Below are 57,671 nucleotides of genomic sequence, written 5' to 3' on the forward strand. Positions count from 1 at the left end.
ATATAGCAATCCGGAATCATACGTGAGAAAACACTGAACATGCTAATGTCTTTTCAAATACTCGTATTAATTGAAGTTTGAGGTTAAAATTATATACTTTGCATAATATATAGACTAAAAACAAGTTTTATAAATCACGCTTAAATATTTACGTGTTTTCTCATAAATCATTTATGATTGCTATATATATCTTTAGGTATATTGTAAAAAATAAATTTCTTTATATCATAAATAATTGCGATCGCTCTGAAGATACAGAATCAGTGAAAATCAAACTCTCTTAAATTTAACCAGAGGATAATAAGCTATAAATAGTAAGAGTGTTATCTTCAAAGCCAGGTCATTTACTCAATTTTTGAGGAAAAATCTATGACTGCAACGCTCTTAGCAGGTGGTTCCATTGAGTCTTATTTAGGTGCAGAAGCAGAAGACCTGCTTACATACAAAGCCAAGGTGACTCAAGACTTACTACATTTACCTGGGCGAGACTTTATTGATAGAGTTTGGTTAAATAGCGATCGCAATCCCCAAGTGTTGCGCAATCTCCAACAAATTCATGCTACTGGTCGTCTAGCATATACTGGTTATCTGTCTATTCTCCCTGTAGACCAAGGAATTGAGCATTCCGCCGGCGCATCTTTTTCTCCTAATCCTATCTATTTTGACCCAGAAAATATTGTACGGTTAGCAATAGCTGGTGGTTGTAATGCAGTGGCGACAACTTTGGGAGTATTGGGGAGTGTTTCCCGTAAATATGCTCACAAAATCCCCTTTATCGTCAAATTAAATCACAACGAATTGTTAACTTTTCCCAATCAATTTGACCAAATATTATTTGCTGATGTCGAACAAGCTTGGAATTTAGGTGCAGCAGCCGTAGGCGCGACAATTTATTTTGGTTCCGAACAGTCTACCAGACAAATTCAAGAAATTAGCCAAGCTTTTAAATATGCCCATGAATTAGGCTTGGTAACTATTCTGTGGTGCTATTTACGAAATAGTGCTTTTAAACAAGATAAAGACTATCATCTTGCAGCCGACCTTACCGGACAAGCTAATCATTTAGGTGTTACCATCGAAGCCGACATTATTAAACAGAAGTTACCAGAAAATAATAATGGTTACGGTGCTATAAACAAAGCCACTGGCGAATCTTACGGTAAAACTAACGAACGAATTTACACTGATTTAACTACAGATCATCCCATTGATTTAACTCGTTATCAAGTACTCAATTGCTATTGCGGACGCGCTGGATTAATTAATTCTGGTGGCGCTTCTGGTAAAAATGATTTTGCAGAAGCAGTGCGTACAGCCGTAATTAATAAACGCGCTGGCGGTACGGGATTAATTTCTGGGCGCAAGGCGTTTCAGCGTCCTTTTGAGGAAGGGGTGAAACTTTTCCATGCAATTCAGGATGTTTATTTATCGCCAGATGTGACTATAGCTTGATTGTTGGTCATTTGTCATTGGTCATTTGTCATTGGTCAAAGTTTTAAATAATAAGGTGGGCGATTCGTCCACCTTTATTGTATTAACTGGTTTTTAGCACATGATTAGCCATTCAACTTAATTACACCTTGATTCACTAAATTTTCCAGTTGAGAATTATCCTGTATTTGTGCGCGGACTAATCTTATCTGCTCGTGGCTGAGAATATGTAGCCCTGGGCGGATGACATAACCTTTGAGGGTGACACTTTGCGGCTGCTGGCTGTCTGTGCGATTGTAAGTAATGGAAGGCATATTTGCACTAGGTAGTAGAGAACTAAGGCAATTGGAATATTTCACTGTTACCCCTACAGCTTGACACAGCTTTCCAAACCAGAGGAATTTCTCAGATTAAGACTGATAAAGTGTTCAACGAGCAAAAAATTAACTGCTACTCATTGATTGGTCGCGATGGGCAGGTTTATTGGTAAGCTGAGATTGTGTTGATATCCGAAAATCTCGAAGTAATTGCGATCGCTACCACCAGAAATGAACAGGCAGAGTATTAGGGCGACTATGCAAAAACTCCTTTTTGATGAAAGAGGTAGCTTGAAAGCGCAAGCCCTATTCCTTGGTAAGAAAATTAACTTACAATCATTGGAGAATTATGTTTGCTTGGCGACTATGCCATTAATGGTTTCAGTAGGTGAACATGGCTGTGCGGTACTGTTGAACTATGGTGCAGTTGTTCTGTTTAACCTTGAGCCTGTAGAAAAGATAGACTTCTTGACTAAACTATCCTCTCAAGTTATTGACGCTTTTGCTAACCCAGAAACAGAAGAGGTAGAAATTCAGCTCAAACTGGCTGAAAGTGAGAGAGTTAAGGAAGGAAAAATTTTACTCCATGAGTTTAGTGTAGAACGCTTGCAAATCGTGGCTGATATTCTCGCTAAAACTGTTGTACTGTCTCATTATGAAACTAGCCTAGCTACTGTATTCGATCAAATTGAACCATTTGCAGCCAGTCTTCAGAGTGAACATAGAAGTAAACGCCAAAGTCGGGAATTACTGCGTCAACTCGGTACTACGTTATTAGTTCAACATAAAATTGTGGGACGAGTAGAGATAATTGATAAGCCAGAGTTGCTGTGGGAATCTCCACAGCTAGAAAATTTATATTTGCGTTTGGAAGATGAATATGAAATTCGTGAGCGTCACCATGCTTTAGAACGTAAATTAGAGCTAATTTCCCAAACTGCACAAACAGTTCTGGAGTTCATGCAGCATAGCAGTAGTCAACGAGTAGAGTGGTATGTGGTAATTCTCATTGTGGTGGAGATTTTGCTGTCACTGTACGATATCTTTTTTAAAGGATAATGCATCACTTAAAGGTTGTGGGGCGCTGTGGTTCGGTTCGATTCAAAATTTTTGTGATATGTGGATTGTCGCGAAGAAGGGCGGGGAAACCCCGCCCCTACGGGTTACAATTAACCGCCGAAAATTTTCTTTTCAAAACCTACCCATTCTTTTTCACGTAAGAGATATTTTTGAATTTTACCTGTGCTGGTTTTGGGTAAATTTGTAAATTCAATCTTTGTCGGACATTTAAATCCTGCTATGTGCTGGCGACAAAATTGAATTAATTCTTGTTCTGTAACTTCCACTCCCTCTTTTAAGGTGACAAACGCCTTGGGAACTTCGCCGCGTTTGGGATGGGGTATAGCAATCACTGCACACTCTAACACGGCTTCATGGCGATAGAGGCATTGTTCAACTTCAATACTAGAGACATTTTCGCCGCTAGTAATGATGATATCTTTCATGCGATCGCGAATTTCAATATAACCGTCAGGATGCATCACCGCTAAATCGCCGCTATGAAACCATCCGCCTCTAAACGCCCTTTCTGTGGCTTCTGCATCGTTATAATAGCCTGTCATCACCATATTTCCTTGCATCACCACCTCCCCCATTGTTTGTCCATCTGCGGGGACATCATGCATATTTGCATCGACTACTCGCAAGCCATCCGCACTTATATAAGGTACGCCTTGACGCGCTAAAAGTTTGGCTTTTTCTGCAATATCTAAATCTTGCCAATCTGTTTGATATTCGCCCACGGTATAAGGGCCATAAACTTCTGTTAAACCGTAAACATGGATAATCTTCGCACCAATTTCGCTAATTTTGGCAATTAATGTGGGTGAAGGTGGCGCGCCTGCTGTGGTGATGGTGAGAGGTGTTTTTAATAATGACGGACAGTCGCGATTATTTAATAGCGAAATTAAAATTACAGGTGCAGCATTTAAATGTGTGACGCCTTCTTGTTTAATTAATTCCCAAACATGGCTAGGGTTAAATTTCCGCAAACAAATATGAGTTCCACCAATAGCAGTTACCGCCCAAGTAAAACACCAGCCATTGCAGTGGAACATGGGCAAAGTCCACAGATAAACTGAGTCTGGTGTTAATGTAGTTTCAATTATTTCACCTAAAGAATTAATATATGCGCCTCGGTGAGAATACATGACGCCTTTGGGTTTACCGGAAGTACCGCTAGTATAATTAATCGAGATTGTTTCCATTTCATCAGTAATTACCCAAGGTACAGGCTCAGGATTACCAGTTTGCAGAAAGGCTTCATAATCCTCACCATCCAAAGGTGCGAATTCGGCTATATCGCTGATATTAATAATATGTTTTACCGTCTCTAAACTATCTTGAATTGGTCGAATAATATTAGCTAACTCTGTATCGACAAACAAAAATTTAGCCCCGCAATCATTCAAAATATAGGCAACTTCTTGAGGAGCTAATCGAGTATTAATAGATACTAAAACACCACCAGCCAAAGGTACAGCAAAATGGGCTTCTAGCATGGGGGGAGTATTAAAACAAAAAAAGGCGACGCGATCGCCTTTTTCTAATCCAGAATCACGCAACGCTGAGGCTAAACAATTTATCCTAGCTGCAAATTCGCCGTAAGTGAAGCGTTTTTGTTGATATATAATCGCAACTTTATGACTATATACTTTAGCATTGCGTTGAATAAAGGTTAACGGAGTAAGAAGGCTGCGATAAACTAATTCAGGGTTCATGGCTAATGCTAATTGTGAGGATTCACAAGCAGCATATCATTTGTGAGGAGTCAAGAGTCCAGGGTCAAGAGTAGTCCAGAGTCAATCATTCAGATTGTGGATTTTATTGACAACTAACCATTGTACAGACGCGATTAATCGCGTCTCTCTTGACTATCTAACATTTCTTACCAGAAAATCTGCTTGTCCGCAGCTTTTTTTAGATCTGTTGAGAACTTCTTGGCTACAAATACCTGGTTTACCGTCCTTAGAATAGCAGAAGAAAACTTCTTGTAGAAATCTACCAGAACCAGAACAGTAAGGGGCGATACTATTAGCATTTAATTCTGGATTAGCGTTAACAAACGTATTTTTTAGTCCTTGAATTGTAGTACGAAAAGGTTTAGCAGGACGATTATAAGCTGGGGGAATAGCCACAGAATTTTTTAACTGTTTAGATAATGCTAAATATTCTGCAGGCGTTTTACCAGAACAAGTACCATGTTTTTCCCATTCATGGCTGTAAAGCTTATCGCTAGGGAATAAACCCGGAAATTGCTGTTTTACTGTTGCAGGTAATTTTTCTCCTGTACAATTAGCCGGATAACCTTTTTGATACTGAGGCCAAAGTCCATGTAAGACAAAACCAAGTTTCTTACCGGCTTTGCATTGCTGTGGATCGCGATCGCTATTTTTGGCACAATAATCAGGCGACCAAGATAAAGTTAATACGTAAAAGTCAAACTGTCCAGGAGTTCCGCGATTTTGGGCGCTAACGGCGTTAGGTATCGCCAAGCTGGTAATTACGAGAGAAGATGCAACCAGGATGTTCTTCAACTGCATATCAGGTGTCAGTATTTGGTGTAATGTAATTTACGCCATCTACCTTAACTCAGTTGCCTAAAAAGTGGAAAAATATAAAATTATTGCAAAATTCTCCTTGCCAGTATTCATCAAGACACTTTTTCTGGCAAAATGCATAAAATGCATTGGTATTAATATTGCTCAGGGTTTGCGAAATTAAACCGCACACAACTGTAGCATCTACTAAATTTTCTATGCACCCCTAAAGCTTGGATAACTCAAATGAGGACAGAACGCAAAGTTAATATTTGGTGGCGATACGTTCTCTTATTTACGGCGCTTTTAATTTACAGCCCGACTTTTCATTTTGTTAGCCAGGCTTTACGAGGACATCCACTCGATATTAACTATTTTGCTAGCGAACTTTCTCCCAAGAAAATTTTTTCTGGTGGTTTGGATAATGGCGATGGTGGTGCAGACTGGAAAATAGGCAAACCAAAAGCTACAATCTGGAATGCAGAACAGTTGCGTTCTCTACCAGAAATTAGAACTTTTGCTTTAGATTTAGTAAATCGCGATCGCAATTTAAATAGTTTGTCAGCTTTACAGGAAGATCCTCTACTTTCTTTAACAGCCCAACTTCATGCAGAGGATATGCTCAAGCGCAATTATTTCGATCATACCTCTCCTGAAGGTATGCGTCCGCGCGATCGCTATCTTGCATTAGGTGGTAATCGTCGGGTTAGGGTTAGCGAAAATATTGTCAAGGGAAAAACCCAAGGTTTTGGTTTAACCTACGGAGAAGCCGAAAAGTTTCAACGGGGTTGGATGTATAGTAATGGACACCGCGAAAACCTTTTGACGGTTGAATACAGCAAATTTGGTTATGGAATTGCCACTGGCTTAGATGGCAGAATTTATGCAGTGCAAATGTTTGCTGAGTAGTGAGTACTTTAGTCCTCACTACAAACCTTTGATTATTGATCTTAGCTATAAACCTCTATCTGCTGCTAGCTGACGCAGTTTTTGCACTAATTCTCTACCGTTATCTAGCTGACGTTTAGTCCCTAAATCGATCAATTCACGTTCAATTTGCTGCCTATCGATAGCGTCACCATCGAGGTAAAATCCAGACACTATATCTACCATTGCATCTGTATTTTGGTTAGTTAAGCGTATCAAACTTTCTATCATGCCTAATCTCCAGAATTACTTGTAGTTAGCCTGGAGTAGGTAACAAAGCATAGTATAATCATCGGTCTACCTGCCCAGACTTTTATTATCTTTCCCGTGATTGTACTGAAACTAACACTTCTCTGTGTTAAGAAATGTTATAGCGATCGTTAAAATCACTCACACCCTCAGAAAATATTTAGTTAGATTGTGTAATATTTCTTCACGCTTACACAAATTTTGGTAGAAAGCATCCGATTACTTTTAGGCAATATAAAACCCTGAGTCACCCCAGGGTAGGCTAAAAAGTAATATACCAGCAATATAAATTATCGAACTGCTGACCGTAAAATCTTCTCGTCCGTTTGGTATATTTAACTATCTATCTAAAGGATTAAATAGTCATTATCAAATGTTTGTAACAAATATTACACAAGAATATAAAGTCTGAGAACTATTGTTTTCTGATTAAATAACCAGCATCGCGAGCAAATCCCATCTCTCCACTTTTTTTAATTAATGCTTTAGGTAGATATTGGATTGTCTAGCTAATTCTAAACTCATGTTTGGTAGGACACTTATGTAACGACTCACACGTATTTCCTCACATTAATTATGTGGGGATTTTATTTTGTCTAATAATCCGATGTGATGATTAGGGAAAGTTAACATATGAGTATACAGAGTTTTTCGGAAAATTCAAATTATAGTCTGCTAGTACAAATTGATTTTTACGCAAATTTAACCAAAAAATAACCCAATTTTAGACTGTTATGGATATATTAGATTAATTAGAAATAGTAAGATTTTCTAAGTTTAAAAAATTGGCGATCGCATTCACAGTTTGTTCTGCACTTTTAGCTGTAAACATGGGGACAGTAGCCAAATAAAATAGGAATCCGGTTTGAATTTTGAATAAAATTAGGTACTTGTAGTGGACTGACACAGCTAAAATAGTGCATTAATAAAACTCTTGTGGGATGGGCGTCTCGCCCGTCCTGGGCGGACAAGATGTCCACCCCACAAGAAAATTATATTGCAACATTTTAGGCGTGTCAGCCCACTAAGTGTTTTTCAGAAATCAAATATGATTCATATATCGCAATATCATTGCCATATATGAAGGTGAACATAGCTATCAAAAGAATAAAATAGAAAAATATTAAGCTTCCCATAGTATTAAACTATAGGAAGCTTGTGTTCCGTTAGAGACTAAAACAGAAGTAAAAGGTTAATTTTTAAAGTCCCGCACCGGCTTTTGCTTCAGCACCCATTGGTGCAACATAATCGCGGAACAGGGTAATTTGTTGCTCAAAAGCTAGATTTCTAATTCTATCTAACAAAGCTTGAGCTTGGGAGGGAAGTTGATAATCTCCAGGTACAGGAATGATAGTACCGTTATCCATACCTTGAGATAAGCGATACCAAAATAGTAGCTTAGTTGTTTCGCCTAATGAACCATATTGGCGAGAGATTTGGGTATCAACTTTGTTAATTAAATCCCGTTGAATTTGTAATTGTTCTTCGTGGGATAGTTCTTGAACTTGGTTGAACAAACCTTCAGCAATTTCTGGAGAAACGGTGCTAGCGCCGGGTGCTGCTGGTGTGATTGCTTTACCCATTTCTTTGTAGATGAACCAAAACAAAGCGAGTTGTTGATCTACATCTAATTGTCGCCAAGCTTGAACATGTTCTCTGATAGTTGGATCGCCAGTTTGGGTGTATGTCATTACAAACTCCGCTTGTGATTTCTCTTTGTTTTATGTCACAAATAACCGTAACAAAGTTACATCCGTGGTTTAACCCTACTGAAGGTAGAACATTAGGTATTAGTCATTAGTCATTTGTCAGAGACGCGATGAATCGCGTCTGTACAATTTTCATTTGTTATTGGACTTTTGACTGTTGACTTTTTAGCTTGCAAAGATATAAGAAGATTCAATTTAGCCTCTATGCTGAGAATTAAGCATTACAGAGGGTTTATGAGCATCACTGAAGATATTCTTTCCCAATTACCAGGGGATGTGATGGCTGGTTTACGTAAAAGCGATCGCATTTTAGCATCCCTGCGAGCAGATAACGCACCAATCCCATCGGTAGTCAAGGAAAATAATCAACTTTTAGATACTGTAGACTGGGATGTAATTGTCTGCGGTGGTACTTTAGGGATTTTAATTGGCTGTGCTTTAGCTGTTAGGGGTGTGAAAGTCGGGTTAATTGAACGGGGGATTCTCCGAGGTAGAGAACAGGAGTGGAATATCTCCCGTAAAGAGTTAGAGGTGTTTGTAGAATTAAATCTGCTAACTCATGCAGAATTAGAAACTGCGATCGCTACTGAATATAACCCAGCGAGAGTCAGTTTTTCTGGTGGTACGGAAGTTTGGGTAGAAGATGTTCTCAATATTGGTGTCGATCCGGTATATCTATTAGAGACATTGAAAAGCAAATTTTTAGCTGCTGGGGGTGAGTTGTGGGAAAACACCCCGTTAACGGAAGCTGTGGTTCATCCCAATGGGGTGATGGTAAATAATCAACTCAAAACTCGGTTATTAATCGATGCGATGGGAAATTTTTCGCCAATTGCCCAGCAAGCCCGTCAAGGAGAAAAACCCGATGCTTTATGCTTAGTTGTGGGAAGTTGCGCGCAAGGTTTTCCGGAAAATAACACTGGTGACTTGTTGTTATCATTTACATCCTTGCACAATCAGTGCCAGTACTTCTGGGAAGCTTTTCCCGCTAAGGATGGAAGAACCACCTACTTGTTTACCTACATGGATGCGCACCCACAACGTATAGGTTTAGAAGATTTATTTGCCGAATATCTCCGCCTTTTACCAGAATATCAGGGTGTGGAATTAAATCAGTTAAAGTTTCAACGGGCACTTTATGGCTTCTTTCCTACATATCGCCAAAGTCCCCTAAAAACTCCGTGGAATCGCATTCTCCCAGTAGGGGATAGTAGCGGTAGTCAATCACCTTTAAGTTTTGGTGGTTTTGGCGCGATGGTGCGTCATCTCAAACGCTTAACTTTGGGGATTGAAGAAGCATTACAAACGGATCAATTATCTGCAAAGGCATTGAGTTTACTGCAACCTTATCAACCTAGTTTAGCCGTAACTTGGCTATTTCAAAAAGCTATGAGTGTGGGGATAAATCAAAATATTTCCCCAGAGCAAATTAACCAACTACTTGCAGTTGTGTTTGCACAAATGCAAAAGCTAGGGACAACAGTACTCAAGCCATTCCTGCAAGATATCGTGCAGTTTCCAGCTTTAACTAAAACACTTTTCAAAACAGCTTTAGCAAATCCCGGATTAATTGTCAAAATAATTCCTCAAGTTGGTTTGCTGAATTTATTAGATTGGGTGGTGCATTACATTAATTTAAGTGTTTATACTGCCTTATTTTCCTTGAGTACAATGTTAGAAACATGGATGAAGTATCTACCACAGCAACAACAATATTATTGGCATCGTTTGGTTGATAGCTGGAAATATGGCTCTGGTAGTGACTATCAAGACGGGTAACTTAACAGCTAAGTTAACAGCTAACTTAACAAAACTCAAGACGCGACGATCTAATTAGCGATCGCTCGCGTTTTTCTCAAAAACCTGGTGTGAGGATTAAGATGATTGAACGGCAATCTTCGGGGATAAAATACTTTACAGTTTTGATTGGCTTATTGCGCGATCGCCAAAATTTTTTAGAAGAAATTACCCAAGGAATTAGATTACCCAATAAAATCATTTCGCTGTTGGTTTGTAGTTCCCTATTTCTCGCTATTTATGGCGGTATTATTGGCGCATATCATAGCTGGATGCAAGCTTTATCTTCAGCAGTAAAACTACCAGCGCTTTATTTAATTACCCTACTGATTTGTTTACCCACGCTGTATTTTTCTAATATTATTTTCGGTTCCAAGCGCACCTTTGGACAGCATTTCGCCCTAGTATTAACAGCAGTATCAGTCACGAGTGTATTATTATTTAGCTTTGCACCAATTACGCTGTTTTTCTTAATCACTACCAATAATTATCAATTTTTAATTTTACTCAATGTTGTGATATTTTCCTTTACCGGATTTATCGGCATTTCTTCCTTATATCAAGCTACGAGTGTGGTATTAGAACAAAATGATGATGAAAGTACAAAAACACGCCGGAAGATTATATTTTCCTGGCTATTTTTATATGCTTTCGTTGGTAGTCAATTAGGATGGACTCTCAGGCCTTTTTTTGGTACCCCCGGTTCTATATTTCAACTATTTAGAGATAGAGAAGGTAGTTTTTACCTCAGCGTTTTACAAGCTATCGGCTATCTTTTAGGAATTCGTTAGGGGCTAGGGGCATTGAAACAATTTTGGATTTTGGATTTTAGATTTTAGATTGAAATCCAAAAGACGCTCGCGGACTCGCTAACGCTACGCTAACGCAAATCTAAAATCTAAAATTCCTTGTCACCCTTGTCTTCCTTGTCCTCTTTGTCTTCTTCTCAGCCTTCTTTTCAAGACAAATTTTAACACCAACTTACTTCATAAATTTATCAACATGCTTGAGAAGCCATCTTACAAAAATCAACAGTTTGCCATCCTCATCAGTTTACTGCGCGATCGCCAAGCTTTCTTAGAGGAAATTAGCCAGGGAATTAGATTACAAAGTAAAACCAGCGCCTTGTTTGTTTCCAGTTCTATTTGTTTTGCAATTTACGGCGCAATTATCGGTGCATCTCACAGTTGGGGACAAGCTTTATCTAGTGCAATTAAGCTTCCCGCATTTTATTTATTAACATTAATAATTTGTTTTCCTACCCTCTTCTTTTTTAACGTTCTCTTTGGTTCCCGCAGCAGTTTTCAACAGCATTTTGTCGTTTTACTTACGGCTGTATCAGTAATTAGCGTGCTGTTATTTAGCTTGGCTCCCGTGACGCTATTTTTTATGATTACTGCGCCCAATTCCTACCAATTTTTCAAACTGTTAAACGTGTTAATTTTTGGTATCACGGGTATTTTTGGAATTAAGTTTCTCTATGAAGGGATGCAGTTACTTTCTAAACAAGATGAAGTAGGAAAGAAAACCCGCACAACGATTTTAAGATCCTGGTTATTTTTGTATGGGTTTGTCGGCGTACAATTAGGCTGGTTTTTAAGACCATTTTTTGGCGCACCAGGTTCTAAATTTGAGCTATTCCGCGCTGTCAGTGGTAACTTTTATCTAGATATTGTTGCCGCAATTTCTGAAATATTAGGAGCGCGTTAGATTAACCCCATACAGTAGTTCATAGCCAGTTACCAATGAGTACATAAGCAGACCAAAAGCGGGGTGCATTGTATTGGGGATCTTTCAATAACTTTAGCTGGGCTAGGCGCAAGGCTTCAGCTTTGCTAACTTTACCTTGCTGAAGTTCTTGATAAAAAAGACCGACAAATTTAGCTGTGGCTGCATCATTAATATCCCACAGAGAAGCGATCGTACTTCTGGCCCCGGCGCGAACTGCAACCCCAGCTAAACCGAGTACGGCGCGATTATCGCCAACTGCTGTTTGGCAAGCACTTAAAAATAATAATTCCATGCTGTTAGATTTGCCACCTTCGCGACTGCGTAAAATTTTATCGAATTGGGTAACATTAATGGGGCCATCGGCAGCCAAAATAAAGGTATCTTCAGCACGGGAACTAAATTCACCGTGGGTAGCTATATGCACTATGTTAAAATTACTAGAGTTAATTTTGCTTTCTAAGGCTTTACTGGTAAATTGCTGTTCTAGAAGCTTGGTTGTCTCTACTCCGGTGTTAGCAATTAACTCAAATTCCTCTTCAATGGCAGGTAAGGGCGGATATTGAGAAAACCCTGGGGGAGAATTGATTAATCCGGCGGTAACTGCTCTGAGTTTCTGTTTTGCTAAGGGTTGAGGATCGAGAAGTTGCAAACCGAGATTGAGAGAAACAGCATACTTCTCTAATAAATATTTTTTCCCATCATACAAAGCTGCCATTGGCACATTACGTAAAGCTCCATCTAGCAGAAATACTAGATTTTTTACGCCAGCAGTTTGTAATTCTGACTCAATCGGTTGAATTAGCCAACTGTAAAGCTGCTGTAACTGTTTTTTTGTAGCTTTGCTAGCATATTGTTGATTGAGATTAAATCTTAGTTGATTCGCTATTTTCTCGACTTCTGCTTGCGGTATGTTGGTGGCATAATGTCGCAGGGGTTGTTTAGGAATTTTGACGATTACTTGGAGTGATTCTGGCAGAATTATCGGGTAAAAAATAGCGGCGGTGGGATTATCTTCGTCTACTAATTTATCTAGTACTACTGTTTGACCTTGTAAACAAGCTTCGCGAAAAAAGTTATCTAATTCGGCTAATTGCAAGGCTTCAATGCGTTGGCGGGCTTTTTCTAGGGTTTTTGCATCAGGTTTATCGGCTTGGGAGCGCAGTAATATTTGGACTGATTCCCGATATACTGGTTCGACACTGTCACGAAAGGATAATTGCACATCTTGGTTGACAGTTACTAAGTCACTGCGGAGACTATCTAGGGTTGCTAAACTCCCATCATAGGCAAGAATTGCATCTTGAATATTTCCTTGTGCTTTGAATATCCTACCCAATTGCCATTGCCAGCGATAAGCTATTTCTGGTGCGTTGTGAGTTTGGGTTAAAAATAAAGCCTGCTGGGTAAGTTTTTGTGCTTCATTCCACTGTTGTGTTTGTTCGTAGAAATGTCCTAAAGTACCGAGTGCGTAAGCTTCTGCTCGTTTATCGCCTAAATCACGTGCTTGTTGAATGGCGCTAGCTATGAGTTGAGAATTTTTAACTGTTAAATTTTCTCCCCCTAATTTCAGCAGATTTTGCACAAAGTTAATCCGCGCATAGATGGCTAAACTACTGGGGGGAAGTTGGGCGATTTGCGATTGAATTTCTGGTAATAAAGTTTGCGCTTGTGCAGATTTACCATGTTCAATCATTAATTTTAGTTGGTTTAGCTGTGCTTGGACTTTAGTTAGGGGTGAAGGAGCGATTTTAACTACTTGTTGATAAAATACCAACGCTTCTGTGATTTTACCTTCAGCATGAGCGTTATTCCCCAAGCTTAATAAACTAGCAGCTACATGATCAAAAGATTGCAACCGTTGGGCAATTTCGAGACTTTGCTGTAAAACCTTTTGCGCTGCTGATAAATTACCGACTAATTGCAGACTATCACCAAGCGATCGCAAACTGACGACTTTTTCTAAACTATCTGGTTGCGATTGTAACTGCTGCTGTACTTGATTCAGTAATTTTATGGATTTTTGATAAAAACCTTGGATGCGTAAAACTTGGGCTTGATTGATTTGCGATCGCACTACGCCACTATTATCTTTTATTTTGGTATATATCTCTGCTGCCTGTTGCCAAGTTCTCAAGGCTGCATCTGTTTGTCTCATACTTAATTGCAGACTAGCTTGCACATCTAGCGATTGAGCGAAAACTCCTAAATTCGCCGTCTTCTCTGAATTCGCTGTTAATAAATTGAGACTAGCTGTAATTGCTTGTTGGGCTTGATTCCAATCCCCCAATTCTTGATAAGCTAGAGATAAATTACTCAAAGTTGCCGCTTGTCTGAGGATATCCCCTTGCTGTTGATATTCTTTGACTGCTTGCTGTAAAAATTTCACAGCTTCCGCAAATCTGCCAGCATCATATAATTTTTTCCCCTGTTCTAAATTAGAGATAGGGACAGAGATTGATGTTTGTGCATTTATGGGATTATTAGCAACAAATTTACCCATAGCTGGTGAAACATGGGTGCATATTATCGTAGTTGCTACTACCAGCGCCAAAAAAGAGTATAGTTTATTTTTAAATTTCATTGCAGTTTAAAAGACAATTAAAAGCGAACTTAGTACAATATTTCATCAATTCATAGCTCATTCTCTGCGTACCTACCCTGCGGGAACGCCTAACGGCGAATGCGCTTAACTTTGCGAGCCTTTGCGTTTAAATTTCCACCCTCAATAAACTAACCAAGAAATTTAATGCTTTAATTGAAACTATCAAAAGCGATCGCACTTTTAATCTGTTACCGAGAACTGGCGCAAGTAGCAGCTGTTAAGGTCGGACTATGGGGTATAACTTGAGAAGCTTGTGCAACTAAATAGATATCGCCGTTTTCACCCTTAATTAATCCCTGCGCTTCCACAATCTCCGGTAGGGAAGGATTGTCCTTCATGCTACCCTGACTATTACTCGGAGAATTTGGATGATTATCTACACTCACCCATTTTTTGACTACCGAATCTGTTTGCAGATATTCATAAGGATTAAACGGTAAACCGCCTCTTCCCGTAATCGTAAATGAACTGGCGCTTTGTTTACTACCAGCTTGACAAGAGTTATCAATTTGTCTGGAAGCATCCACCAGATTGGCGCTGAGTTGTACTAAGCCTTTACTGGGGTCTACTTCTGGTGTATTGATAGTTACATTACCGCTAATACCCAATTCCGAACTAGCAGTGATACCGCTTTGTGCTGTCTGTTGTGCTTGGAATCCTATACCGAAGATTCCTTGAGTAGATATGTTAATATTGCCACCTTGACCGCTAAAAGCATTGGCTGTAATATCGCTGTTTTCTGCGGCAATGGCAATGATGAAGGGACTGTTAATGGTAATGTTACCACCGTTACCGCCTGCAAAATCTGTGCCTGCTGTGGCGGTAATATTGCTATTACGCCGCAGAAATAAAAAATCTTGAATGTCTAATTTAATTTCGCCACCATTATTACTAGTAGTAGCGGCATTAATAAAGGCTTGATTGTCTAAAGTTAGAGTACCAGCAGTCAGGGAAATATTGCCGCCTTTACCGCTACCATTACTATTTACGCCGATACCTGCACCGTTTTTAATCATAAAAATTTCTGGGTCAATGGTAATATTGCCGCTATCACCTGTTGCGCCTTTTTCTGTATTGGCAAATAATCCGGTATTTTTGCCGTCTAAGGTGATATTATCTCTGACTTGGATGTTGATATTTCCGGCTTTTTTTGTACCAGATGTAGTGGTGAGAAATTGTCCGCCGTTATTAGCTGTTAAGGTATGAGCATTAATGTTGATATTACCGCCTTGACCATTCATTGTGGAAGCGGAGATTTTCACACCATCATTAATATTTAAGTTTTGAGTGGTAATCAGAATATTACCTGCATCGCCTATACCTGTACTTTCAACTGCTAATTTTCCTTTACCAGTAATGTTGATATTTTCTGGTGCGGTGAGAATTAAGTCACCACCTTTACCACTGCCAGAAGTAGAAGCGGAAATAGTGGAATTTGGGAACAGGGTAATATCTAAATTCGGCTGATTTTGGTAAGGATTGAGTTTTAAAGTACCTGCGGGTGCTTGTCCTTGGGTTTCGGCAAAAATACCCACAATGCCTGCTAGGTCTAATTTGGAGGCGTTTAAGGTGATGCTGCCACCGCCTTTGGTGTTGGTAGCTGTTGCAGTGGCGGTTGCAGTGATGCGGGCGGTGTCGGATACTGTCAGGCTAGGAGTATTGACAATGATATCACCGGCTTTACCTGCACCAGAAGTTTCTACGGTGAGAATTGGGGCGAAGTCTTGCACACCAATACCGAGATTAACTAGATTTGGTGCATTGACAGTAATTGTACCGCCATTACCGTTACCTGTAGTTGTGGCGAAGATTTTACCGCCATTTGCTAATGTTAAAGTGGGAGTATTGAGGGTGATGTCTCCGGCTTTACCGTTTGCTGTGGTGTTAGCAGAGATTTCTGAGGTATCTGTGAGGGTTAAGTTGTTGGCATTAATTTGAATATTGCCAGCGTTTCCTATACTGCTGGTGTTGCTGACAATTTTACTATTATTGAAGGCGACAGTACCAGGACTGGTGATAGTAACATTACCTGCGGGATTGTCGCCTTTGGTATCGCTTTCGATGCGACTATCTTTGAAGGTGAGATTACCTGTGCTTGTAATATCCACATTTCCTGATTGACCTACTGCGCCAATATCTAGGGTAAGGGTGAACGAAGGAGTTAGGGGATCGGGGATTGTTACCTGTTTACTGGTGATGATGTTAGTATTTATTAGCGATAAATCACCAATACTGTTAACTTGAACATCTCCAGATTTGTCAGCAGTAGATAGAGTTAAGATACCTAAATTTGTAATCTGATTTTTAGCTTCTAAAGTAACGTTACCACCCTTTCCTGAATTTCCGTTTGTGGAAATAGAAAAGGAACTCAAAGTTGCAATAGACCTAATATTCTGATTACTTCTACCTAATTCACCGACAGCAGATTTATCGGAATTAATTATTACCATATCTTCCATTACAGGTGTAATATCTATAAATTCAATATCTCCCAGAGCGTAAGTAAGTTGTGTTTTAGGGTTTTCATATATATTCCCATCTATTGCCCTGACAGTAATTCTTCCCCCATTTCCAGCGTTTCCTGAAGCTGAATATGAGTAGGAGTCAAAGTCTTGTATAGAGATATTACCCTGTGTGGTAGTCAGGGTGATGGCTCCCCCAGAACCCGCGTTTCCTGAACGTGAATCTGAGGAGGAGTTTAGGAATGTGGTAGTCAGGGCGATGGCTCCGCCAAAGCCTGCGACTAACGCACCCCCAGAACCCGCGTTTCCTGAACGTGAATCTGAAGAGGAGTTTAGGAATTCTGTAGAGATATTACCCTGTGTGGTAGTCAGGGTAATCGCACCTCCATCCCTAGTGTTTCCTAAACGTGAAAATGAGGAGGAGTCTAGGTATTGTGTAGAGATATTACCCTGTGTGGTAGTCAGGGCGATCGCACCCCCATCCCCTGCGTTTCCTGAAAGTGAAAATGAGTTGGACTTAAGGTATAGTGTAGATATATCACCCTGTGTGGTAGTCAGGGCGATTGTTCCCCCATCCCCAGCGATCGCACCTCCATCCCTAGTGTTTCCTAAACGTGAAAATGAGGAGGAGTTTAGCATTAGTGTAGAGATATTACCCTGTGTGGTAGTTAGGGTGATCGCACCCCCATGCCCAGTGTTTCCTAAATCTGACTTTGAGGAGGAGTTAATTTCTCCTGTAGAGATATTAGCTCCTGTGGTAGTTAGGGTGATCGCACCCCCGGAACCTGCATTTCCTGAATTTGACTTTGAGGAGGAGTTAATTTCTCCTGTAGAGATATTAGCTCCTGTGGTAGTCAGGGCGATCGCACCTCCATCCCCTGCGTTTCCTGAAGATTGAATTTCTGAAAATCCTGCGTTTCCTGAAGATTGAATTTCTGAAAATGAAGATGAGAATAAGTCAGGTAATCGGAAGAAACTAAAAGAATATGAGGAGGAGTTAAGTTCGCCTGTTGTGATACTACCAACAGATGTCAGACTAATTGCACCACCATTTCCCGCATTACCTGATGAATAGTTAGTTGAGTTTGTATATATTCCGCCATTAACTGTAATGTTCCCATTGAGACTAGTGAGTTGAATGTTTCCCGAATTGCCGATATGATTATCGAGCGAACTGGCAAAAGTAGAAGCATTAACCGAGCCAAATTCTAAATATTGATTATTGGGATTAATCGTGATATCACTTTCGGCTTTGATAAAAATATCTCCAGCATTTCCATTAGTTACTTCATAACTATCAGATCGTAGTCCGGAGTTGATTAAAACCTTCCCACCAGAAACTAGACTAATATCTCCACTACTTTTATCAATATTATTATCACTACTATTACTTATATAACTTCTGATTTTTTCAGATGTAATATCTCCGCTAGCATCAATATAGATAGAGCCACCATTAACATGAGCGTTGCTTGAAATTGTATTTACACTCATGCTTTCTCCTAAAGGAGCGATGGCTCCGCCAAAGCCTATAGCTAACGTATCCCCAGAAATCACGTTTCCAGAACCTGAATCTGAGAAGGAGTCTAGGTTTTGTGTAGTGATATCACCACCTGTGGCAGTTAATCTTATATTACCTCCACCAAATTTGTCACTACTATCAATGTTACCTACAGTTAAATTAACACCTGTAATCTCAACATTTCTGCCATTGGTTTTGATAGTATCGGCGGTATCCATTTGAAAATTACCGATTCCATCCCTATCGGCATCAGCAATAAATGCGATTTTTCCGCTACCATCAGCTAAATTTAAAGTGCTATTAGTCAGAGCATCAACTGTAATATCATTTGTCCCTTGCAATATCAGATTTGTATTTCCAGACAAACCCTCTAATGTAGTTTTATCGACTGTAGCATTATTGTTTTCACCAATAGTCAGGTTTTTAGTATTGAGGAATAATGTATCTGTAGCTATATTTCCTCTAGTGATTAAATTTTCTGTACCTGTTAATTGTACTGTTCCCTCTGGTGCTGTTAATGTGCCTGTATTAATCACATTTGCACCAAATAAATTGATATTTTTACCAGCATCGACTGTTAAATTACCTTGATTATTAATCGTCCCTTGCTGATTGCTCAACGCATTGCTAAATAACGCCCCTGGTTTGACTGTCAATAAATTACTACTTTGCGGATTAGTAGCACTAAATAACCCATTTTCACCGAATTTAATTCCATCGGCAGTAGTAGCCGTAAAAGAACCACGAATATCTAAAACTGCATCTTTACCAAAAATTATGCCATTGGGATTAATCAAAAACAGGTTGGCGTTACCCAATACCCCCAGAGTTCCCAGAATTTGAGAAGCATTATTTCCCGTCACCCTTGTCAAAATATTCTCAATGCCACTGGGATTGGTAAAATATGCTCCTCTTCCTGAGTCAATATTAAATTCACTGAAACTGTGGAAAAGGTTCGCCCCGCGAATTGCACCCCCATCAATTCTGTCACTGGGAATACCTTTAATTGTATCAGGATTGACAACTGAGCTTTCAGCGCCAAGGGTATTATCTGGGATTATTTGCGCCTTAGCCAAACTAAAGTGAGCCAGAGTCAAGTAAGCCAGACTGCTGACTAATAAAGAACCTATAATTTTTGAAAATCGCACGAAAAAGACCTGTTTAAGGTGAAAATTGCTTTTTGAGGTATTGTACTATTTTTCGCAGATCGTTTTACTGAGGAAGTCGGAATGATAAATTAGTAATTATTATTGATTCGGAAAAAGTGGTTTTTTGATGCTGTTGTGAAAAGATTGTCAGATTTTATCGTGAATCTGCACTGAGAGCGATCGCCTTATTTGCAAATCCCTATGATCCTTTGCCAATTCCAAAATCCCGCCGTCATACCGTTTCACAAAAAATATGATGTGGATGTAGGTTGGGTTGAGGAACGAAACCCAACATTTGAGTGGCTTTGTTGGGTTTCGCAGAGCCTCAACCCAACCTACGATTTTCCTTAACCGAGCAGTATTGAGCCGGACATGATATCAAACTGCAAATTGAGTTCTCAAACTGGGGTTTGAGTTCTCAAACTGCAAATTGAGTTCTCAAACTGGGATTTGAGAACTCATTTGAGTATATTCCGCAGGCAAAAGTTAATATTGCCTTCTCAAACTGGGATTTGAGAACTCATTTGAGTATATTCCGCAGGCAAAAGTTAATATTGCCTTCTCAAACTGGGGTTTGAGAACTCATTTGAGTATATTCCGCAGGCAAAAGTTAATATTGCCTTCTCAAACTGGGGTTTGAGAACTCATTTGAGTATATTCCGCAGGCAACAGTCAACAGTCAACAGTCAACCGTCAACCGCGCCGCACTGCGATGCCCTGAGCTTGTCGAAGGGAGCTTGTCGAAGTGTCAACCATCAACCGTCAATCTCCCATCCAAAAACTTGAGTTGCTGATATAAACAGTTAATCTGCGGTAAATATACACCCGCAGCTTGGGCTTTGCGTAATGGAGTACCAAAAATTGCTTCTACTTCTAAAGGACGCCCTTCATCAGCGTCAATTTTCATGCTGGTACGATAAGGCTTCATCTTCACAGTATAGTCGAGCATCAGTTGAATAAAGCTTTCGGGAATAATGCGATCGCAACTTTTCGCCCCAGCAGCAACTTCATACATCAACTGTTCGGCTAATTTGCGCGTATGCTCATAAGCCATTAATTCATCGGTTCTGGCGTTAAGAATCACAGATAGCCCATTATAAGGGATATTCCATACCAGCTTTTTCCATCGCCCCAATAATAAATCTGCTGTTAATTCTATGGAAATACCCGCATGAATAAAATCATCAGCTACTTGCTGCATCTTCTCGGTAATTCCGCAAGGCTGATAACCTGATGCATATTCCCCTAAGGTAATTTGTCCATAATCTAGGTGACGAATATGTCCAGCGCCAACTTTATTAGAACAAAGGAAACACAATCCACCGATTATAGTCACATTGCTAACTATCGCTGCAACTTCTTCTTCCACAGCTAGCCCGTTTTGCAATATCAACACCACCCCACCCGCTTTGACAACAGGTGGTAAAATCTGTGGTAATAAATGATTTTGTGTCGTTTTCAATGCCACAACTACCACATCGCACTTGGGCATTTTTGTCACATCATTATAAGCATTGACTTGGGGTAGGGTGAAATCACCATCTACAGATTCCACCACTAAACCAGAGTCTCTGACATATTCATAATCACTCTTAAGCAAAAAGTGGACATCTAAACCAGCCTTTTGCAATTTCGCACCATAAAAGCCACCTAATGCACCAGTTCCTAGAATGGCGTAACTACGTTCGGACATTTTGCCTACACAGGGATTCATCTATGACAATCATAGGGCGATCGCGCTATATACTTGCAGCCCTATTTACCGCTAAATTTATTTAATATAGCTTAAAAATAGTTTACTATCCTTTAAGATAACATACACAAATTTAGGTGAAAACTATGCCCGATATTGTTGATATTGCGGTGTCTACTGACTCTTTTAAAACCCTAGTAACTGCTGTCCAAGTTGCAGGTTTAGTAGAAACATTAAAAAGTCCTGGCCCCTTCACAGTCTTTGCACCAAATGATGATGCTTTTGCTAAGTTACCACCAGGAACTATCCAAACTCTTGTGCAGAACATTCCCCAATTAGCACGGATTTTGACATTTCATGTAGTGCCTGGAAAGCTTTTCAAGGCTGACTTAGAGAAATTAGGAACAGTAACTTCCGTCGAAGGTTCACCAATTAAAATTGACTGTTCTGAGGGTTTTGAAGTGAAAAACGCCACCGTCTTAGCAGCCGATATCGAAGCAGATAATGGCGTAATTCATGTCATTGATACAGTGATTTTAATGGGTTAATTTCTAGATGCTGGGCATTACCCAGCATACCCACTATTAAATATTCACAATTGCAGAGATTAATTTAAATTATGTAACATAGGTGATGCGCTCACTGCAATCTGATGCTAAGGTAAGTTCAATTATTTTTAAATATATTAAATTTAAATATATTTAATTTGTTAGTATATGCGAACATTATCCCCACACCTTGATGCTCGATTTCCATTGTTTAGCTGAGTTCTCCCGCACCAACTGCGTAAGTATTTGCGCATTTTTAGTGCCAGCCAATTTACTAACCACAATCCTGACAATGTTTCTGGTTGCATTCCGTCGCCCATCACATCATGTATGGCTATCGGCGGGAATTGCTAGTATTTTTGCTTCAGTAATGGTAATGCATGTCTATAGCTGGTTTCTCGTCGGCGTAGTCATGTTACCGACTTATATCTTGTTAGCTTTAGCAATTACTTGCTTATTAATTAATTCCGCCGCAATTATTTGGCTGAGACTAACTCCTAATTTTACTGTCGCCATTAATACCGCCTCTAAGTAAAAATAGTAGTCAACTAGAATTGTTGACGGTTGACCTTTGACGCGCAATCCTATCCTTTTTGGGAGCATCCCAAATGTGCAAAAACGCCCTCACCCTATAAGGGTGGGGCTAGAAATACGAAGCCTGCCTTCGCAGGCTAAAAGTTTGATAGCCTGCGAAGGCAGGCTTTGTTGGTATAGCAATACCCTTCTAGGGTATTGCGTCAAAATTGGGATGCTCCCTCCTTTTTTAGGGTGGGATTGTTTTAGTTTTGGATTTCCATCACTCAAATTCTGGTTAAAAATACTACTTAATAATGGCGATCGCTAAAGTGAGTGCAAACCTGAATTTTAACAATCAAGTTAATCGCAAAACCAATCATGTATTTGTATTTTTAGAAATTTTTGTACATGAGGGTGGTATTCAGTCCTACGTTAAAGATATTTTCCGTGCCTATCAAAAATTAAATCCCCGGTATCAAGCAGAGGTATTCGTGCTGCGCGATCGCCCCAATTCTGCACCTGACTGGGATGAAAAACTGCGATTTCATGGCTTTCAAAACCAATCGCCCTATCTGGGTAAATTAAAAATGACCTTGGCGCTATTGAAGTGTCTGCTGCTACAACGTCCCCAGCATGTTTTTTGCGGTCACATCTACTTAGCCAAACTGGTGCAAATTCTTTGTCAACCTTTAGGAATTCCTTACACAGTCTTAACTTACGGCAAAGAAGTTTGGGAACCGCTACCTAATAGAGAACGTCAGGCACTTAGATCGGCATCAGGGATTTGGACAATTAGCCGTTACAGTCGCGATCGCTGCTGTGCGGCTAATTTTATCGCTCCAAGCCAAGTAAAAATACTGCCATGCGCTATTGATGGCAATAAATTTACACCAGGAATTAAACAGCCAGAATTGATAGCTAAGTATGGTTTAGATAATACCAGAGTTTTGCTCACAGTCGCTAGGCTATGGTCGGGAGATATATATAAAGGTGTTGATGTGACAATTCGGGCATTACCGCAAATTCTGCAAGTTTTCCCCGAAGTCAAATACTTAGTTATCGGTCGTGGCGATGACCAACCGAGATTAGCCCAACTAGCTCAAGATTTAGGTGTAAGCGATCGCGTTATATTTGCCGGCTTCGTCCCCACAGAAGAATTAATGGCACATTACCGCCTAGCTGACGCCTACATTATGCCTTCCCAAGAAGGTTTTGGTATTGTATATTTAGAAGCAATGGCTTGCGGTATACCCGTACTCTCTGGTGATAGTGATGGTTCTGCAGACCCCTTACAAGATGGTAACTTAGGCTGGCGCGTTCCCCACCGCGACCCCAGCGCCGTAGCAAATGCTTGTATAGAAATACTCACAGGAGTTGAGCAACGTTGTGATGGATATTGGCTCAGAGAACAAGCGATCGCCCTTTTTGGTATGGATGCTTTGCAAAAACGGTTACAAGAGTTACTGTGAAGGGCATGGGGCATTGGGCATTGGTTATTTCTCGTTGAATTAATTGCTTGGCTTGTTCGGCGATCGCTCAAAAATTTTAGGTTTTAAAATATACGCAGTTTAGAACCCTTGACAGTTGACCATTGACTATTGACTCTTGCCCAAACTCGCTATCCTAGAAACAGAGCAACAAGATATTTAAAAATGAGCCTTAAATCTTTTCCATCACAGCTTGAAAGTCTTCGCCCTTGGCTAACAACGTTAGCAGTGTTTTGGTTGCTAGCATCTTTAGGCTTGGGTTGGTTAGTAAATTCACTACTGTTTATTTTTGGACTGTTACTATTAGCACCCGTAATTGCCTTTTTGGGATTTCGCTGGTGGTTGCAACGGAACTTAGTTGTGGATCAATGTCCTGTATGCCGATATGAGTTTACAGGCTTAAATAATAGTCAATTGCAATGTCCTAACTGTGGTGAGCAATTGTTAGTCCAAAATCGTCATTTTCGCCGTTTTACTCCCGATGGCACAATTGATGTCACAGCAGTTGAGGTACCGACAAAATCATTGGAAGATTAAAGCCACAAAGCTTTGGCTGTCTCTCATGGTGTCGCAATTAGCGTTATTGTTTGCCATTTGCTGAAATTCAGCCAGATTAAGTTTCATACTTGGTCGTAAGATGCGATCGCTTCTCAATGTTTACTCAATTTCGTAAAGCATGACCTAAATTATACCGAGCTTCCTATGGTTGTAGGATGCGATCGCATCTTCACATTGACCTCAATTCAACCCTTCCGCCAATTCTTGCTAAATTTAGCAATTTGACTATTGACTGTTGACCATTGACCATTGACCATTGACCATTGACCATTGACCATTGACCATTGACCATTGACCATTGACTAATCCCCAATCAACTCCACCGCATCTTTACCATCCCAATCTTGTAAATAAACTTTCACCACCTCTTCTTTGGCTGTAGGTAGCTGCTTACCAGTAAAATCAGGATGTATTGGTACTTCTCGATGACCTCTATCTACCAAAACGGCTAAACGAATTACCTCAGGTCTACCGTATTCATTTACCGCATTCAACGCCGCACGAATTGTTCTGCCTTTAAATATCACATCATCAACCAAGACAACAGTTTGATCTGTCAAGTCAAAGGAGATATTGGTTTTGGCTGGAGTTCGCAACCCAATTTGATCTAAATCATCGCGATAAAATGTAATATCTAATGCTCCCACCTTAACAGTCACGCCTTCTAATATCTCAATTTGACGGGCCAATAACTCAGCTAATATTACACCCCTAGTATAAATACCTAGCAAAACCAGCCCAGATAAATCGCGCGTCCGCTCCACAATTTCCGAAGCTAGGCGATTTACAGTACGACGAAGTTCTTCTGCTGAGAGAATTTCAACTACTTTTACAGACATAGTCATAGACCGATACCCCTGAGTAATGCATGATACCAGATATTTAAGGCGACTGGAGGAGGATAAGGAGGATAAAGAGGACGATTGTAGAGACGCGATTAATCGCGTCTCTAACTAACCAATGCCCAATGCCCTATATCTATGATTACCTGTTTAGGTAAATTAAGAGTAGAGCGATCGCTACTCCTAACCAAAGTAAAAAACAATATCTGGTTAATTGCAAAGCAGATTCAATAGTTTGCGGTGTAATCGGATAAATGTCATCGCCTAAAAATGGTTTATGTTTAGCTACGCCGCGATACCAATTTATTCCACCCATCTGCACGCCTAAAATCGCTGCATAGGCGCACTCACTCCAACCAGAATTAGGACTAGGATCTTTGACAGCATCTCGGCGACAAATTCGCCACACATGCAGGGGTTTACCTGAGAACACAGCTAAAGTGATGACTGTTAACCGACAAGGAAGCCAAGTTAAATAATCTTCTAACCGTGCGCTAAACCAACCCAAATAAGTATAAGGTGCTTCTTTATAACCCACCATTGAATCTAAAGTACTGCTAGCTTTGTACGCTAAAGCTAAGGGTGCAGCGCCAATAAAGGGAATGAATGCACCAACAACTGCATAAAACAACGGAGCCATCACCCCATCAGTCGCATTTTCGGTGACAGTTTCTAAAATCGCTCGCAAAATTTCTGCTGCGTCAAGGTCTTTGGTATCTCGACCTACATAATTACTTAAAGTATCGCGAGCCTCTGTTAAATTTCCGGCTGTCAGAGGTTTTAAAACAGTGACTGCGGCTGTTCTCAAACTTTTAAGCGCAAAACAACTAGCTAAAATTATGCTTTCTGTGATAATTCCCAATATGGGATGCAGCCATCTAGTAATATGAATTATTAACCAGCAGCTAACTCCGCTACCAATTACTAAAAAAATGCCGAGGAAAATTCCCGCGATTCTTTGGCTATCAGGATGGTGAAAATATTTCCCAGATACTTTAGTGAACCAAGAAATTCCCCATCCCATTACTTGTACTGGATGAGGCCAACCCCAAGGATCGCCAATTATATAATCTAAAATTGCCGCAACAATTAATATATAAATGTTATTAGTCATTAGTCAATGGTCAATGGTCATTAGTCAATGGTCATTAGTCAATGGTCAACGGTCATTAGTCCAGAAATTGTTAACTATAGACTTTTGACTATGGACTTTTGATTCTAGACTTTTGATTCTAGACTTTTGTACGGGCGGGTTTAACCAACATATTTCATTTCCCAAGGAAAATTTGATAAAATCCAAGCCTACTGACTTTTGACTAAACTACAAAATTTGCTTCTTCTCCTAGTGAAGCCTGCCTACTGCGAGCATCGTAATAGAGATCGGCTAAGGTAATACTATATATAGCCTCTTTTAATTTTTGGTTGAGTCTTTGCCAAAGTGTAAATGTGACCCAATCTTCAGCTTGTGCCGATGTTGGGGCGCGATCGGGTAAATAAGCGATCGTTTCACCCACAGACTCTAAAATTTGACCTATAGATATTTTTACAGGTTCTCGTGCCAATTGGTAACCGCCAACACTACCACGAATTGATTTTACCAATCCAGCACGACGCATTTCTATTAACAATTTTTCTAGGTAAGGAGCAGGAATATCTTGGCGATTGGCAATTGCTCTCACCGATACAGGGCCATACTTTGGCTGTAAACTTAAATCTAGTAAGGCCTTTACACTGTATTGTCCTCTCGTTGTTAGTTTCATTGTTAGCAGCTTTCTTATTTAGTCTAGAGTCAATGGTCAATGCTCAAAAAACTTTGGACTTGACAGTCTTGTAAGGGTGGGTTTAAGCAAATATCTCTCATTACCAAATGGATATTTTGCAAAACCTACCCTTACTGACTCAGGATTGGTTTTGCCGATCGCTCTCTACCTCAATTCGCTATATCAGCAACTAGTCAACTTTTTTCGGCATACTTTAGAAAACTTAAACAAGTATAGTTTAGCAGTAATTCACAACCTATATATAGTTATCACTATTGCCAGCATTCTACAAAATAGATTGTCATAATATTGAAAATCTAGTAACAATTCTGCCAATGAATGTAATATACTTGGCAAGGCTGAAATAAAAACTAAAGGATTTTGTTCCTACTAGCTCAATGTCAGCTAAAATAAAATCGATTCAAAGACTTGAAACATTCGTTTTCGACCTAAGTTGATGGCTAAACAGAAAAAAATTGAACCACTAGTCGGTGAAGATCTGCTCAAAAAAGTCAAAGAGCTAGAGAACGAGAGCAAAGAAGACAAAGCTAAGAAGTGCGGCTACTATACCGTTACAAAAAATGGTATAGAGCGCGTCAATATGATGAAGTTCTTAAACGCCCTAATTGATGCTGAAGGCATTCAATTAGACAGTACACCTAGTGCTAATGGGCGTGGTGGACGCAGTGCTAGCTATAGAATTAGCGTGCAATCTAACGGCAACTTGCTGATAGGTTCGGCTTATACAAAACAGATGAATCTCAAGCCTGGAGATGAGTTTCTCATCACTTTAGGGAAAAAACACATTCGTCTCCGCCAAGTAGATCCAGAAGATAGAGAAGATATCGAAGATATAGAAGCCACAGCATAATAAATTAGTCAAGAGTCAAAAGTCCATAGTCAAAAGTCCCAAGTCTATTGACTGTTGACTATTGACCATTGACTAATGACTAGTTACCACGTATTTATAAAAGCTGCATGGATAAATACTGGTGAATTGCCTGATTTGTAACAGCTAAACTACAAGTCAATGCAATTTGCTCCTTTTCTAGTAGACCTAAAATGCGCTCGTGATTATCTCTGGCGACAACAGGTAATTGATGCAAACCTCTCAGCGCCATTCGGTCTAAAGCTTCAGATAAAGGTTCATCCATCCAAGCATAAAGAATTTCCGTGGTACAAATATCTAGCAAAGTTTTGCCAGATAAATCGCTCTGAATTTCGATGGGCAAATTTTGATAGTTTTGCCTGCGACGAAGAGTACGGTTAATATCTTCTAAGGAAATAATCCCTACTAATTGCTCGGCTTCATTAATTACTAAAGCATGATGGCAGCGATCGCGGATCATTTCCTTGGCTGCCTCTAATACTCCTAATGTAGCTGCTAATTTTTTCGGGCAAGTCAAAACTGCATCTTTAACTAAAATTTGCTGCAACATTTCTGTCTTCTCATCTTTCAATTCCGACAACCCAATCTGTTGCAGATTAGAATTAGAACTAGAATTTGGTTTGAGGCGTTCGATTAACCAAACACTCAAACCCACAGCCGCCATTAAAGGTAAAACAATGCGGTAGTCGCGAGTTAATTCAAATAGCATGATAATTGCTGTTAACGGCGCTCTAACGCTAGCCGCTAAAACTGCTGCCATACCTACCATTGCATAAGCTGGAGGAGCCGCCATTTGGGCACCAATGGTAGGAGAAATTACCGCAACAATTTTGGCATAAGCAGAACCAAAGGAAGCACCTAAAAACATTGCCGGTGCAAACAAACCGCCAACAAAACCACTTCCGCTACTAATCGCTGTCATCAGCAGCTTGAGAATTAACAGTACCAGCAATAAGGGCAAAGAAAACTCCACATCTTGCAGCATGGCTTGGACTGTGCCATAACCAATACCCAAAATTTGCGGATAATATAAAGCTGTTATCCCCACGATCGCACCACCAATGAGCGGATGGATGTACCTGGGAATTCGTCCCAAAAACGCCACCACAGGAACTTGTCCGACAAAGCAAGCTTTAGCGATGCGAATTGACTCTTTGTAAGCCAGCGCCACCAGACTTGCACCTAAGCCTAATCCCAGATAAATAGGCAATTCTAAAGGACTGCGGACTTGATAGACAGGTAAAGCAAAGGCAGGTTGGGCACCCAACCCAATTTGAGCAATTAAGGCTGCAACTACAGCAGCTAATAACACCACACTCACCGCCGAAGTGGCAAAAGAAGTAGCTCCGATTACCACCTCTAGGGCAAAAAATACCCCAGCAATGGGAGCATTAAACCCGGCTGCTAATCCGGCTGCTGCACCCGCACCTAAAAGTAAGCGTTGTTGTTCTTGGGATACTTGCAGCACCAAAGACAACAGCATCCCAAAATTAGCACCTATTTCGACGCTTGGCCCCTCCGGCCCCAAAGAAGCACCACTTCCCAAGGATACCGAAGCGGCTAACATCTTCGTGACTGGGCGCAGTGGCTGCTTAATTTCTTTACCCTGAGAAGCAGCAATTAAAGAAGCCAATCCAGGGCCAAAATCTTGGGTGCGCCAGCGCATTAATCCCACAATTAAGCCGCCAAGAATCGGAACGCAGGCTAAAGTCCAAGCACCCCAGGTACCGATTGCGCCCATAAAGTTTTCCAGCATCAAATCGTGAATCAGCTGGATTAAATAATGAAAAGTAACTACACCCATACCCGTACCGCCGCCAATTAATACGGCTAAAAGCAGCACAACGGTTTCTAACGATGGTTGAAAACGATTAATTAAGCGAGCTAAACGACTGGAAAGAGAAGGAAAAGCAGGTGGTTCCGTCACCTTCCTCAGTTCTTTGGGCGGCAAGAGAGTCATTGAGAGGCGAGGTAAATGTAAGAAAAAATTTAAATTTTTATCTGTTACTTCTCATTGTGAGCCATGATTTAGCAACCAGACAAGTATGCGAGATTCACGAGTTTTGCAAAGTTTCAGTTAAAAAAAATTCCACTATGCAAAATTTTGATGGAGAGAATGATTAAATGGGAGAGAATTATTATAGTTAATGATAAACCAGCAGTGGTAAAGTGTAATTCAGTATAAAATTAAGCCGTAAAATAATCGTACAGTACGGAGGATGTTGGTGATTGCACCAACGGCAAACACTAAACAAAAGCATCCTTTACTAAAGCTAGCTATACTCGTGTTGCAGTCATTCAACTAACTTGAGTAGCAAGAATACTGTATGTGTAATTAAAAACGGATGTTAGACCACATCAGTGAGTCGATTCAGGGTGAAACGGGAATTCACTATAACTATTGTTTATAGAGCGAGTCAAGGGACTAGGCGGATAAATTAGATGAATACACACATATTTGATAATCATTATGTTACTTGTCCGATTTGCCAAAGAAATGCCACACCTAAACCTTTAAAGTCTTGTGTTGGCTTGTTTAGTTGTCCATATTGCCAAGAAAAACTGGTAGTTTGTCCTAGCGGTCATTATGTCCGCGATCCATTTACCATTAAGCAAATGATGGTTTCTGCGGAACTGCGGCGTCAAAGCAGTCCTTTAGCCAGGATAGTGCGAGATTTTCTGTTTCTCAAGCGTCCGGCGATCGCATTAGCTGTGGGCAGTATGATGCTCTTCGGCACGATCGCTCTCACCCAACAAAATACCAACTACGAACAGTCCATTACTCCCACCACAGAAAACTTGAATGAAAAACTATATTAAGTATAAATACTCTATTAAATGTAATATTATATACTTTTAATAGATTTTTCCAGTATAGCATTAATCGCACCGTATACTATCCCCATCAGGATGTATACGGTTGAATTTTGTCAACGCTTTAAATTAAGTGGTTCAAGCGGCGTTTACCTTAATTGGTGAGTCTTAGTTTGTATATGGGAACTCCAGAAAATAAATTATCCCAAATTGTAGGGGCGAGGTAACCCATAGGTGTCAACTTAAGCTAAAAATAGCCTCTGTCTTAGCTTTGTCGCCCGCCTTACCCTGCGGGTTCTGCTTTGCAGTACGACTTCGCTCAAGGGCCAAAGCCAAAGTAGGGGCGGGTTAAGCGAGATAGTCGTAAATTATTGGAGCATATCTGTGAACCCGCCCCTACTTCAGTAGACTCAAGATTTTGAGGATATTTAGTCATCTTGAGATGACTTTGGCTATGAGCAAGGAACTTCAGTTCCTTGCGGTAGCTGGGTTTAAGGGACTTCCAAGAAATAAATTATCCAATCTTGTGGGGTGGGCAGCGTTCGACTGAGCGCTCACGCCGAAGTCTTGCCCGCCTTTGACTATGGGCGGGCGAGACGCCCACCCCACAATCAATAGTTGTATATTTTTTTATTTGGAAGTCCCTATGAGGAACAACTGACAACTGACAAGTAAAAAGCTAATGACCAATTGCACTTTAGCCATTAGCGATTTTTCATTTACCTATAACCCATTTTGGTGACTACAAATCTCAGTTAACGAATTCCGCACGCAACTGGTTAACAACTTGATCCAATCCAACGGAATGGGCGGCTTTAAACAATAAACGATCGCCTGCTTGCACAAATGTCTTTAATCTCGCTACTAATTCTGCATGGGTGGCAAAGCATTCTGAGGGGATACCCTGGGCACTTTTGGCGATCGCTTCGGCGTCGGTACCATCAACTAACACCAATAACCCATCTAATTGCAATTTCTGGACTGTTTCGCCGACTCGCTGGTGCAATTGGGGCGATCGCTCTCCTAATTCTTTCATCGCGCCTAAAACTGCAATTTTTCGCTTTCCTGGGGTATCTGCTAATAATTGCAAGGCTGCAAGCATAGCTTCTGGTGCAGCATTGTATGTTTCATCTAAGATTACTACATCGTTGGGTAAAGCGAAACGCTGCGATCGCCCGGTAGGCATGTCAACTTTAACACCAGTTTGCAAGCTAGCCCAATCAATACCCACAACTTGAGCAACTGCCAAAGCTGCTAGGAAATTTGTGGCATTGTGACGACCGGGTAAAGGTAGAGGTAGTTGCATATCTTCTACTGTCAGGGTTTGATTATCTACTACCTTTCCTGAGATATCGCCGCCAGATAAGCCGTAAGTGATGACTTTTCCTTGCCAAACCTTTGCGGCTGTGGACATTAATAAAGGATGATCCTGATTGAGAATGGCGACGCTATTTTGGGGCATTTGGGCTAATAACTCACATTTAGCTTCAGCGATCGCAGTTTCCGAACCGAGTAATTCGATATGTGCCGTCCCGACGTTAGTAATAACGCCAATTGTCGGATTAGCGATGTGAGTGAGTTCAGCAATTTGTCCCTTACCCCGCATCGCCATTTCAATTACAGCGAAATCATGTTCCGAGCCGAGTTCTAAGAGAGTTTTCGGCACACCAATTTCGTTATTGTAATTTCCATAAGTTTTATGGACTCGTCCTTGAGTGGCTAAAACTGCGGCGATCAGTTCTTTAGTAGTAGTTTTACCGACAGAACCAGTAACACCAATTACCGGGATGTTAAAGCGATCGCGCCACCAACGAGCAATTTTTTGATAAGCCTCTAGAGTATTTTTGACTTGTAATACTGGTAATCTGGGATTTTCATATTCAAAATCAACAATCGCCGCGATCGCACCTTTAGCAATAGCGACTGCAACAAACTCATGTCCGTCAAACTTTTCACCTCGCAAAGCCACAAATACCTCACCTGGCTTGAGGATACGAGTGTCTGTTTGGATACCGCTACCCAACTGTGCTAAAGCCGCAGTTGATAAGTTTACAGGCTGTGCTAAAAGAATTTCAACCAGTTGATTTAAAGTGGCAGAACAAGGCATAAGCTAGGAACTGTTTTAAAGCATAAATTATTGAAATATGGTCAATGGTCAAGGGTCATTAGTCAATAGTCAGAGACGCGATGAATCGCGTCTGTACAATTTGTCTCCCTTGTCCTCCTTGTCCTTCTTGTCTCCCTTGTCCTCTCAATTCGGTTTATGATCCAACCTAGTAGCTTGCTCTAATGCGGCTTTTTCTTTGGATCTGCGGGCGTAGGGTTGTAATTGAGTGCGATCGCAACCAGTGAGGATGCTTAAGTTTTCTAAGGTAATTCCGCGCATTAACATTTCTACGCGCCAAGTGTGTTGTGCTTGCGCGATCGCTGGGGGTTGTCCTTGGGGTGTTAACATTCCTGCTGTCCAGATTTCCCAATGGCTGTTAATTTCTGACTCGGAAATTCCTTCCCCTGATCTGTTGAGAAACATCGCTGTTTGACGATCCTTCCGACTCTTGAGCCATTTAGTTAAGGGATTGTTAGTATAAGAGCCATACTGTTTCCCTAAAATCCATTGATTTACAGGAACTTGGCGGACTAATCCGGGAGTGGTAATTTGCAAAAAGTGTCCTTGATCGTCGTAGATTTGATGCGATCGCTGTAAGTTAACTATCTCTGTAGGGGATAAGCCAGCTGCAAATAATATATAAGCTAAAGCCAAATCTTGTAGTCCTAATCTCCTAGCTTGGCGCAAAATTTCATGGACTAACGCCGCAGGTAAATCAGCTACCTCTATACTGACATCATGTTCTACACCATGATTAATTGCTAATTCTGGTGAAGGTGACATCGCACCGCGTAAAAATAATTCCACTAAGTTCTCTAAAAAATCATCTCTGTCTTCCCAGAGTTCGTGAAATTCGCTCGTAAACTCGATTACGGCGTAGCCTAACAGCATCCCATTCAGTAAACTGGCTAATTTTTCTGCCGGAAGATAGGTATTTAAGTGTCCTTGCTCAATTACTGTAGCTAAGTATTGAGCAACATAGCGGTTAGCTTCGGTTAAACCCCTCCCCAAGGCGCGACGATTTTCGGCTGGGTATCGATCGGCTTCACCGACTACAGATCTGACAAACTCCGGTACCCGCTCTAGTGCAAGCAAGCTATCACTTGCATAATCTTTCAGGGCTTGGTAAACGCTACCTGGGGGACTAGCGCGACGGACTAAGGATTCCCCTAAGTTCTTAAAAGCCGCAGATTCTTCCAAAACAGCTAACATCAGCCCATTTTTATTACCAAAGTGGCGAAATAACGTCACTTCATTTACTTCTGCCTTTTCGGCAATTTGCCGGGTAGTAGTATTGCTGACTCCTTGCGCCGTAAATAGTTCCAGCGCTGCTTGAATCAGGCGTTGACGAGCTGAATGGGTGGGAGATGCCATAAAAATCAATAATGCAAGTAGCACTTGCAGATAAAAAAAGAAGTTGTTAGAATACAAATGTAAGTGATACTTGCTCTACTTTACTGTAACCAACTTATACAGAACGGGTAATTCCCTTGTCACCAATGCAAGAGTACATCCGCAAAAAGCAGATCGCTTAATTCATCATCAACAGGAATTTTTATGACTGCAAAATCTCTGACGTTCACCCCCGAACAAGGAACGTCAAAGCTCAGTTGGACGAACGTATTATTTTTTGGTACAGTTCATCTGTTAGCGCTCTTAGCGCCTTGGTTTTTTTCTTGGTCAGCATTAGGTATACTGCTGTTTTTGCACTGGTTACTTGGCAGCATTGGGATTTGTTTGGGATATCACCGACTTTTGAGCCATCGGAGTTTCCAAGTACCGAAATGGTTAGAATATGCGATCGCTACCATTGGTGCTTTAGCGTTACAAGGGGGGCCGATTTTCTGGGTAGGTGGACATCGTCAGCATCACGCCCATACTGAAGATATCAACTTAGATCCCTACTCTGCCACAAAAGGGTTTTGGTGGAGTCACATGTTATGGATTTTTTACCCCCGTACAGAATTCTTTGATGCGGAAATATATCAAAAATACGCCCCAGATTTAGCCCGTCAACCATATTACCGTTGGTTAGATCGCTACTTTTTGCTGTTGCAAATCCCCTTGGGTGTGTTGTTATATGCTTTAGGCGGTTGGTCTTTCGTCATTTATGGTATGTTTGTCCGCGCCGTCTTATTATGGCACTCCACTTGGTTTGTCAACTCAGCAACCCACAAATGGGGCTATCGTACCTTCGATCATACAGATGATTCCCGCAATCTTTGGTGGGTATCCTTGGTAACCTATGGCGAAGGATGGCACAACAACCATCATACTTATCCCCATGTTGCCAAATCCGGCTTTGCTTGGTGGGAAATTGATATTACTTGGTGGAGTATTAAAGCACTGAAGACTTTAGGTTTAGCGAAAAAAGTCATTATGCCACCTTCGAGTAGCGCTAGCCAAGGCTAAATTACTGCCTAATTAAAGTTTAGCTACTACGCCCACAGTGCGATCGCACTGTGGGCAAAATTATCTCGATCAATTTCAGCACATAATACTTGCAGCGATTACGGGAATACTGAAATAAAGACGAATCGCCAGATTTGGGTAATTTGCATTTTATGAATTCGCCCTTTATTCTCACTATTGCTGGAATATTTGCAACTACACATCTGATATTGACTCAACCTTGTTACCCCCAGGCGATCGCCCCAGATGGTAGTCTGAATACAAATGTTACTTCTACTGATGGGTTAAATTTTTCCATTACGGGTGGTAATCAAGCTGGCAGTAATCTTTTTCATAGCTTTAGCGAATTCTCTGTACCTAATGGTGGTTCTGCTAATTTTAATCATGCAGCCTTTATTCAAAATATTATCAGTCGCGTGACTGGGATCGTGCCTTCTCATATCAATGGCATAATCCATACTCAGGGAAATGCTAATTTATTCTTAATTAATCCTAATGGCATTATTTTTGGTGCTAATGCCAAATTAAATATTGGTGGCTCATTTTTGGCAACTACTGCTAAAAGTTTACAGTTTGCCGATGGCAAAGAATTTAATACAAATATAGATAAAAATCCTCCATTATTAAGTATCAATGTTCCTATCGGCTTACAATTTTCTAGTAATTCAAAACCTATCCAAGTACAAACAGCTAATCTGAAAGTTCCCATCAATCAAAATCTCGCCCTGATTGGTGGTGACGTTAATATTAATGGCGGTCAATTAACTGCCGATAGCGGTCATATTGAACTCGGTGGAATAGCCGATACGGGTACAGTTGGACTTTCTTTAAAAGCGAATCAGTCACAATTCCGTTTTCCTGACAATATTAACAGAGCTAATGTATCAATCACAGATAATTCTTTAGTCACAACCAGTGGTGATGGTGGCGGTAGTATTCAAATAACAGGAAAGCAGTTGTTCGTTGAGAATTCTTGGGTAAAAGCGGATACATTAGGTGATATTTCTGGTGCAAATTTAAAATTAAATGCTTCAGATTCAATCATAGTCTCAAGCAACAGAACAACCGGACTGTTTACAGATGGATTATTTGCCACAACTAGTGGTAGTGGTGATAGCTTAGGCATCACAATTAATACTAGCAATCTTCAGGTTAAAGGCGAATCTCGCATATCTACCGCTACTTTAATAGGTTCCTCTGGTAAAGGAGGTAATTTAACTATTAATGCGCAAGCAGCAGTTGAATTAATTGGTGCTGACTCAGATGATTTTTCTTTATTTACTGGGTTATTAGCAGATACTTCTGGAACTGGTAGCGGCGGAAATTTAATAGTAAATACTCAGCGATTATTCGTGCATCACGGAGCGCAAATATCGACTGCAACTATAGCAGATGCCACAGGTGGAAACTTGACGATTAATGCTGCTAATAGTGTGGAATTAATCGGAGTCACAGATTCTGATTCCTTCAGTAGTGGTTTGTTTACGGCAGTTCAAGAAGGTAAGGGACAAGGTAGTGATTTAATAGTTAACACTAAGAAGTTAATTATTCATGATGGGGCACAAATTTTTGCAGGTACTGCTGCTGCTGGAAATAGTGGAAATATTATCATTAATGCTAGAGATTCTGTCAACGTCAGTGGAGTATCCCTGATTCATAAAATTCCTGGTGGTATTTTCAGTGGTAGCAATCCCAATACTACTGGCAATGCCGGAAATATTACTATTAATACGCGGGAATTAATAGTAGAAAATGGCGGTAATATTGCTGTTGAAACCCTTGGTTCTGGTAAGGGAGGAATCCTCACAATTAATGCCACTGATTATATTAAATTACTAGGGCAAGGCTCTTTGAGAATAGATCCGTTAGATGAAAGCAAATTAATCCCAACATTTAGTAGCCTATCTGCTAGTGTTTTAGATAGTGAAAATAATAATTCTGCTGGTAACTTAGAAATTTCTACAGGTAAATTCTTAGTTCAGGGCGGTGCTAGGTTAAGTGTAGATAACGAAGGTAAGGGTAAGGGTGGAAATATTAATATTCAAGCTGACTCTATAGAACTAGATAATAGAGGGAATATACAACAAGATTCTGGAGGAATTCAAGCTATAACTAAATCTGGTGAGGGAGGTAATATTGTCTTACATATTCAAGATATTTTATTAATGCGGAACGGTAGCAGAATTACTACTAATTCTACAGGTGGTAATGGTAATGGTGGAGATATTAAGATTACTTCTGGGTTGTTAGTTGCTGCTGATAATAGCGATATTACAGCTAATGCAATTGCTGGTAGAGGTGGGAATGTGCAAATTACAACGCAAGGAATATTTGGGATTGAATTTCGTCCCGAACTCACTGCTAACAGCGAAATTACAGCTAGTTCTCAGTTTGGTTTAAGTGGAACTGTAGAAATTACAACTTTAGCTGTAGATCCTACCAAAGGAATTGCTGTTTTACCAACGCAGCCAAATGATGCTTCAACATTAATTACTCAAGGTTGTAGACAAAACAATCCGGAAACATCCAGCCGTTTAACTGTGATTGGACGAGGTGGTTTACCACAAAATCCAGAGGTGGCTTTGGGTGGGGATCTTACTTTGCAAGATATCCAAACAGTTCCCATTTACAGCAGTAGCGATCGCACTAAAGGAGTTACTGCTTTTGCCAGTCTACCATTACCTCATTCTGATGAAATTGTCGAAGCTCAAGGACTGATAATAACGCCCCAAGGAGATGTGGTTTTAACTGCACAGGTACTAGTAAATACCCCTCATAATTCTGGATTACCCTCAACTACTTGTAATTCAAATTAGATAATTGAGTAACTTTACTTAGCAGATATTTGAAATGTTAATTGTTATAGATTGAATAAAGTTACGAGCTAAAAATAACCGTATTATTACTGAGAGATAATTTCTGTAAAATGGGAAAAATAAATTTATCTTAAAGAAAAAATAATTGTATGACAATTATATATTGCAACACAAAATCAGGATTTTTGTGGCTTTCAAAGCTAATATACATTAATTGCTATTGCCACAGACAGCAATCTCAGTAACTCTATTTTAAAGCATAGATAAACGCTGCATAGTGCTAGTAAATTGCTATTAGCATGTCTAGCTTAAAGTTGATTTAACAATAGAGAATTTACAGGGAAGCAGAAATTGTCAACAATATGATTAAATAACGGTTGTACTAGGTTGTAACTATTTCGATTTGGAAAAGATATCAGCATGATTTAATACCTCATTGCCGATATCAATGATGAATGCAAGATAAATTTGCTGCGTTTTTTGTTGGCAATTAGTTTATAAATAAAAGGTTCAATGTATGCTAAGTAACTCCCAGAATTTAACCAGTACAGAAAGTCTGATTGCAGATCTCAACGATGAAGAATTAGCCGCTTGTGTTGGTGGCTGTGATATTGCAGTTACTTTTGGGGAAGAGGCGTTGCTAACAGTTCCACTAGTTGAATCAAAATTATTAGGCTATACGAGTGTCAATGCTGGTGTCCAGATTATCGATCAAGCTCTAGATCTAGGAGTCACTTACGATCCTAATGGCTCAAAGCGCTTCTTGAGCGATCGCAATGTCAAAGAAGCCGTCGCTGAGATTGATGTTCACAATATCCTCAAGGGAATTGTGGATTTACCCATTACCACTTGGAAATATAAAAACCAAGATGAAACAATTCGTCATATAGGCCCGATGGCGCAAGACTTTGCAGCGACGTTTAACTGCGGTGAAAGCGATCGCTTTATCAACGCTGTAGATGCTAATGGTGTCGCTTTAGCCGCAATTCAAGCACTTTACCAACTGATGCAACAAAAAGATTCCCAAATCAGAGAACTGCAAATACAGTTACTGCAACTACAGCAACAGATAACTGATAAATAGGCTCAATTTATCGCAAAAATGCCATTAATTAGCCAATATTGTCCATATCTAATTTCAGACGATTATCAGGAAAATTATGTACAATAATGACCAAAAACCTGTACCCACAGCCAGCTTAATTGAAGAATTAACGGATGATGAATTAGCAAATTGTGTGGGCGGTACTGGCTATATTAATCCTGCAGAACAAGAAATTCCTGGAAATGATGGCACACTAAACGCTCCTGGGTTAGAAAATAATCCTCATCTATCTCTAGATCCTAATGGCTCAAAGCGTTTCTTAAGCGATCGCCATGTCAAAGAAGTTGTCGCTGAGGTGGATGTTCAGGCTATTCTTTTGGGAATTGCCAATTTACCCATAACTTCTTGGAAGTATAAAAACCAGGATGAAACAATTCGCCATATCGGCCCGATGGCGCAAGACTTTGCCGCCATTTTCAACTGTGGTGAGAGCGATCGCTTTATTAATACTGTAGATGCTAATGGTGTGGCTTTAGCGGCAATTCAAGCACTTTACCAAAAATTGCAAGCTCAAGATTTAGAAATAAATAGCCTAAGTCAGCAAATTAGCGAAATAAAACAACATTTACTAATCAAGTCTCAATAAATTCTCGTTTTCGCAAAAAACCTTTACTGTGTTTATATTGCACAGCAAAAATTATGCTCATCCAGCCGAAGTTTCACGAGCATTTTCATGTTGAATTATCTCCTCCTAAAACTGTATTTTTATTAAGTGAAAAAGGTCATTTTATCCTGAATGGGCGTTTATATTACCTTTTAGCACCTCTACTTAATGGACTTTACACAGTAGAGGAAATTATTCAACAATTGCAAGGACAAGCTAAGGCTGATGAAATTATTTATGGTTTAGAACAATTGCATCGTAAAGGTTATATTACCAACGCAGATAACATTCCACCTCATGAATCTGCTTTTTGGGGACTGTTAAATCAAGATGGTAACTCGGTTACCCAAGCGCAAAAAGCAGCTAAAGTTAGCATCACCACCTTTGGTAGCGTCAAATCACAGCCGCTAATTGCCATTTTAGAATCCCTGAATATTTCTGTGGCGGATACTGGTAAATTTGCTGTGGTGGTTACAGATGACTATCTTCAACCAGGATTAGCACAATTTAATTACGAAGCTTTACAACAGCAGCTTCCTTGGTTATTAGTTAAACCTGTAGGTAGTGTAATTTGGATTGGCCCCATTTTTCGTCCTGGCGTGACAGGTTGCTGGGAATGTCTCGCACAGCGTTTGAGAATGAATCGTGAGGTTGAATCTTTTTTACAAGAACAAAAGCAAACCCTCAACCCGTTGTTGATTTCTCGTGCGGCGTTACCTTCAACTGTAGATACTGCGCTGAATTTAGCAGCTACAGAAATTGCTAAATGGTTAAGTAATCCCGAACAGCATACCCTAGAAGGGACATTATTAACTTTTGATTTAATTAATCTCAACATCCAACGCCATACTTTAGTTCGTCGTCCCCAATGCGATTGTTGCGGCGAAATAGCCTATCAAGAACCAGAACCTCAACCATTGGTATTAACTAGCCAACCCAAGCAATTAAGCGATGATGGTGGGTATCGCAGTTGTTTACCAGAGCAAGCTTGGCAAAATTACGAACATCATATTAGCCCGGTAACTGGCGTAATTAAAAGTATCTTTCAACCTTTCCAGAACAACGAGCTGATTCACGCCTATGTTGTTGAGCATAGTTTACCGTATAAAGGCAGAAGGTTAGAAGATTTACGCCAAAAAAGCTTTGGTAAGGGGAAAACAGCCGCCCAAGCGAAGATGAGCGCCTTAGGCGAAGCAATTGAGCGCTATTGCGGAGCTTTTACGGGAGAAGAACCAAGGGTGAAAGCTGCTTATGCTAATTTGCAAGAATTAGCGATTCATCCTGATAAGTTTATGCATTATAGCGCCAATCAATACCGCGATCGCCAAATTTGGAATCAGCAACACCATGTCATTCAATGGATACCCGATCCCTTTGATGAAAGTCAAGAAATTGAATGGTCGCCTTTTTGGTCGCTAAATCAGCAACAATTTAAATATCTACCAACAGCCTATTGTTATTATGGTTATCCTCTCCCGGAAAACCACAACTTTTGTTTTGCAGATACTAATGGTACAGCTGCGGGAAGTTGTAAAGAAGAGGCTATTCTTCAGGGATTTATGGAGTTAGTTGAGCGGGATGCAGTAGCTATTTGGTGGTATAACCGACTCGCAAAACCTGGTGTGAATCTTCATAGTTTTGACGATCCGTATCTATATAAATTACAGACATATTATAAATTTATCGGTCGTGATTTCTGGGTATTAGACTTAACTACTGATTTAAATATTCCCACCTTCGCCGCAATTTCTCGCCGCTACAATCAACAGCCGGAAGATATTTTATTTGGCTTTGGTACTCACTTTGATGCCAAAATTGCTCTGTTACGTGCTGTTACAGAAATGAATCAAATGGTATTTCTCTCTAGTGGTGGAAATCCTCAAGCTTCTGCCAAATTTAGCCGTCAAGATATACAGCATTGGTGTACAACTGCGACATTAGAAAATCAACCTTATTTATCACCGGATATTAATGCTAGTCCTAAAGTTTACACAGATTATGCTCCCTACCAAAGTAATGATTTGCAACAAGATGTAATTAATTGTGTAAATTTAGCTACAACGAAGGGGCTAGAAATATTGGTTCTAGAGCAAACGCACCCAGATATTGCTATACCTGTTGTGAAAGTTGTAGTTCCCGGTTTGCGTCACTTTTGGGCACAGTTTGCACCAGGACGATTGTATGAAGTTCCCGTAAACATGGGATGGTTAAAAGCAGAACTTCCAGAAACTCAACTTAATCCAATTCCTATGTTTTTGTAAAACTTCGATTAAGAAGATTGGTAAAACAACTTATCTGTAATGTTATAGGTATTAATAAAATTATCGATATTTATATAATACCTTATATTTGAAATTATGAATTTTAAGATAACTAGCGACAAAGCTGGTATTTTTACATCTCAAAGGGAACCATTTATCGGCAACAGTTATCAAGAAAATTTTGTGAATATTTTTGATGCTTATCCCGATTTAATTTTGTTAACTACCTTGGGCAAGGGTTATTGCGTAGAAGTAAATCAAACTTTTTTAAATGTCACCGGCTACAGCCGAGAAAATGTCATCGGTACGCCAATTACAGTTTTGGATATGGGATTAACCGTTGACAGTTATGCGCAAATCAAAAAAAAGTCGCAGACACAGGATTTTATCCAAAATTTAGAAATTGAATTTTGTTTAAAGTCCGGGGAAAAACGCATCGGTTTGCTATCTGTTAAGCGCTTAGAATGGTTTGGCAAAACTTATTTACTCAATGTGATTCGTGATATTACAGAGCGGAAACAAATAGAAGATGATTTACGCCGCATAGCTATGCACGATCCGCTCACAGGGTTACCCAATCGGGCTTACTTTATGCAGCAATTAGATTATGTCATTGAATCGCTGCAATATCATCCTGATTCTTGTTCTTATATTCTCTTTTTAGATTTGGATGCATTTAAAGCAATTAATGACAATTTCGGTCATGCTATGGGAGATAAACTATTAGTTGAAATTAGTCAGAGGCTCAGAGCGATACTCAGATGGGGAGATTTTATTGCCCGTCTTGGTGGTGATGAATTTGTAATTCTGCTGGAGGATGTGCAAAATTTTCGTTATGCTACGCGCATTGCTAATCAAGTAATTACTGCACTTAAACAACCAATGTTATTAAATGGGCAGAAGATTTCTTGTTCGGTGAGTATTGGGATATCTATGATTTCTGATGGGGAAAAATCTCCGGAGGAAATATTAGATAAAGCTGATGCGGCAATGTATCAGGCGAAAGCATTTGGTAAGAGTCGGTATCATGTGGGTTAGTCAATTGTCAGTGGTCAGTGGTCAGTTGTTGGTTGTCATTGGTCATTGGTCATTTGTCATTTGTTTTTTAGTTGTTGGGTAATAAAAAATCCTCCGCTATGCGATCGCATGGAAGTCGGGGATCTGACTACCACAAACTTCGGACAGTAAATTTAGGACAGTCAATCATGGGAAAATCCTACAAATAAGCATGAGAATTTGTCTTTCCATGCCCAATGCCCATTTTCAAGCTAGACAGATGCAAAAAAAATTCATGCAAACAGACTCAAGCCTCAAGATACTGAGAAACAACCGCTAAAAATCCTGTTTACCTGGGCTATGCACCAATTAGGGCACAAGCTGGTATATTGTTCAAAAAGATATATCTCAGCGATCTCCTCAGCTACTTGGCCGGAGATTATGCCATATTGTCTTCAATTAGATACTATTGATGCTAGATAATGGGAAGGCTTTGACATTTACTTGCCCATCTAGAGCGGAAGAACAGAATTAACTACTATGCGAACTCACTATTGCGGCGAACTCCGAAAAGAAGATATTGGAGAAACTGTTACCTTGTACGGATGGGTAGACCGTCGCCGCGATCATGGGGGCGTGATATTTTTAGATTTACGCGATCGCTCTGGTATTGTCCAGATTGTTAGCGATCCGCAACGCACCCCAGATTCCTACGAGCCAGCGAATGCTCTGCGGAATGAATACGTTGTCGCAATCACTGGAAGGGTGACACAACGTCCCGACGAATCTCTCAATCCTCGCCTACCTACGGGTGAAATTGAAATCTACGCGGATAAAATTGAACTACTCAATGGTGTTCGCAAGCAACTACCATTCCAAGTTTCCAGTGCTGATACTGAGTCAGTGCGGGAAGAATTACGACTAAAATATCGTTACTTGGATTTGCGACGCGATCGCATGGCGCGGAATATCCAATTGCGTCATCAAGTTGTAAAAGCTATGCGTCGCTTCTTGGAAGACGTAGAAGGTTTTATTGAGATTGAAACCCCAGTACTAACTCGTTCTACCCCAGAAGGCGCTAGAGATTACATCCTTCCCAGTCGCGTCAACCCTGGTGAGTGGTTTGCTTTACCTCAATCACCACAGTTATTTAAACAATTGCTGATGGTATCCGGTATGGACAGATACTATCAGGTGGCTCGTTGCTTCCGCGATGAAGATTTACGCGCTGACAGACAACCAGAATTTACTCAGTTAGACATGGAAATGAGTTTCATGTCTCAAGAGGAAATTATGCAACTAAATGAGAAATTAGTTGCTTATATCTTCAACGCTGTCAAAGGAATTGATATACCCCATCCCTTCCCGCGTCTTACCTACGCCGAAGCAATGGAACGCTATGGTAGCGATAAACCAGATACCCGTTACGATTTGGAACTAGTTAATGTTTCAGATATTTTAAAAGATTCTGGTTTCAAAGTCTTCCGCGATGCGATCGCTCATGGTGGTGTCGTCAAAATTTTACCCATTCCCAACGGTAACGATGCGATTTCTAATGTCCGCATCAAACCAGGCGGTGATATTTTCAAAGAAGCGAGTGAAGCTGGCGCTAAAGGTTTAGCTTACATTCGTGTTAGAGAAGACGGTGAAATTGACACAATTGGGGCGATTAAAGACAACCTCAGCCCCGAACAAAAAGCCGAAATTTTACGCCGTACAGGTGCAAAAGCCGGTCATTTGCTATTATTTGGGGCGGGTGATGTAGCTACTGTTAATAAAACTTTAGATAGATTACGCCAGTTTGTTGCTAAGGAATTTGGGTTAATCGATCAGGGAAAAATTAACTTGCTCTGGATTACCGATTTCCCCATGTTCGAGTGGAATGCAGATGAAAAACGTTTAGAAGCATTACACCACCCCTTTACAGCACCCCATCCCGATGATTTACATGATTTAAAAACCGCTCGCGCCCAAGCTTACGATTTAGTCTTCAATGGCTTTGAAGTTGGCGGTGGTAGTCGGCGGATTTATCAGCGAGATGTACAAGAACAGGTGTTTGAAGCGATAGGTTTATCACCGGAAGAAGCTCAAAATAAATTTGGCTTTTTGTTAGAAGCCTTTGAATATGGAACACCACCTCATGGTGGTATCGCCTACGGTGTAGATCGGTTAGTGATGTTATTAGCTGGAGAAGAATCAATTCGCGATGTCATCGCTTTTCCGAAGACACAACAAGCACGCTGTTTGTTAACCGATGCGCCTTCTGGAGTTGATGCGAAGCAGTTAAAAGAATTGCACGTTGCTTCAACTTTCAAACCAAAAACTTAGGCGATAATTCGTAATTTGTAATTCGTAGTCAGGACTTTAGGAGTCGTGTAAAAATAAGTTGAACAATTTAATATTTGTAGTGCGGGCATCTTGCCCGCGCGAGCAAGATGCTCGCACTACTTATTTTTACTTGATGCCTTAGTCCTTTATTTGCAACCACTAAAGTGCTGACTACGAATTAATTTTCATCAATCAGGGTAAAATCTCACCCTGACATTTTTTTGTCTCTAGAATAGTTAGACAATTCTTCAACTCTTCAACTCTTCATTGCTGACCACCTTCGAGGTAAAAATACTCAGTCCTCGATCGCTTCAACACCAAGTTGCTTCAGTCGCTCAAGGTTATCCTTCATGGTCAGGATCGCTTCTGGAGAGTGCCCCTGCCAATCCATGACCTCGCCCATAACCCGCAACGGCTCCCGCGAGCGGTATGACTTCGTCGGATTGCCTGGGAATTTCTTGTCCGTTACATTGGGGTCATCCTCGATCTGCCCGATCGGTTCCACGATGTAGATTCTGCCGCGTCCCTCGCCAAGAGCTAGTTCAGCCCCCCAGGTTGCTGCATCCAAAGTGGCAGCCAAATAAACGTAGCTCGCCTTCTTCCTCTGACCGTAGTTAGAGTAATAACCGGGTTCAATTAGGTCTCCTGGCTTCAAGTCTGCCCTTGTACCATGATAAAAAGTCCACTCCGTGACCACTCCCGTGACTCGCAACGGCTCGCGGGAGCGGTATGACATCGACAGATGCTTTGGAAACTTCTGCTCGGTGAGTTCGGGGGCATTTTCAATCTGACCGAGCGGCTCTACGATGTAGACTTTGCCGTGACCCGATCCCTTTGCTAGCTCTGCCTGCCAGATAGCCGCATCCAGGTTAGGGGTTAGGTAGACATAGGTTGCCATCCTATCCCGTTCATCCACATCCGGAGAATTGCAGGACTCGATCAGGTCTCCTAGCTGAAGGTCTGCCTTTGTACCGTGGTAGAACTGCTGCTTCCTCAGATCGTTGATCGCTGCCATCGGCTTGCTCCTTTTACTGTTCGATTGCATTGAAATCACGGGATAGTTATAACTGTCCGTGACGACTAATACATCTTTCCAATAGCCGATCTGTCATCTAAAAATCATAAAAATCGTAACCACCAAGATTTATTTTTTACCTTGTACTTGGCATACCAATTACATATTAGATAAAGAATAAAAACTATGACAATCCATACCAGATAAACATACTGTAAATCATATCCATAATCTTCTGGCATGGCTCTAGATGATAGATAGGGAAAAGTTATTGCCTTCAACCCATATTTGGGTAAGGCTAGCAAAATGGCAGAAAAATGTATCAACCAAAGATGAATAATGTAAAAGAATAATGGCACCCTCCCCAAAATAATCAGAGGTTTGAGAAATGATAAATTTTGCTTTTCAAATATATAAAGTAGTAAAAAAGCTATCCCCAGTGTAATTAATAAATAAGCTAATGATGGGGGATATTTATTACAATTGATAAATGATAATATGGTTTTCAAAAATGTAGATTGAACTAACCAAGGTTGTGGATCGCCATAAATATTTATCCCTCTGATAACTACAAAGCTAAAAATTAAACCCCAACCCAAATTTTGTAACCAACGGAGACGTTGAGTCTTTGGTTTAGTCATCACATATCCAAAGGCATAGCCACATACCATTACTCCAACCCAAGGGATAAGTGGATAAACCAAGAAAAAGCGAATTCCTGATGTCGATATAAACATTGTCCGCTCGTGAAGAAATGACCAAATCCAGCCAAAATTTCCTAGTTGTTTAGCTTGCACACTATCAAGCAAATTATGTCCAATAATCAGTAGGACTCCAAATATAGCTATATTTCTCATGGGGAACTGAATTAGTAGGGCTAAAACAACCATAGACCAGCCAATTGCCCATAGTACTCCTGCCGTAAAAATACCAGGAGAAAATGTCCATGCCAAACTAACTACACTTAATTCCAAAAATATTAGCCAAAATCCCCTTATCAATAAAAAACGAGCTAGCTCTTGCTTTGTTTTTCCTCTTTTTAAGGAAAGATAAGCAGCCACACCTGCAAGGAAAATAAATGAAGGGGCACATAAATGGGTAATCCATCTCGTCAAAAATAGAAGAATATTTGATTTTTCTATATCTAACGCATCAAAACGAACATTAGAAAAAAAATCTCTGGTATGGTCTAATGTCATCAAAACCATCACCAAACCACGTAGTAAATCTATTGATACGAGGCGTTTAGTTTTGAGTTGATCGTCATTTTTATGGTCATTATTAGAAGCATTTGAATATATATCCATAATTACAACTTACCCTGAAGATGCGCCAGTGTGTGGAATGCTAACTAGTGATTAGACAGAATTTTTTTGGATATGGTTTTTTTGTATGTCTCCTCGGAAAGGTTAAATTTATGCCTTCTGTAGAATCAACGCAACTACCGACGGCATTTATGCAAATTTGTAAATAAGTTATATTTCTTTACCAAGCCCTTGGGGCAGGGAATAGGGAACAGTGAAAAACCTGCCCGAATACTGGGTTTAGAGCGGCCTAAATTTATTTATGAAAACAGATAAAAAAGCTATATTTTTGGCGGTAATAATTTATTTTTGATTGTTATTTGATTTTTTTAGTATATTTCTGAATTGGTTGTGAGTGTAGTTTATTTATGTTACTTCTTGAAGTGCGGAATATGGGATTATATGGATTGTCCCATGCCCTATACAAAACAAAACCCGCAGATGCGGGTGGGTATACAGAAACTATACAGATAAAAAGTTGATTTAGCCAAAGTAACGCATTTCCGCTTCTAATTGCCGAACTAGAGTTTCATCACCTTTGGATCTAGCTACTTGCAAGCGGCGCTCAATATCGCGTTGAATATTTTGTTTGTGGGCTTCTTTGGCTCTGTTAGCAGCTTGTAGTCTATTTGTATTCATAATGATTACCTGGTTAAGTTTTCATTTTTTTATTTCGTTTCCCTAATATAGCACAAATTTCGTAGCGTTTGTTACAGAAATAATTACTTTTTTCCATGTGTATAGATATACGTCAACCATGACCATAGACCGAGCAATCATCTCTGATGTATCTTCACCGCAGCAAGAAACCCAGTATTGTGACGTTATTGAGCGATTTTGGCGATCGCGATATTTATGTAGGAGTGATGAAAGGAGCGATCGCGCAAATCAACCCCAACCTCAAAGTCATCGATTTAACCCACCAGATTCCGCCGCAAAATATTGCTGCTGCTAGGTTTTGTTTAATGAATGCTTATCCTTATTTTCCAGCAGGGACAGTACATATAGCGGTAGTAGATCCCGGTGTGGGCAGTAGTCGTAGAGCGATCGCGCTACAATGTGCTGGGGGATTTTTGGTAGGGCCGGATAATGGGCTATTTAGTGGCGTACTCAGTCAAAATATAGCGATCGCCGCCGTTGAGTTAACAAATTTTAACTATTGGCGCAATTCCCAACCAAGTAACACATTTCACGGGAGAGATATTTTTGCACCGGTGGGAGCTAATTTAGCTAATGGTGTACCAATTCAAGAATTAGGAACAGCTATCGATCCCGCAACCTTGGTACAGCTTAATATTGGTGAATGTCAGCAAACGGCTAGTGGTTTCTTGGGTATTATTCAATATATTGACCATTTTGGTAACTTAGTGAGTAACATTCCGGGGAGTTACGTACAAGGGAAAAGCTGGTATGTGCAAGTAGGCGATCTGACTATCCCAGGTGGTGAAACATATAGTAATGTGGGGATAGGAGAAGCGATCGCTTTAGTAGAGAGCAATGGCTGGGTAGAAATCGCCATTAATAACGGAAACGCACATTTACAATTACAGGTAAACTTGCAAGATAGTCTAGAAGTCATTAATTATTTTTGAGGGGTTCGTAGTTGCGATTTATCGCTTAAATAAAGGGCTAAAGCCCAACAAAGCCCCCAAATGTTGGCTTACCCTGCGGGAAACCCGTCCAACGCAGTAGCTCGCCAACCTACGCAGGTTAAGGTTTTTGGGCTTAACCGAGCAGTATTTGAACGGCTAAAATAATTCATACTGTGATTACGCTAAGTGTAAAGCATTCTCTTAAGGGCATAGCTTGGCTTGGCGGGCAGCTTCTTGCAGAAAAGCCGTGAGCGAAGGGCTAACTACGATGAATAAGAAAGCACTTAATTCATACGTGGTAAAACGTAATCGCGGGTGCGGTAATCTGAGGGATTAGAAAAGAGTTTATAGGTACTACCAAATTCAACTAGCTTACTAGTTTGATTGTCATTAAGACAAAAGAAAGCTGTAAAATCTGATAAGCGAGTGATTTGCCGCATATTATGGCTAACAATCACAATTGTGTAAGTAGAGCGTAAACTTTGAATTAACTCTTCAACTTTCGTACTAGCAATGGGATCGAGGCCAAAACAAGGTTCATCCATTAACAGAACTTTTGGCTTGACGGCTAAAGCACGTGCAATACACAATCTTTGTTGTTGTCCGCCAGAAAGATCCAAAGCTGATTTGTGCAGTTTATTTTTGACTTCATCCCAAAGATTAGCGCTTTTAATAGCCGACTCAATTATTTCATCTAATTCTGCTTTTGGTCGCCATCCTACAAGTTTCACCCCATAAGCAACATTATCATATACGCTCATAGGAAAGAGATTTGGTTTTGGCAATACCATACTAATTTGGCGACGTACTCGATTTAAGTTAACACGACGCTCATAAATATTTTGACCAAAAAATTCTACTTTACCTTGAATACGTACTTCTTCTGCTTCTAGTTCGTTCATGCGATTAAGAGACTTGAGAAAAGTCGATTTACCGCAATTAGTAGGGCCAATAATTGCAGTGACTCTGTCTTGGTAAATATCTAGCGATATATCTTCAAGTATCTTTTTAGTATCGTAATAAAAACTAAAATTGCTGACTCTGATGGCTGGTACTAATTTACTCATCATCGCGAATATTTGATAGCAAAACTGACTGGGCAGGACAGTTAGAATTCATTTCTATATGAAATTATTTCTACTCTTTTATTGGCAAACCATTTGTAAAGTATTTGTAAATTTACCGATGGGTTTATGAGACATAGTTAAATCATTAAATGCATTAATTGCATTTAGCACTTAAAGAAAAAATTTAGCTTTTAACAAAGAATTATTTTACTAACGATTACAACTTACCCTCCATATAACCACTGGTTAACTTTTATATTACCTGAGTAAGTCAAATTTCAGGCAGTGAACAATTAACAAATATGTTCACAATTTTTTAACTTCAGACAATTATTGTCATTTGATAGCGATTCGACGGCAATCTAAGGTCTGATAAATTAGGAGCATCCTGGTGAACAAGATAAACTCTAAGCTTAACAGCTTGACGGTATTAGGTGTAACTTCAGTAGTAGCTGCCACTTTTGGATTAACAATGTCTGCGGTTCAATCCCAAGGTGTGAAAACAATTCAAATAGATGGTTCTAGTACTGTTTTTCCGATTACGGAAGCAGTAGCAGAGGATTTTCAAAAAGCTCAAAGCGGTAGAGTCAGAGTTACTGTGGGTGTTTCTGGTACTGGCGGTGGCTTTAAAAAGTTCTGTCGTGGTGAAACAGATATATCTAATGCTTCTCGTCCTATCCTGCAAAAAGAAATCAGCGATTGTAAAGCAAATGGCGTTCGTTACGTAGAATTGCCAGTAGCATATGATGCTTTAACAGTTGTGGTTAACCCGCAAAACACCTGGGCAAAGAATCTAACAATTGCTGAACTTAAGAAGGTATGGGAACCTGGGGCGCAAGGTAAGGTGAATAACTGGAGTCAAGTACGTTCTGGATTCCCCAATGCACCACTGAAGTTATTTGGCCCTGGGACTAATTCTGGTACCTTTGACTACTTTACTGAAGCGGTGGTTGGTAAAGCTAAATCTAGTCGGGGTGATTTTACCGCCAGTGAAGATGACAACGTTCTGGTACAGGGCGTTTCTCGTGATAAAAATGCCCTTGGCTATTTTGGTTATGCATATTATGCAGAAAATAGCAAACGGCTCAAAGCTGTAGCTATTAACGGGGTATTACCATCAGAAGCTACAGTTAAAAATGGCAGTTATAATCCTTTATCTCGCCCTCTGTTTATTTATGTCAGTTCCAAATCTATTGATAAACCAGAGGTGAAGCAGTTTGTGCAATTTTATTTGCGCAACGCTGGTAAGTTAGCGAAAGAAGTTAGATATGTGTCGCTACCAGGTTCAGCTTATACTACAGCGCAAAGCCATTTCAATAAAAAGAGATTTGGCAGTGTATTTGGTGGTCAAGAAGCGGTTGGTTTAAAGATTGATGAACTGTTGCGTCGTGACGCTAAAGAATAAACACAGTTTCCCAGGTTCTGAATTTTGAATTGGTTCAAATTCAAGAGTGATTTAAGGGAGGTTTTCGCCTCTCTTTGTCTTATCTCTTGATATTAATTGAAGTTAATTTTTGCAAGAGCGATCGCTATCCTGTAACATGATTGGTGCTAAACCAACTCGACTTTCTCCCAAAGTATTACGTAATCTTCGAGAACGGGCGATTGAGTTTGTCTTATTTCTCGCAGCATTATCTTCTGTGGCGACTACAATAGCGATTGTCGCTATTTTGGTTTACGAATCCATACTGTTTTTTCAGAAAGTACCTATTTGGGAATTTCTCACAGATACTCAATGGACGCCTTTGTTTGATGACAAGCACTATGGTATTTGGCCTTTGGTATCTGGAACTTTAGTGACTACGGTAGTTGCCTTAATAGTAGCAATCCCACTAGGAACAATTATTGCTATTTATCTGAGCGAATTTGCACCACCGTTAGTCAGAGAAGTTATCAAACCAGTTTTAGAATTATTGGCGGGAATTCCTACAGTAGTGTATGGCTATTTTGCCTTACTATTTGTGACGCCTTTATTACAGGTAATATTCCCTGAATTACCTGGGTTTAATATGCTGAGTGCGGGTTTAGTCATTGGGATTATGATTATTCCCTATGTTAGCTCGTTGAGTGAAGATGCGATGCGAGCAGTACCGGCACATCTGCGGGAAGGTTCCTATGCAACTGGTGCTACCCGCTTGCAAACAGCTTTACGAGTTGTAGTCCCCGCATCGATTTCGGGGATATCAGCAGCTTATATTTTGGGGATTTCTCGCGCTGTAGGTGAAACGATGATAGTCGCGATCGCAGCTGGCGGTCAACCCAACCTCACCCTTAACCCAATGGAACCAGCTGCAACTATGACAGCTTATATTGTCGCTGTCAGTTTAGGCGATTTACCACATGGAAGTTTGGAATACGAAACTATCTTTGCTGTGGGATTATCTCTGGTGCTGATGACTTTGGTATTTAATATCATTGGTCATTTTCTGGCGAAGCGTTATCGCGAGATTTATTGAGAGACGTGATGAATCGGTTGTTAGAGACGCGATGAATCGCGTCTGTACAATACTTAATTAAGAATTTCGTTATGGCGACCACTCAAAATATGCGGCATATCCGCGCTGTTATCAACCGCAATAAGCTATCTGAATATATTTTTGGTATTGTTGGTTTGTTGTCAATGTTGGTGGGAATTATTACTTTATTCGCATTAATATTTGACTTATTTAGTGATGGATTGCCGCGACTTTCTTGGGAATTTTTCACTTCATTTCCTAGCCGGAGGGCAGCAAATGCGGGGATTCTTTCGGCTTGGGTAGGCTCGATTTTAGTCATGCTAGTGACGGCATCAGCAGCAATTCCTATTGGGATAGCGTCAGGAATTTATTTAGAAGAATATGCCCGCAAAAATTGGCTGGCTGATTTTATCGAAATTAATGTCACTAATTTAGCTGGCGTTCCTTCAATAATTTATGGTCTTTTAGCTCTGGGTTTATTTGTTTATGGCTTAAATTTAGGCTCTAGTATAGTCACGGCAGGATTAACATTAGCGCTTTTAGTTTTACCTGTGGTTATTGTCACCACTCGTGAATCTTTACGGGCAATTCCTAATAGTATTCGCGAAGCTGCTTATGCTACTGGCGCTTCTAAATGGCAAATGATTTGGGATCATGTTTTACCTTATGCAACTGGTAGCATTCTCACAGGAATTATTGTCGCTTTAGCGCGGGCGATTGGGGAAACTGCACCGCTTATAACTATTGGCGCACTAAATTTTATTGCCTTTCTCCCAGATTCACCAATTAAAAGTGAATTTCCGTTTATTTCTTTGGCTTGGTTATCATCAGCTTTTACTGTAATCCCAATTCAAATGTTTGATTGGGTATCTCGTCCGCAAGAAGCATTTCAAGCGAATGCTGCTGCTGCTGGGATTGTGTTGATAACCATGACTTTGGCTATGAATGCTGTAGCTATTTATCTCCGCTATCGTTTACGCAAAACAATCAAATGGTAGAAAAAACATCTTCAACTGTAGAAACTGTAGAGAAGCCGATTAAGGCTGCGGTTAATTATCTGAATTTTTACTATGCTGGTAAAGTCCACGCTTTGAAAGATATTAATCTCCCTATTGCTGAGAAACAAGTAACAGCATTAATTGGCCCTTCGGGATGTGGTAAAACTACTTTGTTACGTTGTTTCAATCGGATGCATGACCTTTATCCGGGAAATCGTTATCGGGGAGAAATTAATTTAGCACCGGATGGGATTAATTTGTTAAGTAATAAAGTCGATCCCATTGAAGTGCGAATGCGGATTAGTATGGTATTTCAAAGACCGAATCCTTTTCCGAAATCGATTTATGAAAATGTGGCTTACGGTTTGCGGGTAAGAGGTGAAAAAAAACGCCGGGTTATTGATGAGAAAGTTGAAAAGGCTCTGCGCGGTGCTGCTTTGTGGGATGAAGTTAAAGATAGATTGGGGGATTTAGCTTCTAATCTTTCTGGCGGTCAACAACAGAGGCTTTGTATTGCTCGTGCTTTAGCAACTGAGCCAGAGATTGTTTTATTTGATGAGCCTACATCGGCTTTAGATCCAATCGCTACTTCTAGTATTGAAGAATTAATTGCCCAACTCAAGCAAACGGTAACAATTTTAATTGTTACTCACAATATGCAGCAAGCAGCCCGTGTTTCTGACTATACGGCGTTTATGTATTTGGGTGAGTTGGTGGAATTTGACAGGACAGAGGCGATTTTTAATTACCCAGCAAATCAAAAAACCGCAGACTATGTTGGTGGATTATTTGGTTAAGTAGGTTTTTAAACGCAAAGGAGCGCGGAGGTTAGCGCAAAGTTTCGCGGAGTATTGTCTAAGTCTATTCGCTATGAATGGATGAAATGGTGTATTGAGGAAAATCGCTACTCCGTTAAATTTCTGTTAAGTTCAATGTAGCCTAATTTACTTGCAAAATTTACAAATAGATAAACCCAGCAGGGGTCAAATAGTTAGACCGCCTGCCAGGGTTGTGTTTTATATTCTGGCCATGTTTGATCTGGTTAACGCTTATTTGTAATAAATAATGCTTTATCCTTATTTAGGTTAACCAAATTGTGTGGTATTGGTAGTTAAGAAAAGTAAAGAAATCGGTTAAGTTGTTGTTAAAAAATATTTACGCTGGAAAAAGAATTTTCTCAAGATTTAGGTAATTAATTTTCAGGAATTTGTAGTCAGGACAAAACCTGTGGATAAATTCACCCACTAAAGTGTTGATGGCGAAAAAACAAGCGCAAATTGTGTTAATGCGGGTAATTTTTGGGGAATTATCTTAGTTAAGGCTAGCGATAAATTCAAAGCTGTGCCACTAGCTGACAACCTGAAGCCAAATTTCTCATTTATGAACACCCGCCCATTATCGAATAAATTCCCCGTATTACCATTACAACTTGTGCTGATTGTTCCCTTTGTGGCGCAAGTGTTTGGTGCAGTCGGGTTGGTGGGATATTTGTCCTTCAAAAATGGAGAAAAAGCGGTTCAGGAATTAGCAGAACAGTTAATGAAGCGAACCAGCAGTCAGGTAGATAATCATTTAGATGCCTATCTATCGGTTCCCCATAAAGTTGCTCAGATTAATGCGGATGCAGTGCGCCTGGGATTGTTGAATGTAGGCGTAGGCGCAGCCAGCCGTAGGCATCGCCAAACTGTTGGTAAGTACTTTTGGCAGCAAATGCAGGCTTATGACTTCACCTATATTGGTCTGTATCTTCCTAATGGGGAAGCTGCTGGCGCTGCTCGTTACGATGGCAAAACTGTCACTATTGATGATATTGCCCCGAAAACACCCAGCCTAGAGAAAAATAACACAACTTACTTAACGGATAACGATGGTAACCGTACTCAAATTTTATCCACGGTTACTTGGGATAGTCTTAACGAACCGACATACACCGCACCAGCGAAAGCGGGAAAGCCTACTTGGTCTCGTATCTTCACTTACTACGATCCAGCTTTTCCGCCCTATGTTGCAGCATCGGCAGGTACTCCAGTTTATGATGCCAGCAAAAAGCTGATTGCTGTGGTAGGGGTTGATATTCATCTATTGAAACTCAGCGAATTTTTGCGAACTTTAGATATCAGTCGTGCTGGAAAAGTGTTAATTATGGAGCGCGATGGCATGTTAGTAGCTAATTCCGCTCCCGAAGAACCTTTTAATTTAGTCAATAATGAAATTAAGCGCCTCAAAGCTATAGAAAGCACCAATCCAGTTGTGCGAGGGATTGCCCAGAAGCTACAACAAAGTATTCCTAACCTCAAAACTATTACCAATATCAAAAAACTCAAGGTCAATGTTCAAGGAGAAAAATATCATGTCTACATTGATCCTTGGCGCGATGAATATGGTTTGGATTGGTTGGTTGTCACCAGCATTCCCGAAAGTAGCTTTATGGCACAAATCAACGCCAACACGCAAACTAGCATTCTGCTGTGTTTTGGGGCGCTGGTAGTCGCCACTGGGATTGGAATTTTGACTTCTCGTTGGGTTGTAAATCCTATCCTACGCCTGAATCAGGCCAGTCAAGCAATGGCAGGTGGCGATTTAGATCAGACAGTTGCCGAAGGAAATATCCAAGAACTGAATACTCTGGCTCATTCTTTTAACTATATGGTAGGGCAACTGCGGGAATCTTTCACAGCTTTAGAAAAAAGTAACACCGAGCTAGAAAACCGGGTGGAAGAACGTACCGCCGAATTACAACAAGCTAAGGAAGTTGCGGAAGCTGCAAACCACAGCAAGAGCAAATTTCTGGCAAATATGAACCACGAATTGCGAACCCCCCTAAACGGTATCCTTGGCTATGCCCAAATTCTCCAACGCGATCCTGCAACTACCGAAAAGCAACAAAAGGGATTGAGCGTGATTCATCAATGCGGTTTTCACCTGTTGACGCTGATTAATGACATTCTCGATTTATCGAAGCTGGAAGTACAGAAGATGGATCTCTATCCCCAAGATTTCCATTTAGCAAACTTCCTGACAACTACTGTGGAAATCTGCCGCATTAAAGCAGAGCAAAAGGGCGTAGGGTTTGATTACCAGCTGGCTGATAATTTACCGATCGCAGTTTATGCTGATGATAAACGCTTACGGCAGGTATTGCTGAACTTACTCAGTAATGCGGTGAAATTTACTGATTTTGGCAGTGTGATATTTAGGGTTGAGGCAGTAGGGAAAGGGGAAACCGCAAATTGTACAAAAATCCGCTTTCAAGTAGAGGATACGGGTATTGGGGTAGCAGCAGAAAAATTAGCAGCGATATTTTTACCCTTTGAACAAGCCGGAAAACGCGATCGCAATATTGAAGGTACCGGTTTAGGTTTAGCAATCAGTCAGCAAATTGTGCAAATGATGGGCGGCACAATTCAAGTTAAGAGTATTCTCGGTAAAGGTAGTACTTTTTGGTTTGAAATTGATTTACCTACAGCCGCCGATTGGCTTGCTCAGTCTGAGACTAACCATCACAAGTTAATCGGCTATCAAGGAGAACGACGCAAAATTTTGGTGATTGACGATTACCGGGAAAATCGTGCTGTGGTAATTGGGATGTTGGAACCTCTAGGTTTCAAGCTAGCCCAAGCAGATAACGGACAGACTGGATTTGACAAAGCTATCGAGATCCGCCCCGATTTGATTATTACCGATGTCATGATGTCAAACATGAATGGGCTAGAAATGACTCGCCGCCTACGCCAACTGCCAGATTTTGCTAATACACCAATTATCGCTTCTCCTGCCAGCTTATCTCAAGTGGATATGCAACAGACGATGGATGCAGGCTGTAGTAGCTTTTTTCCCAAGCCGATTGAGTTTACTGGACTGTTGGCTGAGTTGCAACGCCATTTACAGTTGCAATGGATTTATGAAACTCCACCACAGACGGTTGAAAATACAACTATTGATGACAAGCCAGATTGGATAGTACCAACAGCAGCAGAACTCACCGCTATCTATCAAGCAGCCCAGGACG

The 57,671-nt window shown here is 40.4% G+C and carries 44 protein-coding genes (1 of these 44 running past the window's edge); 25 read left to right on the forward strand and 19 right to left on the reverse strand.

The features are described from left to right. Positions 1 to 369: 369 nt before the first annotated feature. Positions 370 to 1,452, forward strand: a complete 1,083-nt coding sequence (locus tag AACW45_RS37065) for a class I fructose-bisphosphate aldolase (RefSeq protein ID WP_190630714.1) — start codon at positions 370 to 372, stop codon at positions 1,450 to 1,452. A gap of 104 nt (positions 1,453 to 1,556) precedes the next feature. On the opposite strand, the gene AACW45_RS37070 is transcribed toward AACW45_RS37065, so the two are convergent. After that, positions 1,557 to 1,745, reverse strand: a complete 189-nt coding sequence (locus AACW45_RS37070) for a hypothetical protein (RefSeq protein ID WP_190630716.1) — start codon at positions 1,743 to 1,745, stop codon at positions 1,557 to 1,559. A gap of 261 nt (positions 1,746 to 2,006) precedes the next feature. Here AACW45_RS37070 and AACW45_RS37075 point away from each other — a divergent pair, with 261 nt between their 5' ends. Continuing rightward, positions 2,007 to 2,807, forward strand: coding sequence for an RMD1 family protein (locus tag AACW45_RS37075; RefSeq protein WP_190630719.1), 801 nt, complete (start codon positions 2,007 to 2,009; stop codon positions 2,805 to 2,807). A gap of 110 nt (positions 2,808 to 2,917) precedes the next feature. On the opposite strand, the gene AACW45_RS37080 is transcribed toward AACW45_RS37075, so the two are convergent. Together AACW45_RS37080 and AACW45_RS37085 are read right to left on the reverse strand one after the other, a co-directional pair. Then, entirely contained in the window at positions 2,918 to 4,528 is a 1,611-nt protein-coding gene (locus tag AACW45_RS37080; protein WP_190630721.1) for an acyl--CoA ligase family protein, read from the reverse strand. 153 nt (positions 4,529 to 4,681) lie between these two features. Continuing rightward, positions 4,682 to 5,350, reverse strand: coding sequence for a ribonuclease T2 family protein (locus AACW45_RS37085; protein ID WP_190630723.1), 669 nt, complete (start codon positions 5,348 to 5,350; stop codon positions 4,682 to 4,684). A gap of 243 nt (positions 5,351 to 5,593) precedes the next feature. On the opposite strand from AACW45_RS37085, the gene AACW45_RS37090 reads away from it, so the two are divergent. Then, positions 5,594 to 6,256: a CAP domain-containing protein gene (locus AACW45_RS37090; protein ID WP_190630725.1), complete on the forward strand. Its 663-nt coding sequence runs from the start codon at positions 5,594 to 5,596 to the stop codon at positions 6,254 to 6,256. Between the two features lie 45 nt (positions 6,257 to 6,301). Here the strand turns inward: AACW45_RS37090 and AACW45_RS37095 are convergent, their stop codons facing one another. The 3 genes from AACW45_RS37095 to AACW45_RS37105 form a co-directional block, all read right to left on the reverse strand. Continuing rightward, on the reverse strand, positions 6,302 to 6,505 hold the full coding sequence (locus AACW45_RS37095; RefSeq protein ID WP_190630727.1) for a hypothetical protein: 204 nt from the start codon (positions 6,503 to 6,505) through the stop codon (positions 6,302 to 6,304). Between the two features lie 766 nt (positions 6,506 to 7,271). After that, positions 7,272 to 7,430, reverse strand: a complete 159-nt coding sequence (locus tag AACW45_RS37100; protein ID WP_190630730.1) for a hypothetical protein — start codon at positions 7,428 to 7,430, stop codon at positions 7,272 to 7,274. Positions 7,431 to 7,722: 292 nt separating this feature from the next. Further along, complete coding sequence (locus tag AACW45_RS37105; protein ID WP_190630732.1) at positions 7,723 to 8,214, reverse strand: orange carotenoid protein N-terminal domain-containing protein; 492 nt, start codon at positions 8,212 to 8,214, stop codon at positions 7,723 to 7,725. A gap of 252 nt (positions 8,215 to 8,466) precedes the next feature. Here AACW45_RS37105 and AACW45_RS37110 point away from each other — a divergent pair, with 252 nt between their 5' ends. The 3 genes from AACW45_RS37110 (at position 8,467) to AACW45_RS37120 (ending at position 11,739) form a co-directional block, all read left to right on the forward strand. Continuing rightward, entirely contained in the window at positions 8,467 to 10,011 is a 1,545-nt protein-coding gene (locus AACW45_RS37110) for an FAD-dependent oxidoreductase (RefSeq protein ID WP_190630734.1), read from the forward strand. Positions 10,012 to 10,112: 101 nt separating this feature from the next. Further along, positions 10,113 to 10,820, forward strand: a complete 708-nt coding sequence (locus tag AACW45_RS37115; protein WP_190541946.1) for an actin-binding WH2 domain-containing protein — start codon at positions 10,113 to 10,115, stop codon at positions 10,818 to 10,820. A 211-nt stretch (positions 10,821 to 11,031) separates the two neighbouring features. Then, positions 11,032 to 11,739 (forward strand): actin-binding WH2 domain-containing protein, encoded by a 708-nt coding sequence (locus AACW45_RS37120; protein ID WP_190630735.1) that lies wholly within the window; start codon positions 11,032 to 11,034, stop codon positions 11,737 to 11,739. 19 nt (positions 11,740 to 11,758) lie between these two features. On the opposite strand, the gene AACW45_RS37125 is transcribed toward AACW45_RS37120, so the two are convergent. The 3 genes from AACW45_RS37125 to AACW45_RS37135 form a co-directional block, all read right to left on the reverse strand. After that, the gene (locus tag AACW45_RS37125) at positions 11,759 to 14,341 is read right to left on the reverse strand and encodes a CHAT domain-containing protein (protein ID WP_190630737.1); all 2,583 of its coding nucleotides are present in this window, start codon (positions 14,339 to 14,341) and stop codon (positions 11,759 to 11,761) included. A gap of 209 nt (positions 14,342 to 14,550) precedes the next feature. Further along, positions 14,551 to 19,494, reverse strand: a complete 4,944-nt coding sequence (locus AACW45_RS37130; RefSeq protein WP_190630739.1) for a beta strand repeat-containing protein — start codon at positions 19,492 to 19,494, stop codon at positions 14,551 to 14,553. 748 nt (positions 19,495 to 20,242) lie between these two features. Then, positions 20,243 to 21,187, reverse strand: a complete 945-nt coding sequence (locus AACW45_RS37135; protein ID WP_190630741.1) for a putative 2-dehydropantoate 2-reductase — start codon at positions 21,185 to 21,187, stop codon at positions 20,243 to 20,245. Between the two features lie 146 nt (positions 21,188 to 21,333). On the opposite strand from AACW45_RS37135, the gene AACW45_RS37140 reads away from it, so the two are divergent. The 4 genes from AACW45_RS37140 to AACW45_RS37155 all read left to right on the forward strand — a co-directional run bounded on the left by AACW45_RS37140 (position 21,334) and on the right by AACW45_RS37155 (position 24,275). Next, positions 21,334 to 21,735: a fasciclin domain-containing protein gene (locus AACW45_RS37140; RefSeq protein ID WP_190630743.1), complete on the forward strand. Its 402-nt coding sequence runs from the start codon at positions 21,334 to 21,336 to the stop codon at positions 21,733 to 21,735. A gap of 193 nt (positions 21,736 to 21,928) precedes the next feature. Further along, positions 21,929 to 22,270, forward strand: coding sequence for a hypothetical protein (locus AACW45_RS37145; protein ID WP_190630745.1), 342 nt, complete (start codon positions 21,929 to 21,931; stop codon positions 22,268 to 22,270). Between the two features lie 295 nt (positions 22,271 to 22,565). Next, a complete protein-coding gene (locus AACW45_RS37150; protein ID WP_190630748.1) occupies positions 22,566 to 23,720 on the forward strand; it encodes a glycosyltransferase family 4 protein in 1,155 nt (384 codons plus the stop codon). Between the two features lie 183 nt (positions 23,721 to 23,903). Then, the gene (locus tag AACW45_RS37155) at positions 23,904 to 24,275 is read left to right on the forward strand and encodes a hypothetical protein (protein WP_096643123.1); all 372 of its coding nucleotides are present in this window, start codon (positions 23,904 to 23,906) and stop codon (positions 24,273 to 24,275) included. Between the two features lie 323 nt (positions 24,276 to 24,598). Here the strand turns inward: AACW45_RS37155 and pyrR are convergent, their stop codons facing one another. From pyrR to AACW45_RS37170, 3 genes are all read right to left on the reverse strand, one after another. Continuing rightward, on the reverse strand, positions 24,599 to 25,141 hold the full coding sequence (gene pyrR / locus AACW45_RS37160) for a bifunctional pyr operon transcriptional regulator/uracil phosphoribosyltransferase PyrR (RefSeq protein ID WP_096643124.1): 543 nt from the start codon (positions 25,139 to 25,141) through the stop codon (positions 24,599 to 24,601). A 139-nt stretch (positions 25,142 to 25,280) separates the two neighbouring features. Then, the gene (gene cbiB / locus AACW45_RS37165) at positions 25,281 to 26,252 is read right to left on the reverse strand and encodes an adenosylcobinamide-phosphate synthase CbiB (protein ID WP_190630751.1); all 972 of its coding nucleotides are present in this window, start codon (positions 26,250 to 26,252) and stop codon (positions 25,281 to 25,283) included. A 202-nt stretch (positions 26,253 to 26,454) separates the two neighbouring features. Further along, the gene (locus tag AACW45_RS37170) at positions 26,455 to 26,898 is read right to left on the reverse strand and encodes an Rrf2 family transcriptional regulator (RefSeq protein WP_096643126.1); all 444 of its coding nucleotides are present in this window, start codon (positions 26,896 to 26,898) and stop codon (positions 26,455 to 26,457) included. 457 nt (positions 26,899 to 27,355) lie between these two features. Between AACW45_RS37170 and AACW45_RS37175 the strand changes: the two genes are divergently transcribed. Next, positions 27,356 to 27,769 (forward strand): AbrB family transcriptional regulator, encoded by a 414-nt coding sequence (locus AACW45_RS37175; protein ID WP_096643127.1) that lies wholly within the window; start codon positions 27,356 to 27,358, stop codon positions 27,767 to 27,769. Between the two features lie 94 nt (positions 27,770 to 27,863). On the opposite strand, the gene AACW45_RS37180 is transcribed toward AACW45_RS37175, so the two are convergent. Next, positions 27,864 to 29,747 carry a chloride channel protein gene (locus tag AACW45_RS37180; RefSeq protein ID WP_190630753.1) on the reverse strand — a complete coding sequence of 628 codons (1,884 nt, stop codon included), beginning with the start codon at positions 29,745 to 29,747 and terminating at the stop codon, positions 27,864 to 27,866. 482 nt (positions 29,748 to 30,229) lie between these two features. On the opposite strand from AACW45_RS37180, the gene AACW45_RS37185 reads away from it, so the two are divergent. Then, positions 30,230 to 30,607 (forward strand): hypothetical protein, encoded by a 378-nt coding sequence (locus AACW45_RS37185; protein WP_190630755.1) that lies wholly within the window; start codon positions 30,230 to 30,232, stop codon positions 30,605 to 30,607. 745 nt (positions 30,608 to 31,352) lie between these two features. On the opposite strand, the gene AACW45_RS37190 is transcribed toward AACW45_RS37185, so the two are convergent. Together AACW45_RS37190 and AACW45_RS37195 are read right to left on the reverse strand one after the other, a co-directional pair. Then, entirely contained in the window at positions 31,353 to 32,708 is a 1,356-nt protein-coding gene (locus AACW45_RS37190) for a UDP-N-acetylmuramoyl-tripeptide--D-alanyl-D-alanine ligase (protein WP_190630758.1), read from the reverse strand. A 144-nt stretch (positions 32,709 to 32,852) separates the two neighbouring features. Continuing rightward, positions 32,853 to 34,082 carry a TetR/AcrR family transcriptional regulator gene (locus tag AACW45_RS37195; protein WP_190630760.1) on the reverse strand — a complete coding sequence of 410 codons (1,230 nt, stop codon included), beginning with the start codon at positions 34,080 to 34,082 and terminating at the stop codon, positions 32,853 to 32,855. Positions 34,083 to 34,265: 183 nt separating this feature from the next. On the opposite strand from AACW45_RS37195, the gene AACW45_RS37200 reads away from it, so the two are divergent. The 7 genes from AACW45_RS37200 (at position 34,266) to aspS (ending at position 45,230) form a co-directional block, all read left to right on the forward strand. Next, positions 34,266 to 35,120, forward strand: a complete 855-nt coding sequence (locus AACW45_RS37200; RefSeq protein ID WP_190630762.1) for an acyl-CoA desaturase — start codon at positions 34,266 to 34,268, stop codon at positions 35,118 to 35,120. A 152-nt stretch (positions 35,121 to 35,272) separates the two neighbouring features. Then, a complete protein-coding gene (locus AACW45_RS37205) occupies positions 35,273 to 37,936 on the forward strand; it encodes a two-partner secretion domain-containing protein (protein ID WP_190630764.1) in 2,664 nt (887 codons plus the stop codon). 517 nt (positions 37,937 to 38,453) lie between these two features. Beyond that, complete coding sequence (locus AACW45_RS37210; RefSeq protein ID WP_190630767.1) at positions 38,454 to 39,020, forward strand: tail fiber domain-containing protein; 567 nt, start codon at positions 38,454 to 38,456, stop codon at positions 39,018 to 39,020. 76 nt (positions 39,021 to 39,096) lie between these two features. Next, positions 39,097 to 39,627, forward strand: a complete 531-nt coding sequence (locus AACW45_RS37215; RefSeq protein WP_190630769.1) for a tail fiber domain-containing protein — start codon at positions 39,097 to 39,099, stop codon at positions 39,625 to 39,627. Between the two features lie 53 nt (positions 39,628 to 39,680). Further along, positions 39,681 to 41,906, forward strand: a complete 2,226-nt coding sequence (locus tag AACW45_RS37220) for a TOMM precursor leader peptide-binding protein (RefSeq protein WP_190630771.1) — start codon at positions 39,681 to 39,683, stop codon at positions 41,904 to 41,906. A 96-nt stretch (positions 41,907 to 42,002) separates the two neighbouring features. After that, entirely contained in the window at positions 42,003 to 42,944 is a 942-nt protein-coding gene (locus tag AACW45_RS37225; RefSeq protein ID WP_190630773.1) for a sensor domain-containing diguanylate cyclase, read from the forward strand. A 498-nt stretch (positions 42,945 to 43,442) separates the two neighbouring features. Then, positions 43,443 to 45,230, forward strand: coding sequence for an aspartate--tRNA ligase (gene aspS / locus AACW45_RS37230; RefSeq protein ID WP_190630775.1), 1,788 nt, complete (start codon positions 43,443 to 43,445; stop codon positions 45,228 to 45,230). A gap of 295 nt (positions 45,231 to 45,525) precedes the next feature. On the opposite strand, the gene arr is transcribed toward aspS, so the two are convergent. The 3 genes from arr to pirA form a co-directional block, all read right to left on the reverse strand. Beyond that, positions 45,526 to 46,275: an NAD(+)--rifampin ADP-ribosyltransferase gene (gene arr / locus AACW45_RS38545; protein WP_395968713.1), complete on the reverse strand. Its 750-nt coding sequence runs from the start codon at positions 46,273 to 46,275 to the stop codon at positions 45,526 to 45,528. Positions 46,276 to 46,349: 74 nt separating this feature from the next. Further along, entirely contained in the window at positions 46,350 to 47,552 is a 1,203-nt protein-coding gene (locus AACW45_RS37245; protein WP_190630780.1) for a DUF1624 domain-containing protein, read from the reverse strand. A gap of 480 nt (positions 47,553 to 48,032) precedes the next feature. Beyond that, a complete protein-coding gene (pirA, locus tag AACW45_RS37250; RefSeq protein ID WP_190630782.1) occupies positions 48,033 to 48,188 on the reverse strand; it encodes an arginine synthesis PII-interacting regulator PirA in 156 nt (51 codons plus the stop codon). A 146-nt stretch (positions 48,189 to 48,334) separates the two neighbouring features. Here pirA and AACW45_RS37255 point away from each other — a divergent pair, with 146 nt between their 5' ends. Beyond that, positions 48,335 to 49,141: an SAM hydrolase/SAM-dependent halogenase family protein gene (locus AACW45_RS37255; protein WP_190630784.1), complete on the forward strand. Its 807-nt coding sequence runs from the start codon at positions 48,335 to 48,337 to the stop codon at positions 49,139 to 49,141. Between the two features lie 284 nt (positions 49,142 to 49,425). On the opposite strand, the gene AACW45_RS37260 is transcribed toward AACW45_RS37255, so the two are convergent. Next, entirely contained in the window at positions 49,426 to 50,208 is a 783-nt protein-coding gene (locus AACW45_RS37260; protein WP_190631033.1) for a phosphate ABC transporter ATP-binding protein, read from the reverse strand. 391 nt (positions 50,209 to 50,599) lie between these two features. On the opposite strand from AACW45_RS37260, the gene AACW45_RS37265 reads away from it, so the two are divergent. From AACW45_RS37265 to AACW45_RS37285, 5 genes are all read left to right on the forward strand, one after another. Continuing rightward, positions 50,600 to 51,613: a PstS family phosphate ABC transporter substrate-binding protein gene (locus AACW45_RS37265; protein ID WP_190630786.1), complete on the forward strand. Its 1,014-nt coding sequence runs from the start codon at positions 50,600 to 50,602 to the stop codon at positions 51,611 to 51,613. A 136-nt stretch (positions 51,614 to 51,749) separates the two neighbouring features. Beyond that, entirely contained in the window at positions 51,750 to 52,664 is a 915-nt protein-coding gene (gene pstC, locus AACW45_RS37270; protein ID WP_190630788.1) for a phosphate ABC transporter permease subunit PstC, read from the forward strand. A gap of 71 nt (positions 52,665 to 52,735) precedes the next feature. Continuing rightward, positions 52,736 to 53,662, forward strand: coding sequence for a phosphate ABC transporter permease PstA (gene pstA, locus AACW45_RS37275; protein ID WP_190630791.1), 927 nt, complete (start codon positions 52,736 to 52,738; stop codon positions 53,660 to 53,662). Further along, positions 53,656 to 54,459 carry a phosphate ABC transporter ATP-binding protein PstB gene (gene pstB, locus AACW45_RS37280; protein WP_190630794.1) on the forward strand — a complete coding sequence of 268 codons (804 nt, stop codon included), beginning with the start codon at positions 53,656 to 53,658 and terminating at the stop codon, positions 54,457 to 54,459. The genes pstA and pstB overlap by 7 nt, the downstream gene beginning before the upstream one ends. 583 nt (positions 54,460 to 55,042) lie before the next feature. Continuing rightward, positions 55,043 to 57,671 carry the 5' portion of a hybrid sensor histidine kinase/response regulator gene (locus tag AACW45_RS37285; RefSeq protein WP_190630796.1) on the forward strand. Its footprint extends 143 nt past the window's final position, so only the first 2,629 of its 2,772 coding nucleotides appear in the window; the start codon lies at positions 55,043 to 55,045; its stop codon lies beyond the right edge, outside the window.

This window comes from Calothrix sp. FACHB-168, from assembly GCF_963889195.1.
Lineage (GTDB): Bacteria > Cyanobacteriota > Cyanobacteriia > Cyanobacteriales > Nostocaceae > Aulosira > Aulosira anomala_A.

What these genes read in the sequence shown, in the direction of transcription:
- AACW45_RS37065 (WP_190630714.1), top strand. Translation starts at nt 370, where the DNA reads ATGACTGCAACGCTCTTAGCAGGTGGTTCCATTGAGTCTTATTTAGGT.
- AACW45_RS37070 (WP_190630716.1), bottom strand. Translation starts at nt 1,745, where the DNA reads ATGCCTTCCATTACTTACAATCGCACAGACAGCCAGCAGCCGCAAAGT.
- AACW45_RS37075 (WP_190630719.1), top strand. Translation starts at nt 2,007, where the DNA reads ATGCAAAAACTCCTTTTTGATGAAAGAGGTAGCTTGAAAGCGCAAGCC.
- AACW45_RS37080 (WP_190630721.1), bottom strand. Translation starts at nt 4,528, where the DNA reads ATGAACCCTGAATTAGTTTATCGCAGCCTTCTTACTCCGTTAACCTTT.
- AACW45_RS37085 (WP_190630723.1), bottom strand. Translation starts at nt 5,350, where the DNA reads ATGCAGTTGAAGAACATCCTGGTTGCATCTTCTCTCGTAATTACCAGC.
- AACW45_RS37090 (WP_190630725.1), top strand. Translation starts at nt 5,594, where the DNA reads ATGAGGACAGAACGCAAAGTTAATATTTGGTGGCGATACGTTCTCTTA.
- AACW45_RS37095 (WP_190630727.1), bottom strand. Translation starts at nt 6,505, where the DNA reads ATGATAGAAAGTTTGATACGCTTAACTAACCAAAATACAGATGCAATG.
- AACW45_RS37105 (WP_190630732.1), bottom strand. Translation starts at nt 8,214, where the DNA reads ATGACATACACCCAAACTGGCGATCCAACTATCAGAGAACATGTTCAA.
- AACW45_RS37110 (WP_190630734.1), top strand. Translation starts at nt 8,467, where the DNA reads ATGAGCATCACTGAAGATATTCTTTCCCAATTACCAGGGGATGTGATG.
- AACW45_RS37115 (WP_190541946.1), top strand. Translation starts at nt 10,113, where the DNA reads ATGATTGAACGGCAATCTTCGGGGATAAAATACTTTACAGTTTTGATT.
- AACW45_RS37120 (WP_190630735.1), top strand. Translation starts at nt 11,032, where the DNA reads ATGCTTGAGAAGCCATCTTACAAAAATCAACAGTTTGCCATCCTCATC.
- AACW45_RS37125 (WP_190630737.1), bottom strand. Translation starts at nt 14,341, where the DNA reads ATGAAATTTAAAAATAAACTATACTCTTTTTTGGCGCTGGTAGTAGCA.
- AACW45_RS37135 (WP_190630741.1), bottom strand. Translation starts at nt 21,187, where the DNA reads ATGTCCGAACGTAGTTACGCCATTCTAGGAACTGGTGCATTAGGTGGC.
- AACW45_RS37140 (WP_190630743.1), top strand. Translation starts at nt 21,334, where the DNA reads ATGCCCGATATTGTTGATATTGCGGTGTCTACTGACTCTTTTAAAACC.
- AACW45_RS37145 (WP_190630745.1), top strand. Translation starts at nt 21,929, where the DNA reads ATGCTCGATTTCCATTGTTTAGCTGAGTTCTCCCGCACCAACTGCGTA.
- AACW45_RS37150 (WP_190630748.1), top strand. Translation starts at nt 22,566, where the DNA reads ATGGCGATCGCTAAAGTGAGTGCAAACCTGAATTTTAACAATCAAGTT.
- AACW45_RS37155 (WP_096643123.1), top strand. Translation starts at nt 23,904, where the DNA reads ATGAGCCTTAAATCTTTTCCATCACAGCTTGAAAGTCTTCGCCCTTGG.
- pyrR (WP_096643124.1), bottom strand. Translation starts at nt 25,141, where the DNA reads ATGACTATGTCTGTAAAAGTAGTTGAAATTCTCTCAGCAGAAGAACTT.
- cbiB (WP_190630751.1), bottom strand. Translation starts at nt 26,252, where the DNA reads ATGACTAATAACATTTATATATTAATTGTTGCGGCAATTTTAGATTAT.
- AACW45_RS37170 (WP_096643126.1), bottom strand. Translation starts at nt 26,898, where the DNA reads ATGAAACTAACAACGAGAGGACAATACAGTGTAAAGGCCTTACTAGAT.
- AACW45_RS37175 (WP_096643127.1), top strand. Translation starts at nt 27,356, where the DNA reads ATGGCTAAACAGAAAAAAATTGAACCACTAGTCGGTGAAGATCTGCTC.
- AACW45_RS37180 (WP_190630753.1), bottom strand. Translation starts at nt 29,747, where the DNA reads ATGACTCTCTTGCCGCCCAAAGAACTGAGGAAGGTGACGGAACCACCT.
- AACW45_RS37185 (WP_190630755.1), top strand. Translation starts at nt 30,230, where the DNA reads ATGAATACACACATATTTGATAATCATTATGTTACTTGTCCGATTTGC.
- AACW45_RS37190 (WP_190630758.1), bottom strand. Translation starts at nt 32,708, where the DNA reads ATGCCTTGTTCTGCCACTTTAAATCAACTGGTTGAAATTCTTTTAGCA.
- AACW45_RS37195 (WP_190630760.1), bottom strand. Translation starts at nt 34,082, where the DNA reads ATGGCATCTCCCACCCATTCAGCTCGTCAACGCCTGATTCAAGCAGCG.
- AACW45_RS37200 (WP_190630762.1), top strand. Translation starts at nt 34,266, where the DNA reads ATGACTGCAAAATCTCTGACGTTCACCCCCGAACAAGGAACGTCAAAG.
- AACW45_RS37205 (WP_190630764.1), top strand. Translation starts at nt 35,273, where the DNA reads ATGAATTCGCCCTTTATTCTCACTATTGCTGGAATATTTGCAACTACA.
- AACW45_RS37210 (WP_190630767.1), top strand. Translation starts at nt 38,454, where the DNA reads ATGCTAAGTAACTCCCAGAATTTAACCAGTACAGAAAGTCTGATTGCA.
- AACW45_RS37215 (WP_190630769.1), top strand. Translation starts at nt 39,097, where the DNA reads ATGTACAATAATGACCAAAAACCTGTACCCACAGCCAGCTTAATTGAA.
- AACW45_RS37220 (WP_190630771.1), top strand. Translation starts at nt 39,681, where the DNA reads ATGCTCATCCAGCCGAAGTTTCACGAGCATTTTCATGTTGAATTATCT.
- AACW45_RS37225 (WP_190630773.1), top strand. Translation starts at nt 42,003, where the DNA reads ATGAATTTTAAGATAACTAGCGACAAAGCTGGTATTTTTACATCTCAA.
- aspS (WP_190630775.1), top strand. Translation starts at nt 43,443, where the DNA reads ATGCGAACTCACTATTGCGGCGAACTCCGAAAAGAAGATATTGGAGAA.
- arr (WP_395968713.1), bottom strand. Translation starts at nt 46,275, where the DNA reads ATGCAATCGAACAGTAAAAGGAGCAAGCCGATGGCAGCGATCAACGAT.
- AACW45_RS37245 (WP_190630780.1), bottom strand. Translation starts at nt 47,552, where the DNA reads ATGGATATATATTCAAATGCTTCTAATAATGACCATAAAAATGACGAT.
- pirA (WP_190630782.1), bottom strand. Translation starts at nt 48,188, where the DNA reads ATGAATACAAATAGACTACAAGCTGCTAACAGAGCCAAAGAAGCCCAC.
- AACW45_RS37255 (WP_190630784.1), top strand. Translation starts at nt 48,335, where the DNA reads ATGTATCTTCACCGCAGCAAGAAACCCAGTATTGTGACGTTATTGAGC.
- AACW45_RS37260 (WP_190631033.1), bottom strand. Translation starts at nt 50,208, where the DNA reads ATGAGTAAATTAGTACCAGCCATCAGAGTCAGCAATTTTAGTTTTTAT.
- pstC (WP_190630788.1), top strand. Translation starts at nt 51,750, where the DNA reads ATGATTGGTGCTAAACCAACTCGACTTTCTCCCAAAGTATTACGTAAT.
- pstA (WP_190630791.1), top strand. Translation starts at nt 52,736, where the DNA reads ATGGCGACCACTCAAAATATGCGGCATATCCGCGCTGTTATCAACCGC.
- pstB (WP_190630794.1), top strand. Translation starts at nt 53,656, where the DNA reads ATGGTAGAAAAAACATCTTCAACTGTAGAAACTGTAGAGAAGCCGATT.